At 66.1% G+C, this 57,671-nt stretch carries 44 protein-coding genes and 2 pseudogenes (1 of these 46 running past the window's edge); 12 read left to right on the plus strand and 34 right to left on the minus strand.

The window, feature by feature from the left end; all coding sequences use genetic code 11:
- The first annotated feature begins 82 nt into the window (after positions 1-82).
- On the plus strand, positions 83-982 hold the full coding sequence (gene ppk2 / locus AX750_RS13250; RefSeq protein ID WP_066733583.1) for a polyphosphate kinase 2: 900 nt from the start codon (positions 83-85) through the stop codon (positions 980-982).
- A gap of 250 nt (positions 983-1,232) precedes the next feature.
- On the opposite strand, the gene AX750_RS13255 is transcribed toward ppk2, so the two are convergent.
- The 6 genes from AX750_RS13255 to fabI form a co-directional block, all read right to left on the minus strand.
- Positions 1,233-2,117: an alpha/beta hydrolase gene (locus AX750_RS13255; RefSeq protein WP_082735380.1), complete on the minus strand. Its 885-nt coding sequence runs from the start codon at positions 2,115-2,117 to the stop codon at positions 1,233-1,235.
- 34 nt (positions 2,118-2,151) lie between these two features.
- On the minus strand, positions 2,152-3,009 hold the full coding sequence (locus AX750_RS13260; protein ID WP_066733587.1) for a 3-hydroxybutyryl-CoA dehydrogenase: 858 nt from the start codon (positions 3,007-3,009) through the stop codon (positions 2,152-2,154).
- Positions 3,010-3,083: 74 nt separating this feature from the next.
- Positions 3,084-4,319: an acetate/propionate family kinase gene (locus AX750_RS13265; RefSeq protein ID WP_082735382.1), complete on the minus strand. Its 1,236-nt coding sequence runs from the start codon at positions 4,317-4,319 to the stop codon at positions 3,084-3,086.
- Positions 4,319-5,698, minus strand: coding sequence for a bifunctional enoyl-CoA hydratase/phosphate acetyltransferase (locus tag AX750_RS13270; protein ID WP_066733602.1), 1,380 nt, complete (start codon positions 5,696-5,698; stop codon positions 4,319-4,321). Before AX750_RS13270 ends, AX750_RS13265 begins: the two co-directional genes overlap by 1 nt.
- 1 nt (position 5,699) lies before the next feature.
- Positions 5,700-8,204 (minus strand): DUF3141 domain-containing protein, encoded by a 2,505-nt coding sequence (locus AX750_RS13275; protein WP_082737639.1) that lies wholly within the window; start codon positions 8,202-8,204, stop codon positions 5,700-5,702.
- A 14-nt stretch (positions 8,205-8,218) separates the two neighbouring features.
- A complete protein-coding gene (fabI, locus tag AX750_RS13280; protein WP_066733612.1) occupies positions 8,219-8,983 on the minus strand; it encodes an enoyl-ACP reductase FabI in 765 nt (254 codons plus the stop codon).
- 203 nt (positions 8,984-9,186) lie between these two features.
- Here fabI and AX750_RS13285 point away from each other — a divergent pair, with 203 nt between their 5' ends.
- Positions 9,187-11,556: an Orn/Lys/Arg decarboxylase N-terminal domain-containing protein gene (locus AX750_RS13285; protein ID WP_066733613.1), complete on the plus strand. Its 2,370-nt coding sequence runs from the start codon at positions 9,187-9,189 to the stop codon at positions 11,554-11,556.
- Between the two features lie 14 nt (positions 11,557-11,570).
- A complete protein-coding gene (locus AX750_RS13290; protein ID WP_066733617.1) occupies positions 11,571-12,128 on the plus strand; it encodes a GNAT family N-acetyltransferase in 558 nt (185 codons plus the stop codon).
- Between the two features lie 30 nt (positions 12,129-12,158).
- On the opposite strand, the gene AX750_RS13295 is transcribed toward AX750_RS13290, so the two are convergent.
- Positions 12,159-12,455 (minus strand): hypothetical protein, encoded by a 297-nt coding sequence (locus AX750_RS13295; RefSeq protein WP_066733620.1) that lies wholly within the window; start codon positions 12,453-12,455, stop codon positions 12,159-12,161.
- A gap of 378 nt (positions 12,456-12,833) precedes the next feature.
- On the opposite strand from AX750_RS13295, the gene AX750_RS13300 reads away from it, so the two are divergent.
- Positions 12,834-13,049: a glutathione S-transferase domain-containing protein gene (locus AX750_RS13300; protein WP_156449944.1), complete on the plus strand. Its 216-nt coding sequence runs from the start codon at positions 12,834-12,836 to the stop codon at positions 13,047-13,049.
- A gap of 116 nt (positions 13,050-13,165) precedes the next feature.
- Here AX750_RS13300 and AX750_RS13305 read toward each other — a convergent pair whose 3' ends face one another.
- Positions 13,166-13,702 (minus strand): ATP-binding protein, encoded by a 537-nt coding sequence (locus AX750_RS13305; protein WP_280939905.1) that lies wholly within the window; start codon positions 13,700-13,702, stop codon positions 13,166-13,168.
- Positions 13,703-13,878: 176 nt separating this feature from the next.
- Between AX750_RS13305 and AX750_RS26035 the strand changes: the two genes are divergently transcribed.
- Complete coding sequence (locus AX750_RS26035; protein WP_156451748.1) at positions 13,879-14,025, plus strand: hypothetical protein; 147 nt, start codon at positions 13,879-13,881, stop codon at positions 14,023-14,025.
- A 72-nt stretch (positions 14,026-14,097) separates the two neighbouring features.
- Here AX750_RS26035 and AX750_RS13310 read toward each other — a convergent pair whose 3' ends face one another.
- The 3 genes from AX750_RS13310 to AX750_RS26040 all read right to left on the minus strand — a co-directional run bounded on the left by AX750_RS13310 (position 14,098) and on the right by AX750_RS26040 (position 16,122).
- The gene (locus tag AX750_RS13310) at positions 14,098-14,664 is read right to left on the minus strand and encodes a hypothetical protein (RefSeq protein ID WP_066733630.1); all 567 of its coding nucleotides are present in this window, start codon (positions 14,662-14,664) and stop codon (positions 14,098-14,100) included.
- Positions 14,665-14,811: 147 nt separating this feature from the next.
- Positions 14,812-15,642 carry a hypothetical protein gene (locus tag AX750_RS13315; protein ID WP_066733640.1) on the minus strand — a complete coding sequence of 277 codons (831 nt, stop codon included), beginning with the start codon at positions 15,640-15,642 and terminating at the stop codon, positions 14,812-14,814.
- 150 nt (positions 15,643-15,792) lie between these two features.
- On the minus strand, positions 15,793-16,122 hold the full coding sequence (locus AX750_RS26040; protein ID WP_156449910.1) for a hypothetical protein: 330 nt from the start codon (positions 16,120-16,122) through the stop codon (positions 15,793-15,795).
- A gap of 579 nt (positions 16,123-16,701) precedes the next feature.
- Between AX750_RS26040 and mobF the strand changes: the two genes are divergently transcribed.
- A complete protein-coding gene (gene mobF / locus AX750_RS13320; RefSeq protein WP_082735117.1) occupies positions 16,702-19,311 on the plus strand; it encodes a MobF family relaxase in 2,610 nt (869 codons plus the stop codon).
- Here the strand turns inward: mobF and AX750_RS26895 are convergent.
- Positions 19,308-19,485 (minus strand): annotated as a pseudogene (locus tag AX750_RS26895) (IS481 family transposase); the annotation flags it as partial. The gene mobF and the pseudogene AX750_RS26895 overlap by 4 nt on opposite strands.
- A 115-nt stretch (positions 19,486-19,600) precedes the next feature.
- On the opposite strand from AX750_RS26895, the pseudogene AX750_RS13325 reads away from it, so the two are divergent.
- The 3 genes and pseudogenes from AX750_RS13325 to AX750_RS13335 form a co-directional block, all read left to right on the plus strand.
- Positions 19,601-19,771 (plus strand): annotated as a pseudogene (locus AX750_RS13325) (IS3 family transposase); the annotation flags it as partial.
- 335 nt (positions 19,772-20,106) lie between these two features.
- Positions 20,107-20,316, plus strand: a complete 210-nt coding sequence (locus AX750_RS13330) for a cold-shock protein (RefSeq protein ID WP_066733645.1) — start codon at positions 20,107-20,109, stop codon at positions 20,314-20,316.
- Positions 20,317-20,487: 171 nt separating this feature from the next.
- The gene (locus AX750_RS13335) at positions 20,488-21,477 is read left to right on the plus strand and encodes a sensor histidine kinase (RefSeq protein WP_066733648.1); all 990 of its coding nucleotides are present in this window, start codon (positions 20,488-20,490) and stop codon (positions 21,475-21,477) included.
- Here AX750_RS13335 and AX750_RS13340 read toward each other — a convergent pair.
- The 9 genes from AX750_RS13340 to AX750_RS13380 all read right to left on the minus strand — a co-directional run bounded on the left by AX750_RS13340 (position 21,474) and on the right by AX750_RS13380 (position 29,901).
- Positions 21,474-21,797: a hypothetical protein gene (locus tag AX750_RS13340; protein ID WP_066733650.1), complete on the minus strand. Its 324-nt coding sequence runs from the start codon at positions 21,795-21,797 to the stop codon at positions 21,474-21,476. The two genes, AX750_RS13335 and AX750_RS13340, sit on opposite strands and share 4 nt — an antisense overlap.
- Before the next feature lie 78 nt (positions 21,798-21,875).
- Positions 21,876-22,250, minus strand: coding sequence for a response regulator (locus tag AX750_RS13345; RefSeq protein WP_066733652.1), 375 nt, complete (start codon positions 22,248-22,250; stop codon positions 21,876-21,878).
- Between the two features lie 374 nt (positions 22,251-22,624).
- Positions 22,625-23,542, minus strand: a complete 918-nt coding sequence (locus tag AX750_RS13350) for a molybdopterin cofactor-binding domain-containing protein (protein WP_197431892.1) — start codon at positions 23,540-23,542, stop codon at positions 22,625-22,627.
- Between the two features lie 348 nt (positions 23,543-23,890).
- A complete protein-coding gene (locus AX750_RS13355; RefSeq protein WP_066733657.1) occupies positions 23,891-24,676 on the minus strand; it encodes an ABC transporter permease in 786 nt (261 codons plus the stop codon).
- The gene (locus AX750_RS13360; RefSeq protein WP_245282393.1) at positions 24,676-25,539 is read right to left on the minus strand and encodes an ABC transporter permease; all 864 of its coding nucleotides are present in this window, start codon (positions 25,537-25,539) and stop codon (positions 24,676-24,678) included. Before AX750_RS13360 ends, AX750_RS13355 begins: the two co-directional genes overlap by 1 nt.
- 102 nt (positions 25,540-25,641) lie before the next feature.
- The gene (locus AX750_RS13365) at positions 25,642-26,709 is read right to left on the minus strand and encodes an ABC transporter substrate-binding protein (protein WP_066733660.1); all 1,068 of its coding nucleotides are present in this window, start codon (positions 26,707-26,709) and stop codon (positions 25,642-25,644) included.
- Between the two features lie 37 nt (positions 26,710-26,746).
- Complete coding sequence (locus AX750_RS13370) at positions 26,747-28,060, minus strand: FAD-binding oxidoreductase (RefSeq protein WP_066733663.1); 1,314 nt, start codon at positions 28,058-28,060, stop codon at positions 26,747-26,749.
- A gap of 4 nt (positions 28,061-28,064) precedes the next feature.
- Positions 28,065-28,766, minus strand: coding sequence for an HAD-IA family hydrolase (locus AX750_RS13375; RefSeq protein ID WP_067254442.1), 702 nt, complete (start codon positions 28,764-28,766; stop codon positions 28,065-28,067).
- A 49-nt stretch (positions 28,767-28,815) separates the two neighbouring features.
- Positions 28,816-29,901 (minus strand): ABC transporter ATP-binding protein, encoded by a 1,086-nt coding sequence (locus tag AX750_RS13380; protein ID WP_066723078.1) that lies wholly within the window; start codon positions 29,899-29,901, stop codon positions 28,816-28,818.
- Positions 29,902-30,164: 263 nt separating this feature from the next.
- Between AX750_RS13380 and AX750_RS13385 the strand changes: the two genes are divergently transcribed.
- Positions 30,165-31,124, plus strand: a complete 960-nt coding sequence (locus tag AX750_RS13385) for a LysR family transcriptional regulator (protein ID WP_066723055.1) — start codon at positions 30,165-30,167, stop codon at positions 31,122-31,124.
- A 39-nt stretch (positions 31,125-31,163) separates the two neighbouring features.
- Here the strand turns inward: AX750_RS13385 and AX750_RS27065 are convergent, their stop codons facing one another.
- The 9 genes from AX750_RS27065 to AX750_RS27160 form a co-directional block, all read right to left on the minus strand.
- Positions 31,164-41,642, minus strand: a complete 10,479-nt coding sequence (locus tag AX750_RS27065) for a putative Ig domain-containing protein (RefSeq protein WP_280939903.1) — start codon at positions 41,640-41,642, stop codon at positions 31,164-31,166.
- 141 nt (positions 41,643-41,783) lie between these two features.
- Positions 41,784-42,164 carry a cadherin repeat domain-containing protein gene (locus AX750_RS13395; RefSeq protein ID WP_066723050.1) on the minus strand — a complete coding sequence of 127 codons (381 nt, stop codon included), beginning with the start codon at positions 42,162-42,164 and terminating at the stop codon, positions 41,784-41,786.
- Between the two features lie 355 nt (positions 42,165-42,519).
- Complete coding sequence (locus AX750_RS13400) at positions 42,520-43,836, minus strand: HlyD family type I secretion periplasmic adaptor subunit (protein ID WP_066723046.1); 1,317 nt, start codon at positions 43,834-43,836, stop codon at positions 42,520-42,522.
- Position 43,837: 1 nt separating this feature from the next.
- Complete coding sequence (locus AX750_RS13405) at positions 43,838-45,559, minus strand: type I secretion system permease/ATPase (protein ID WP_066723076.1); 1,722 nt, start codon at positions 45,557-45,559, stop codon at positions 43,838-43,840.
- Positions 45,560-45,840: 281 nt separating this feature from the next.
- Positions 45,841-47,196, minus strand: coding sequence for a dihydroorotase (gene pyrC, locus AX750_RS13410; protein WP_066723043.1), 1,356 nt, complete (start codon positions 47,194-47,196; stop codon positions 45,841-45,843).
- Between the two features lie 13 nt (positions 47,197-47,209).
- Complete coding sequence (locus AX750_RS13415; protein ID WP_066723036.1) at positions 47,210-48,658, minus strand: amidohydrolase family protein; 1,449 nt, start codon at positions 48,656-48,658, stop codon at positions 47,210-47,212.
- Positions 48,655-49,713 (minus strand): ornithine cyclodeaminase family protein, encoded by a 1,059-nt coding sequence (locus tag AX750_RS13420; RefSeq protein ID WP_066723034.1) that lies wholly within the window; start codon positions 49,711-49,713, stop codon positions 48,655-48,657. The genes AX750_RS13415 and AX750_RS13420 overlap by 4 nt, the downstream gene beginning before the upstream one ends.
- 10 nt (positions 49,714-49,723) lie before the next feature.
- Positions 49,724-50,767, minus strand: a complete 1,044-nt coding sequence (locus AX750_RS13425) for an ABC transporter substrate-binding protein (protein WP_082735114.1) — start codon at positions 50,765-50,767, stop codon at positions 49,724-49,726.
- A 217-nt stretch (positions 50,768-50,984) separates the two neighbouring features.
- Complete coding sequence (locus AX750_RS27160) at positions 50,985-52,691, minus strand: serine/threonine dehydratase (protein ID WP_348626281.1); 1,707 nt, start codon at positions 52,689-52,691, stop codon at positions 50,985-50,987.
- 115 nt (positions 52,692-52,806) lie between these two features.
- Between AX750_RS27160 and AX750_RS13435 the strand changes: the two genes are divergently transcribed.
- A complete protein-coding gene (locus AX750_RS13435) occupies positions 52,807-53,682 on the plus strand; it encodes a CoA ester lyase (RefSeq protein WP_066723032.1) in 876 nt (291 codons plus the stop codon).
- A 117-nt stretch (positions 53,683-53,799) separates the two neighbouring features.
- On the opposite strand, the gene ppa is transcribed toward AX750_RS13435, so the two are convergent.
- Positions 53,800-54,345 carry an inorganic diphosphatase gene (gene ppa, locus AX750_RS13440; protein ID WP_066723027.1) on the minus strand — a complete coding sequence of 182 codons (546 nt, stop codon included), beginning with the start codon at positions 54,343-54,345 and terminating at the stop codon, positions 53,800-53,802.
- A gap of 177 nt (positions 54,346-54,522) precedes the next feature.
- On the opposite strand from ppa, the gene AX750_RS13445 reads away from it, so the two are divergent.
- Positions 54,523-55,245 (plus strand): sulfur transferase domain-containing protein, encoded by a 723-nt coding sequence (locus AX750_RS13445; protein WP_066723025.1) that lies wholly within the window; start codon positions 54,523-54,525, stop codon positions 55,243-55,245.
- A 4-nt stretch (positions 55,246-55,249) separates the two neighbouring features.
- Here the strand turns inward: AX750_RS13445 and AX750_RS13450 are convergent, their stop codons facing one another.
- From AX750_RS13450 to AX750_RS13460, 3 genes are all read right to left on the minus strand, one after another.
- Positions 55,250-56,620 carry a hypothetical protein gene (locus AX750_RS13450; protein WP_156446605.1) on the minus strand — a complete coding sequence of 457 codons (1,371 nt, stop codon included), beginning with the start codon at positions 56,618-56,620 and terminating at the stop codon, positions 55,250-55,252.
- Positions 56,621-56,833: 213 nt separating this feature from the next.
- Positions 56,834-57,379 carry a heme utilization cystosolic carrier protein HutX gene (gene hutX, locus AX750_RS13455; RefSeq protein ID WP_066723022.1) on the minus strand — a complete coding sequence of 182 codons (546 nt, stop codon included), beginning with the start codon at positions 57,377-57,379 and terminating at the stop codon, positions 56,834-56,836.
- 10 nt (positions 57,380-57,389) lie between these two features.
- Positions 57,390-57,671 carry the 3' portion of an antibiotic biosynthesis monooxygenase gene (locus AX750_RS13460; protein ID WP_066723019.1) on the minus strand. 66 nt of this gene lie beyond the right edge of the window, so only the last 282 of its 348 coding nucleotides appear in the window; the start codon falls outside the window, past its right edge; its stop codon occupies positions 57,390-57,392.

Below are 57,671 nucleotides of genomic sequence, written 5' to 3' on the forward strand. Positions count from 1 at the left end.
CCATGGTTCTTATCCGCCGCATCGCGCGAGCGTCATGAGTTCCGGGACGGACTCTTACAGATCCACAACAGGGGCCGCTTTCATGAGCACTGATCTCGACCGCATCAAAGCGGAGATCGCAGACAGCTTCGATGAAGAATTCGAGATGCAGCTTGAGGAAGACCGCATCGACGAGTTGGTCGCCGGGGGCGTCGGGCCGGCAGGATCGACGCTGGACCGGAAGGTCTATTTCCGCGAACTGTTCCGGTTGCAGCACGAGTTGGTGCGACTGCAGGACTGGATTCAGTACAAGAAGCTCAAGGTCGTCGTGCTGTTCGAGGGGCGCGACTCCGCCGGCAAGGGCGGGGCGATCAAGCGCGTGACGCAGCGGCTCAATCCGCGGGTCTGCCGCGTCGTGGCGCTGCCGGCCCCGACCGAGCGCGAGAAGCACCAATGGTATTTCCAGCGCTACGTCCCGCATCTGCCGACCGCTGGTGAAATGGTGCTGTTCGATCGCAGTTGGTACAACCGCGCCGGCGTCGAGCGGGTGATGGGCTTTTGCTCAGCCCAGGAACTCGAGGAGTTCTTCCGCTCCGTCCCGGAATTCGAGCACATGCTCGTCCGTTCCGGCGTCATCCTGATCAAATACTGGTTCTCGATTACCGATGAGGAGCAGGAATTCCGCTTCCAGATGCGCATCGCCGATCCGCTGAAGCAGTGGAAGCTCTCGCCGATGGACATGGAAAGCCGGGTCCACTGGGAGGATTACACCCGCGCCAAGGAGGAAATGTTCGACCGGACCCATACCGAATACGCCCCCTGGTGGGTGGTCGAGGCGGTCGACAAGAAGAAGGCGCGGCTCAACTGCATCGCCCATCTGCTGGGTCAGATCCCGTATGAAGACGTGCCGAAGCAGGATATCTCTCTGCCGGAACGCGTGCGGCATCCTGACTATCAGCGCCATCCCGTCCCGCCGGAACTTTTCGTCCCGGACCGCTATTGAGGCGAAGGCGCGCCTTCCGCGCCGAAGGTTCTCCGCACTTCCGCATCAGATGGGCGAGGGGTCGATCTCGCACCAGCGCCTGTCGTCCGTGCAGATAACGAGCTAAACGATAGGCTGGTGCGTCCTCTGGCCGGCGTCGACGGGGGGCCGCCTGTTTAGCGACGGTCCACCCGACTTTCGACTCCTGCAGCGGATGCGGGAGCAATACCGCTTCTTGGCCGGACCGCGCCTGGACAGCAGCTTGGATGCGTCAAGCATCAGGATCAGATCGCGGCTCGGTCTCCCTCGGCTTACCATCGCCATCCGGGAAGCACAGCCTGAGCCAGGACTCGATCGCCGCGAGAGCGGCCGGTTCGTCGAGGAAGGGGATATGGCCGCGATCGGCCAACTCGACCCGGATCATGTCGGGGCGACGCGCCTGCATCGCGTCGGCCGTCGCGGTGCTCAGCACATCGGAGTTGGCCCCATGGATCAGCGCCATGGGGAGGGCCTTGCAGGCATCGAAGAGAGGCCAGGCATCGCCGAGCGGCTTGGCCATGGCGGCATCAAAGGATTGTCGCAGCGCCGGATCGTAAGGCAAGTCGATGCCTTGGGGCGTCTCGACATAATGGCGCAGCGTTTCCTCGACCCAGCGCAGTTCCGGCACCTCGCCGAAGCCCGGCATGACAAGCGGCATGCGGTCGGCGATCTCCTCGAGGCTGTCGACGGCTGGTTTCTCGCCGATATAGCGCCCGATCCGCGCCAACCCCTCGCGCTCCAGCACGGGGCCGACATCGTTCAGGCACAGCCCCGCTACCCGGTCGGGCGCGGTCGCGGCCATCACCATGCCCAGAAGTCCGCCCCGGGACGAACCGATGATCGCGGCGCGCGGGATGCCGAGATGGTCCAGCAGTGTCAGCGCGTCCTGCGCTTCCTGCGCCACGCTGTAGGTCTCCGAGCCGGTCCAGTCGGAACCGCCCCGCCCGCGGGAATCGAGGCGGATCAGGCGGATACCGCTCAGCCGACGCGCCAGATAGTCGAAGTCACGGCCGTCGCGTGTCAGACCGGCCAGCGCCAGCACCGGGGGGCCGGAGCCCTCGTCACGGTAGACGAGCCAGGCGCCGTCCTTGGCCTGAAAGCGTCGCGTCGCCGTCATCGCCCGGATCGTCCCGCCATCGAGCCGCCTCCCGTCACGCCTTGTATTCGGCGAAGCCTCGCCCGGTCTTGCGCCCCAGATAGCCGGCATGGACCATCTGCTTCAGCAGTGGGCTCGCTCGGTATTTTGGATCATCGAAGCCCTCGTATAGGGTTTCCATGATGTTGAGCACGACGTCGAGCCCGATCAGATCGCCCAGCGCCAGCGGCCCCATCGGATGATTGGCGCCGAGCTTCATCATGCTGTCGATGTCCTCCGGCGTGGCGAGCCCTTCATGGAGGCAGTTGATCGCCTCGTTGATCAGCGGCGCCAGCAGTCGGTTCACCACGAAGCCGTAACTGTCCTTGCTGACCCGCGGCGTCTTCCCGATGGCGCGCGTGGCCTCGGTCACCGCATCGGCTACGGCATCCTCGGTCTGCAGAGCCCGGATGATCTCGACCAGTTGCATCACCGGAACGGGATTGAAAAAATGCATGCCGATCACCCGGCCCGGACGCTCTGACGCGGCGGCCAGCTGCGTCAGTGAGATCGACGAGGTGTTGGAGGCGAAGATCGCATCAGGCCGGCAGATGCCGTCGAGCCGTTTCAGCACGGTGGCCTTGACGTCGAACCGCTCGACGATCGCCTCGATGACGAGATCGCGGTCGGCCATCTCGTCCAGCGCGGTCGTCCCGGTCACCAGCCGGAGCGCGGCCTGGGCCACTTCCTCGGTCAACAGCCCCTTCTTGACCTGCCGGCCGAGACTGCCCGCCATCGTCTCGCGGGCGCGCTCGAGGGCCGGCTCGGAGAGGTCCTGCAGCAACACGGGGAAGCCGGCGACGGCGAAGGTCTGGGCGATGCCGTTGCCCATCGTGCCGGCGCCGATCACGCCGATGGTCTTGATCGCGGTCATGGACATCTCCGGTACCGGCGGTTTGCGAAGGTTGGCGTCGGGAGGGCGATGGTCGACGGAAGGGCCGCCTCCGGTCAGGTGGCAGCCGTTTCCGGGAGGCCGACGGCGGCACGCGCGGCCCGTGCGATCACCAGATCCTCGCGGGTCGGCACGATCATCACGGTCGTGCGGGCGAATTCCGAGGAGATCACCGTCGCGCTCTCGGCGTTACGGCCATGGTCGATCTCGATCCCCATCCAGCCCAGCCGCTCGCAGACGCGGCGCCGGATGACACGGGAATTCTCGCCGATGCCGCCGCAGAAGACGAGTGCATCGATACCGCCCATGACGGCCGCCATCGCGCCGAGCTCTCGCTGAATGCGGAAGACGAAATAGTCGATCGTGCGGTGGGATTCAGGCGTGTCGGCCTCCTCCAGCGTGCGCATGTCGTTGGAAAGCCCGCCCGAGAGGCCGAGCAACCCGGATTCATTGTAGAGGATCTGGCGGATCTGGGCCGTGTTCAGCTTTTCCTGGTCGAGCATGTAGAGCATCACGCCGGGATCGAGCTGGCCGCAGCGGGTGCCCATCGGCAGCCCGTCCAGCGCCGAGAACCCCATGGATGAGGCCACCGAGCGTCCCCGGTAGATCGCGCACATCGAAGCGCCGTTGCCGAGATGCGCGACGACGACGCGGCCGGCCATCAGATGCGGCGCGATCCGCGCCATCTCACCGGTGATGTATTCGTAGCTCAGCCCGTGGAAGCCGTAACGACGCACGCCCTGCTCGTAATAGCGATGCGGCAGCGCGAACATGTCGTTGACCAAGGGCTGGCCACGATGGAAGGCCGTGTCGAAACAGGCGATCTGCGCCACGCCGGGAAAGGCTTCCATGGCGGCACGGATCCCGGACATGTTGTGTGGCTGATGCAGCGGCGCGAAGGAGGACAGCGTCGAAAGCGTCTGCAGGACATTTTCGTCCACCACGACCGGAGCCGTATAGTGGATCCCGCCATGGACCACGCGATGGCCGACCGCGGCGATCCTCAGATCGGGAAAGGCGCGCTTGAGCGTCGCGATGACGATGGCGAGCGCGGTGTCGTGGCTCGTCAGCGCCCCCTGCGCGGGTTCGATCGGCTGACCTGCCGCATCCTTGATCTTCAGCGTGCCCTCGGGGCCGATCCGGTCAGCCTGCCCGGTCGCGAGCGCCGTTTCGCCCTGCGCCGGAAAGACCGCGAACTTCAGCGAGGAGGAGCCTGCATTCAGCGCCAGGAAGCCGACATCGTGCCAGGCCGCGCCAGCCGTGGCTTCAGCCGTGATGGTGTCGGCTGTCATCACGCCTCTCCCTTGTGGGCGTGGTGAAGAGCCGCGACCGCGCAGGACGCCAGCCGCGACATGGCGCTGTCGGAGCGTGAATTCAGGATCACCGGAACGCGCGCGCCCAGCACCAGACCGGCCCCTTCGGCGTGGCTGACGAAAGAGAGCTGTTTGGCGAGCATATTGCCGGCATCGATGCCAGGCACAACGAGGATGTTCGCCCGGCCGGCGACCAAGCCCTTGAGCCCCTTGCTGCGTGCGGCGCCATGGTCGACCGCATTGTCCATGGCGAGCGGGCCGTCGACCTGCCCGCCGGTGATCTGGCCGCGCTCGGCCATCTTCGAGAGCAACGCCGCATCGATCGAGGACTGGATCGCGGGATTGACCGTCTCGACCGCCGAGAGAACGCCGACGCGCGGCTCCATGCCGAGAGAGAGGGCGAGATCGATGGCGTTCTGGACGATGTCAACCTTGGTCGCGAGATCGGGCGCGATGTTGATCGCGGCATCGGTCACCATCACGGGCTCAGGTCGGCCGGGCACATCCATGACGAAGACATGGGTGAAGCGCCGCCCGACCCGCAGGCCCGTCGCCTTGTCCAGCATCGGCCTGAGCAGATCGTCGGTGTGGAGATGACCTTTCATCACTGCCCCGGCGCGTCCCTCATGCACCAGTTGGCAGGCCATCGACGCCGCTGCGACGTCGCCGATGACGTCGATGATCTCGAAGCCCGACAGATCGCCCTCCAGAGCGAGCGCCGCGGCGCGGATCTTCTCTGCGCGCCCGATCAGGATCGGCGTGATGATGGTTTCCTTGGCGGCGAGCAGCGCGCCGCCCAGCGAATTCTCGTCATGTGGGCAGACCACGGCGACCGGCAGGGCCGGAAGCGGGCGTGCCCGTTCCAGCAGCGTCTCGAAATGCCGGTGGCGCTGCACGACGAGGCCCGGCACCTCGACGTCTTCGCGATCGAACTTCTCCTGCGGCGCGATGACGACCGCCTCGCCGCTGACGATCAGGGCCTGGTCGGAGGCCCGCACGACCTGCGTCTCCATCCGAACGATGCCGTCGGGCAGCTTCTCGACGACTTTGACCCGGCAAACAACCTCGTCGCCGGCATGGGCGCGCGCGTGGAAATCGAGGACCTGACGGCGATACAGCGTGCCCGCGCCGGGGAGCAGCATCCCCAGCACGGCCGAGATCTGCGATGCGACGAACATGCCGGGCGCGATGTTCTCGGCTTTTCCGTCGCCATCGACATCGGTCTGCGGCAGGTGCATCGGGTTGTAGTTGCCTGAGGCCGCCGCGAAGACATAGAGGTCGTCGGGCGTGATGATGCGGCGCAGCTCCGCCGTCTCGCCGGGCTGCAGCTCGGCGAAGGTTCGGTTGGTCAGATGCATCTCAATCGTCCTGTCTGGCGGCGGTCTTGCCGTTGCGGTGCCGCCGGGCGACAGCGGCGGCCTTGGCGGTTGCCGCATTGGCGGACACGGCGTCGAGCAGCCCCGCCGTGTCCTGGACGTCCAGCAGCGGATCGTTGGTCACGTCCGCGTCGTCGGCGGGAAGATCGAGTACCGTAGCGAAGCGCTGCAGCAATGTCCGTGTCTCGGGCGCCATCTCGGCGGCCAGGCCCGGAATGTAGCGCACCGTCCTCAGGGCAAGAGCGCGCTGTTCGGGCGTCGACAGCAGGCTCGGCAGGGTTTCGATCGCGCGATCGGGCTCATAGGTCGCAATCAGCGTCTGCTCATGGATAATCAGCGCACGCCTCTCGGCTCCAAGCGACTTGAACGGCTCGTCCTGCGTCAGGACCTGGCTTGACCGCTCGAGACGGTCACGGCGCACGGTGCCGCGGTTGTCGGCCAGCAGAATGAGCATGCGGATCACGGCCTCGGGGAAGCCGCCACGCTCGATGTTGTAGAGCGCGGACGCGACCTCGGGCAGGCTGCGCAACTCGTCCGTGCTCTTCAGGGTGCGGCGCGCCTCATGAGTCTGGCCAAAGACCCGCGACCAAGGCGTCGACCACATGCCGAAGAAGGCGAGTTCATGCATCATGTCGCGGCTGTCGCGGTAGATGTCGATCATCTGCTCCGTCGCCTGAACCCACAGCGCTTCCGCCGCGAGGAACGGATTGTCCGGCGTCGCCTTGGCACGGCTCTCACGCACCCGCTCGGCTGCGCTCTCCAGAACCGCCATGGCCGGGTTTCGCGACGACGCGAGTGCCCGGATCATCCGCTGCGGATGCAGCGCCCGGCTGGCCTCGGCCGCGGTGTCCGTCACCAGCGCCTTGACGAGCGGGCGCATGAGGGTGTCGTACATCTGGGCCTGGACCTCGGAGGCCCGCGCCACGGCGGCGAAGGGCCGCTCGTCGGTGTAGCCGTCGTCGAGGGCGCGAATGTCATCGAGCGTCCGTTCGACGAAGCCGACGGTGAAGCGCTGCCGGCCCGCTTCCTCCTTTACGTCTTCGATGCGCATCTCGTAGAGGCCCGGTGCCAACGCCTCGATCGTTTCCAGCGTCGTGCCGACCTCGGCATGCTCGCGCTTGGCGATCTGGGAGGAGACGAAGATGCCGAGATGGCCGACCTGGTCATGCACCATGTAGATGATGCGCTGGCCGCGGATGCGAATCTCCGAGACATCGGCATAGGTCTCGGCGATCCAGTTCAGCGCCTGCTGCGGCGGCGTGATGTTGTCGCCATGGCTGGCGAAGACGATGATCGGCGCGCGGATCGCTTTGAGATCGACCGGCCGGCCGGGCTCGAGCCGGGCCTCGTTCTTCGACAGGCGGTTGCCGACAAAGAGCTGTTCGACAATCCAGCGGATTTCCGGCTCGGTCAGCAGGAAGAAACCGCCCCACCATTTCTCGAATTCCAGAAAGGTCGTGTCGCCCTTGTCGATGTCGCGGAACAGGTCGGTGTATTTGCGAAAAAGGGTTCGCGACGGGTTGAGCATCTCGAAGTTCTGGACCAGATGCGCGCCGTCGAAGATGCCGCCACCGAGGTCTGAGAGGAACATCGGGATCCAGGTCCCGCCGAGCACGCCGGCATTGTAGCGCATCGGGTTCTCGCCGATGCGGCCGGCCCAGGGTGCGACCGGCGCGCCGTTGATGACGATCGGCCCGGTCAGGTCGGTGTTGGTGGCCGCCAGCAGCAGCGTCGCCCACCCGCCCTGGCAATTGCCGGTCACGACCGGCTTGGGCGCTTTCGGATGCCGGCGCATCACCTCGCGCACGAAGGCCGCCTCGCTGCGTGTAACATAAGAGAGGTACTGGCCCGGCTCCGGCCGGCTGCGGAAGGCGGCGAAATAGACCGGGTGGCCTTCGCGCAGCGCGACGCCGACCTGGCTGTCGGTCTTGAATCCGCCGATGCCGGGCCCGTGGCCGGCGCGCGGGTCGATGATGATGTAGGGCCGCAGCGTGTCGTCGATGACGACGCCGTCCGGCGGCAGGATGCGCAGCAGCATGTAGTTGGAAGGGTAGGGCTGGTCGCGCCCGTCCATCACGGTTTCGTAGTCGTAGATCAGGACCGGCGGGCAGTCGGCCGCTTCGTGCGCCAGAAAGATGTCGCCACGCTTGCGCAGCGTGTCAGCGGCCAGGATCGCGCGCTCGGCGGCGTCGCGCTGGTACTCGAGCCAGGCCTGCGGCAACGCGGTCTTGCCTTGGGCGTGATGCAGGCCCGACAGGACCGCACCGGTCTCTTCCAAGAGCTTGCGGCTGCGCTCGGCATGGGTGTCCAGCATGCGCTTGCCCTGGCGCGCCGCGGCGGCCGACAAGATGTCGCCCGTGCTGGCGCAAGCCTCGGATTCACGCTTCGCGCTGGCCAGGCCTCGCTGAAACATGGCCATAGCATCGCCCTGCGGGCGCGGCAGACCCGACGAGACGTCGGGGTCGAACAGGTCGAAGACGCTGGCCATGGCTAGGGTATCCTTCAGGCGATGATCGAGAAGCCACCATCGATGGCGTGAATGCCACCGGTGAGATTGCGGGCCTCCGGAGAGGCCAGGAAGGCAGCCACTGCGCCGACATCCTCGATCGTGGCGAGATGGCGCGTCGGAGCGCGGCTGGCGGCCGCGTCGAGCAATTCGTCGAAGTGATCGATGCCGGAGGCGGCGCGGGTCGCCAGCGGACCTGGCGAGAGCGCATGAACGCGGATTCCCTGCTCGCCGAGTTCGGCGGCGGCATAGCGAACGGCGCTTTCCAGAGCCGCCTTGACCGGACCCATCATGTTGTAATGGCGCACGACCTGCGAGGAACCGAAGAACGATACCGACAGGCAGGTGCCGCCAGCGGGCATCAGAGGCTCGGCGAGCCGCAGCATCTGCAGAAAGGAATGGACCGAGATCGTCATCGCCTGCGCGAAACCCTCGGACGAGCAATCGATCACGCGGCCCTGCAGCTCCACCTTCGGCGCAAAGGCGATCGAGTGCAGCAACGTGTCGAGCCGGCCCCAGCGCTGGCCGATCTCGTCGAACAGCGCCGCCATCGCGCCGGGCTGCGTAACGTCGAGCGGTGCCATGATCTGCGCGTCGAGCGACTCGGCGAGCGGGCGAACAAAGGGCTCGGCCTTCGCATTGAGCCATGTGACGGCGAGATCGGCCCCCTGTTGACGGAAAGCCTTGGCGCATCCCCAGGCGATGGAATGCTCATTGGCGATGCCGACGACGAGGACTTTCTGACCTTGCAGCGAAAACATCGTGGCCCCCCCCACCGCAATGCAGCATGGCGGGAACAGGCGTCGAACCAGTGACGGTTTTCGGACAGTTCATCAACCGACATGCCCGTTGCGGGCGACACCTCGACCAGTCAGGCTCTTGGTCGGGGCTCCTTCAGTGAGAGGTTTCGTCGTTCCGTCATGAACGGAGGGGATACCTCCCTGATCGCAATATCGGGGTCGAAATGGATTACTTCAGGCGCTTCACCTTCCTCTTCGCGACGCCGAACTTCGATGCGGAGGACCTCGAGGGCATCCGCTTTCACCAGATCGTCGAGGAGATCGAGCGCTCCGGTTTCGAGGTCGTCAAGGCGCGCAAGCTCGAGGACGCCGAGATCGCGGTCCAGACTGATGCGGCGATTGGCTGCATGGTCGTCGACTGGGGCAAGAAGGGCCTTGAGGGAAAGACGGCGGCGCTGATCAACCTGATGCGCCGGCGCGGCCTCGAATTTCCGATCATTCTGCTGATCCGGCGCAAGCGCTTCGAGGATGTGCCGGTCGAGGTTCTCGACTTCATCGACGGCTACATCTTCCTCTCCGAGGAAACCCCGCCCTTCATCGCCAAAAGCCTGATCAGCCGGCTCAAGCAATATGCCGAGACCCTGAAGACGCCGTTTTTCGGCGCGCTCGTCGACTATGCCGAGGAAGGCAACCATCTCTGGACCTGCCCCGGTCACAATGGCGGCGTGTTCTACAGCCGTAGCCCAATCGGCCGCGTCTTCATGGAGCATCTCGGCGAGGCGGTGTTCCGCGACGACCTCGACAATTCCGTGCTCGACCTCGGCGACCTGCTGACCCATGAGGGGCCGGCGCTGAAGGCTCAGAAGGAAGCAGCCCAGATCTTTGGCGCGGAGAAGACCTATTTCGTTCTCAACGGCACCTCGACCTCGAACAAGGTCGCTCTCGCCGCGTTGGTCACCGACGACGACCTCGTCCTGTTCGACCGCAACAACCACAAGGCCGCCCATCACGGCGCGCTGCTGATCTCCGGCGGCATTCCGATCTATGTACCGACCGCGCGCAATGCCTGGGGGCTGATCGGTCCGATGCGCTGGGAGGCCTTCGACGAGCAGGCGTTGCGCGAGCGCATCCGGACCAACCCGCTGGTCAAGGACAAGGAGGCCTGGCAGAAGCCGCGCCCCTTCCGCGTCGCGGTGGTCGAGCAATGCACCTATGACGGCACCATCCACAGCGCCCAGATGATCCTCGATAAGATCGGGCATCTCTGCGACTACATCCTCTTCGACGAGGCCTGGGCCGGATTCATGAAGTTCCACCCGCTCTATGCCGGGCGCTTCGCCATGGGGCTGACGGGGCTCGGGCCCGATTCGCCGGGCATCATCGCCACGCAATCGACGCACAAGCAGCTCGCGAGCTTCAGCCAGGCCTCGCAGATCCACATCAAGGACCGGCACATCAAGGGCCAGAAGCGGCGCGTCGAGCACCGCCGCTTCAATGAGAGCTTCATGCAGTACGCTTCGACCTCGCCCTTCTACCCGCTCTTCGCCTCGCTCGATGTCGGCGCGCAGATGATGAAGGGCCGCTCGGGCGAAGTGCTCTGGGACGACACGATCCGACTCGGCATCGAGCTGCGCAAGAAGATCCGGGCGGTCCGGCGCGAGTTCGAGGAGAAGGAGGCGCGGGTCGAGCGCCGCTGGTTCTTCGAGCCGTTTGTGCCGGAGCGTGTGTCGATCCTCGATGCCGCGCGCCCGGGCGGCGTGCACGACATCGCCTGGGAGATGGTCGCCACCGACCAACTCGCCGCCGACCCGGCTTACTGGCAGCTTGCGCCGGGCGCGGGTTGGCACGGCTTTGCGGCGATGGAAGCGGGCTTCGCCATGACCGACCCCAACAAGCTGACGCTCCTCACGCCCGGTTTCGACCGCGTGACCGGCGCTTATGCGGAGCATGGCATCCCAGCGCCGGTCGTCGCCCAGTTCCTGCGCGAGAACCGGATCGTGGCCGAGAAGAACGACCTCAACTCGCTGCTCTTCCTGCTGACGCCAGGGGTCGAGGCCAGCAAGGCTGGCACGCTGATCAGCGGGCTCGTCGCCTTCAAGAAACTGCATGACGATAACGCCCTCCTCGAAGACGCGATCCCGGAGTTCTATCGGCGCAGGCCGGCTCGCTATGAGGGCGTGCGCCTGCGCGACCTCTGTGGCGAGATGCACCGCTTCTTCCGCGATCATCAGGTCAGCGAGCTTCAGAACCGGCAATTCTCCCCGGAGCATCTGCCGGAGATGGCGATGTCGCCGCATGACGCCGCCCGCTGCCTCGTCCGCAACGATGTCGACTATCTGCCGATCGATGCGATCGCCGGGCGGATCGCCACCACGCCCTTCGTCGTCTACCCTCCCGGCATCGCCACCATCGTGCCGGGCGAGCGCCTGTGTCAGCGGGCCAAGCCGATGATCGACTATCTCAGGATGTTCGAGGCCTGCTTCAATGCCTTCCCGGGTTTCGACGTCGAGATTCAGGGCGTCTATCGCGAGCATGACGCTGACGGTCGGGTCCGCCTACACACCTATGTGGTCAGCGAGCCGGTCGAGCACTGAGGTCGGACGACGCCATGGATGTTGACCTGCCGATCTTCGTGCGTCCCTCGCGCGACGACGATGTCGAGCCCATGCTGGCGATCTATCGTCGGCATATCCGCCGCGGCATCGAAGCCGGGGTCGAGGAGACCGGCACGCCGCAGCCGGACGATCTCAAGGACCGCCGCAAGAACCTGCGCAACCGCCGCCTGCCGCACCTCGTGGCGACGCGCGGCGGCGAGGTCGTGGGCTATGCCTATGTCGTTCCCTTTCGCAAGCGTCCCGCCTACCGTTTCACCGTGAAACATTCGATCTATGTGCATCACGAGCATCTCGGACGTGGCATCGGGAGGTTGCTGATGCAGGCGCTGATCGACGCCTGCGCGGCGGCCGGTTTCCGTCAGATGATCGGCTATATCGATGGGGAGAACACCGCCTCGTTGGCTCTTCACGAGCGCTTCGGCTTTGTCAGGGTCGGGCTGCTGCCGGGTGTCGCCTATCGCTATGGCAAATGGTCCGACAGCGTCATGGTGCAGCGCTCGCTCGGCGCCGGTGCGACAGCACCGGTTGCTACCGAAGCCTCTCAGCGGTGACAGACTCTGACGTCCCAGCCCTGGGGCAACCTACCGGCGCCCCGGAAACCCGGAGTGGTTCCCGCGTTCGAGTAGACGTTCGGTGCCGCCGCCGTTCTTCCAACCGCCCATAAGGGCGAGCGTGGCCACATAGATCACAGTGTCCTGGGCGTTGCGGACGCTGACGGTAAATGTCCGATGGTCACCCTCCGTGATCTTGTCGTGCGCCATGTCCGGCAGCGTTCCGAGGCCTGCCCAACGTGCGGCGACGTCGTCCAAAAGCTCACGGCCCACTATGTCAATGACCGTTTCTGAGCCGTCGTCAGTGTCGAAGAAATAGCGGGGCATGAAAGCCCTCCGAACGCGGGAATGCCGCGTTCGGTTATGACACCACTTTCCGTCACATAACTCAACCGAGATTGCCGCTGCGTCATCTGAAATCAAGGCTCATGAGCGACGTAGCGTTGCTCAGCGTCATGCAAGCTTCATGTTCGATCGTCAATTAATCATTGGGTCCCGACAACATTCCCCTGTTCGGACTCCCGAGACCACTTCTGGGCCGTCATCGCAACGATGGCGGCCCTTTTTGGTCAGTTGTGCCCGCGTCGGTCCATGGCCATTTTGTGAAGCTTCTTCGACGCGATCTCGTCGTTCTGCGATTGATCGATCGTCACCGACAGTGCTGCGAGTCCAAAGATGCCTCTCCACCCGACCGATCTACTCCTCATGGCTCGCCACCACGTTGAGGTGGAGGTTGGCTCCTCAATCCTCGCCGACATCGGGACAGTCGTGACCACGAAGGACGAAGCGGCCTTCGACGCCAAGGTCGTGGCGCTGAAAGGTAAACTGGCGCGTGTCGAGACGGCGCTGGGGGACGGCCGCTACTTTATCGGTCCCCCCTTCTCGCTCGTCGATGGCGCCTTTGACCCTGCTTTCCGGTAGTTTGACGTGCTCGACCCCATCCGCGATCTCGGCGTTTTCGCCGCCCTGCACAAGGTTCAGGCTTTCCGACAGGCGCTCGCCGCGCGCCCGTCAGTCGCCGGCGCAGTCGTCGACTACTATCCAGACCGACTTCGCGCTTCCTCACGAAGCATGATGGCGTCATCGCGCAGGGGCTTGGCTGAGATGCGCGGATTGCCGAGTTCATTGACGATCAGAAGCTTCGGCTTGTTGTTGTGGGTGATCTTCTCCTCGAGCTGCTCTTCGCCATGGGCCTTGGCCAGTTGCGCAACCGGCATCGTCGCCAGCATGAACAGGACCGAGTAGCCGGCGACGATGCCTTCATGCCTGGGCGCGACCGCCAGATGGGCCTTGCCTACGCCCGGCGGGCCCGTGAGGAAGACCGCCTCGCCATTGGCGATGAAGCGGCCTGTTGCGATCTCGCGCATCTGTGCTTTGTCGAAGGAGGACTGAGCCCAAGAGTCGAAGCCGCTGAGGTCGCGCACGAAGAGGAAGCGGGCCAGGCCGAAGGACCTATCGATCCGGCGCTGGTCGCGACGGGGGGCCTCGCGCTCGCAAAACAGCGTCAGCGCCTCCCGCATCGTCAGCCCGCGGGGGCGGGCCTTGTCGATCAGGCTGTCGAGCTGATCGCGCAGCGCCTCAGCTTCAACCGGCTGAGCAAGGCGGTCAGATGATCTTGGTCATCTACCAGAAGCCCCCCGACAACCGCCTCATACTCCGCCAGCGGACGCAGCAGCGAAGTCGGCACGGGCGGCGATCTCGGCGGCGCCGGGTGGATCGGCCGCTCGCGCGTTCCCACGAGCCCGGCTAGATGAATATCGTCGAGGATCCGGCCATCGCGCCCCTTCAACTCGGCATGGACGGCCACCTCGCGCCCGCCATGGGGGATGCGCATGACCTCGTGGCCGGCGGTGACCCGGACGCGCTCGCTGATCACCCGCCAGACCGGTATTCTTGAAGCTTGTGGCCTGCTTTTTGGCGCCGAGATCGGGACCGATTGTCTCTGAGGACAATCGGTCCCGGATGCGTGTCAGCTCGCTTTGCCGCCAATGTCGGTCGTCGTCGGCACAAGCCGGACGCCGGGCAGATCCAGAGCCATGATTGCCTGCTGAACCTCTGTCCGGCTCTGGCAGGGCGTGTAGGAACCCGCATGGTTTCGGATACCAATCCGGATGAAAGCGGACGGCTTGATAGGGGCGAACGACACGTACCAGGTTGAGGCCTTGACGATGCCGCCTCCGGTCCGGATCAGCCCCTCGCGCGTCGCGCGATCGACATGGGTTGCGGACCATTGGAGCCAGTTGACGAGGCCGTGCGTGTGCTCCGGCAAGTCGATCTCGATTCGCACGCGACGCTTATCGGGAAAGCGCATTCCCTTCGGCAGGCGGACGCCGTCCATCTGCTCGAAGATGCGACGCTCAAGGCTCGTGACCAAGCGTCCATCCGACAGGCCGTGATCTCGCGGATCGGCATCGGTCGTCAAGTTGACGCCGTTTTGCACCAGGTTCGGAGCGTCGATCACCACCTCGCCTTGATTGAGGCCGTGCGTCATGATCGGTTCGATGTATTCGGAAGCGGTGAAGTGGTAGAGTTTCATTTTTGAAGTCCTTGCGTTTTTCGGGGGTGAATGTCCCTTCGTCCCGCAGCGGACCTGTCTCAGAGAAAAAGCCCCGCACTCTGTGAGGCGGGGCTTCATCACTTTTCGGGGGCGGTGATCTGTCGGCTGACAGTGAACCGAGTGTTGTTAGCCTCGTGACCTCGCTTCTTCGCCTGCAGGTTCGAAACTGCCGCGATACTGGCTTGCAACGTCCATGAAGCCTTCGCTTTCAAGCCAGTTGAGGACCACGAAGGGCGCTGTCGGCTTGCGGATCATCTGGGCGGCCAGCAGCGTCTTGCTCTGGCCGTTGATGACGAGACGGTAGCCGTTGAAGGGGTGGCTCCTTGGGTTCCCGATCGCATGCCGTGGCGAAAGAGCCCGCAGTGCGAACAGTCGCAACACATTGCGGAGCACGCCGTTGGAATGCGGGACTCGGACGGTGCCGTCTGGGGTCGACACCAGCCAACAGCTATCGATATCGATGAGTTGGTCCTTGCCGACGACCGACAGCCACATCCCGAGGACGAGCGCATGGTCGTGCTGGAGCGCGGTGATGCAGCCTGGGTCTGTCATCGCGATGCTCGTGACAATGTCATGGGCGAGTGGCATCCCCAGCAAGGCGCGTTGAGCCTTGGGATGCTTTGCGGCCTCCCAGCTGGCCCTGTTGGTCACACGCCAAGCGTTCGGCATCGAGGCCTTCAGGACTTCGCTTTCGGCGACGATGAGATCGGAACTGGCATCCGAGCGAGTTAGCCCCTGGGCTCGGTAAATCGCCTCCAGAGCGTCTGAGTATCGCGAGTGCGCAGTCGCCACGGCCTCCAGGGCGGTCTTCGCCTTGGCGCTCCAGTGAAACAGCGCGTCATTGTTCGCATTGTAGAGGCGCACAGCCCACTGACGCATGCGATCTGCGCCCTTCGGGCTTGAAACCGGGAGCGTTGAGCTGCTCGCGGCGATGGTCTGATGGAAGGGGTTCGTCATTGCCTGTCTCTCTTTCTCGGGGGTGCTTTCTGCTTTCCCTCGGAAGCGGCTTTCTCTCTCGGCGGCCGAAGGCGGCTTTTGTCTTGCGAAGGAACGAGCCGTGGTCTCTTCAAGGCGCTGGGCGTTTCCCAAAGCGGCGTGCTTCAGGGCTCAGCGACGATGCGGGCCGACGTGGCTTCGCCGCGCTGTATCGGCCTGTTCGGCTTGGCAGGGCAGCAGGATGCCGTGTTGATCGGGTTGGCGACGAGCGAGCTCCCACGAGCGGGCGGTTGCGATCTCGCAGACATTGCGAGCCACGGGGCTCACGCCGGTTGCGGGTACATCGCTGCCCTGCAGGCGCCCGCCTTCTTGCCATTGGTCGAGATAGTCTACTGGCGCATGAGCGAGCATGGCGCTGAGTGCGTCGGTGATCGCGGGTCCGTTGGGCTGGCTAATGTGGCCGAAGCAGGTGCGAGGTGTGCGGCGGGGAGCGTTCGTCATCTTGAGTTTCCTTTTCTCCGGGGGTTCCTGAGAATTCGGTCCCAAAAGGACGTCCCTTCGCGTTTGCTATTGCTTGCTGCGACGATCGTCAGATGGTCGCTGGGTCCCGCCGCGGGCGTTGAGCCCGCCTGCCGACGGCTTTGCCGGAGGCTCCCCGCGCCGAGAGGCGCGGGCGAAAATTTTTCTATATGCGGCCCGCAGGCGGCCACCCTCTTGGTTGTTTTGATAGTTCTATGCACCAAGCGCTGGCCGGGTGCGGCACGGCCCGCGGCATGAGCCCGGACTGCCGCTGGTTGAGTTGATTTTTGATCCGCTCGGGTAGGGCGCCATCTGCTCTGACCGGCAGACCTTCGTGGCTCAGCGGCTGCGGCTGGGGCACTCCTGATGTTGTTTTGATAGTTCTATGCACCAAGCCGCAAAGCGCGGTGCGAAAGCCGTTTCAACACGCCATCAACCAAGATTTGCCGGAGTTCCCAGAGGTGGTCGATAGACGATGGTTGTCTCAAATTGTCAGGATCATTTTTGACCGTCTGAATTCGTTTGGGGGGTTAGCTTGCCGCAGCATTCAGGGGACGATGCATGGCGGTTTCGGACAATGCGGCCTTCAGGGCGCACTATTACTATCAGGAAAAAGATCTTGCGGCGCGGTCCGATCTGGCTCACGGTGTCTGGTATTCACCAGATCCGCGCATGGGTGTTCCTGACGGCGCCCCGGTTACCAAGGACGATCTTCGGTTGGTGATGGAGCGTAAGCTGCCTTGGACCAATGAATCTGGACCACCTGCGCGCTCAAAAAAGAAAACCACACCGGCGGACACCGAAGACGCTCCAGGGGAGAGCCCATCGGCGAGAGATATCAGTTTTTCGGTACCGAAATCGGTTTCTCTGATCTGGGCCTTGGGCACTGGCGAACTCAGACTTAACATTGAGGAGGCGCAGCATCGTGCGGTGAAGCGGGCTATGGACCTGTTCTTCCAGCATGTGGCCCTTGAGCGGATCGGCAATTCCAAGGATCAGAGAACGCGTCCGGCGATCTCGTTTTGCGCCCTCTTCCTGCATGGCACATCACGGAACACAAAACGAGACGACGGGAAGGTCCATCCTGATCCGAATTTGCATACTCACGCGATCGTTCCCGATATCATTCGGTCCCATGATGGCCGACTGAAGATTCTCTTCGATCGAGGTCTGAAACATTGGAAATATGCCTTGGCCGCTTGGCATTTCGCGGCCCTTGCATTCGAACTACGCAACCTCGGGTTTCAGGTCGAGCCGGTCGGCCATGATGGCCGTTTTCAGCTGGCAGGTGTTTCATCCGAAGCGGTCCAAAGGTTCAGCAAGCGAACCACGGGCGCCAAGGATTTCGGCGCACGGGTCAAGGCACGACACCGTGCAAGACTTACAATGGGGCTGGCGCTGTCGATGACACGTGCGCCGAAACAGACATTTGATGTTTCGGAGCTGTTCGAGGCGTGGAGCGACGAGGCCATCACGTTTAACATTGACGTCAACAACGTCATCGATGGCGCGACGCGCCGACACAACAAGCCCGCAAGCGAGCCGTCTGAGCGAAAGCGGATGCGCACGGTTGAGCGGGCTCTTGCGAGGGCCACCGAACACGAGGCTGTCTTCGGCCGGGAGCGGCTCGCGCAGGTCTTGGCCTCGCAACTTGTTATCGATCGTGTCCATGTTCCCCCGTCCACAGAGGTGCTTGATCAAACGGCGAGCGCCTCGTCGCTTTTGCGGCGCCTTGCTGACGCAGCGAGTTATCGCCTGCCGCGATGGACCACGGCGGCCATGCTGGCGCGCGAAGCGGAAGCTGCAGCCATCGCCTCAGAGCTAGCGCAAACGCCCTTTCACTCGGCCCCGACGATCAGGCAGGCGGTCCTCGACGCAGTCGAACGGCTCGTTCCTGAACAGGAGGTCGCCGCTGACCTCGCTTGCTCGGAGGCCCGGCTCGTGCTGATCCACGGCGCGCCGGGAACCGGCAAGACGACGATGCTGAAGCCTGTCGTGGCGGCCTATCAGGAGGCGAAATGCAAGGTCATCGCGACTGCGGAGGCCTGGCGTGTCTGCCTCGAAATGGGCACAGATTGTTCGATACCATTCGCATCATTGGCCACCGTTCTTGGCCATAAGGGCCGCCATCTGGGCATCGACAGCCGAACCGTGCTGTTGGTCGACGAGGTCGGCCTCCTCGGCACAGAACGCATGGTGCAGTTGCTGCGCTTTGCCCAGGAGCGGGGCGCCAAGCTGGTCATGATCGGCGACCCTCAGCAGCTGCGTCCGATCGCGGCCGGCTCGGGCTTTCGTCTCGTGCACCCCTTCGCAGCGACCGCGACCCTGAAGCACGTGCATCGACAGCAGGACGGATGGTATCGCGATGTCGTCTCTCGACTCGTGGAGGGTAACACCGCCGCAGGGCTTCACATCATGGATCGATGGAACCGGCTTCAGCACGTGAAGTCTGAAACCGAATTGTCGCACCAAGCGGTCGACTGGCTCACGCCGCATTTTACTGCGCGCGGTGGCCAGGGAAAATCCGTTGTCATTGTCAAAACCAATCACCAAGTCGATGAGATCAGCCGGGCTTTTCGCCATCAACTGGCGGCGTTGGGGGTCTTGAGAGGAAAGGCGCATCGCATTTTCGCGATGGCACCCAATGGGATGCGTCGGTCGCTTGAGCTGCAAGTCGGTGATCACGTTCGTTTTCTACGCAGATCGCGGGTGCATCCCGAAATCGTCAACGGATCTGTTGCACGCATCGACGCGATGACTGAACACGATGATGGTGACCTTTCGCTGAAGCTCTCTCTGCGGATCAAGGCGCAGGGCAAGAGGTCGACAAAGGCTGTCTCGGCGCGTCTCTCGGAGTGGCATGATGAGAATGGCGATGCCCATCTGGGGTATGCCTATGTCAGCACGCTGTTCGGCCTCCAGGGCGCGACGATCGACAAGGGCCTTCTTATTCTCGACGGCGACAGGCTCGACGAACGCGACCTTTATGTCGGCCTGACGAGGGCGCGCCACGAGACGCTGCTTTTGCTGCGATCGAAGCGCAAGAAGGCATGGTATTCGGATGAAGGGCCGGTAGCGCTGCCTCAAAAGAAAACAGCCCGACAATATGTGAGAGATCTGTACCGATCGCCCGATAAGGTTCTAGCGCGCGAATGTTTGATTCAATATTAGCTGTGTGGTCCCAGAATGAGATGGCGCGGGTCGATCTTGAATATTGATGGGTGTTTGGTCCAGGCTTCGTAGATGACCTCGTTGGGTGTCCTACATCGTAGCGCCTTCAGGTGCTTGGCGAAGCTGTGGGTGCCGACGAAGCCATAGTCAATGGGCTTTCAGGCTATGCAGGTCTGTCCGCCTTCAACGCTCTTGAGCTAGTTTAAGGGTTTTCGGGAAGGGAGGATTTCTGGATCATCGCAGCCCTTATGGAGCGCAGATGAGACAGAAATCCGGGCCGGAGAAGGCATCGGCCTTCGTCGAGCATTACAACCATGCCCGGTCTCACGAGAGCCTCGGCAATCTGATGCTCGCCGATGTCTACTTCGGCCGCAGGCAGGACAGCCTCACCGAACGCGAAAGGATCAAGCGCCAGACCATCCAGCAGAGACGCTTGCAGCATCATCTGCAGGCCGCATAGCCTCAACCCAGATGCGCCAGAGCCTCCGTTCCTGACATACCGAGATGGTCTCAAATCATCTGACGACGGACCCCTAATTTGGCATAAAAAGTCAGAAATTCTGAATTCTCATAAGTTTTGAGGGTCTCAGAGCGCGACAATGCGATATCTCCGCTGCAAGAGCGTTTGACAAATATTACGCACTCGCATACAAATCTGGTACCGATATTGCTTGGACGGCCGTTTCTAGTCCGCGCTTTGGCGCGCCGCTGACGAACTCCCCCTTTCGAAATCGTTCTGAACCCGTTGGCAGTCGCCGGCGGGCGACAGAGTTTTGCCAACAAGGAGGGTTCTTCATGACCACCGGCACAGTGAAATGGTTCAATTCCACCAAGGGTTTCGGCTTCATTCAGCCTGATGATGGCAGCCAGGATGTGTTCGTTCACATCTCCGCCGTCGAGCGGGCCGGTATGCGCGATCTGCAGGAAGGCCAGAAGCTCGGCTTCGAGGTCGCCCGTGACAGCCGGTCTGGCAAGATGGCCGCTGAGCAGCTTCAGGCTGCATGATTTAACCCCGTCATTGTCGGCGACCACGGATGTACTGGCGCTGATGATCAGAGGTTGCAGGAAGAGGCCAAGCTCGCGCTTGGCCTTTTTTGCGTCGGACCTTCCGGCCATCAATCGCCATAGCTCGGCTCGGCAGCCCGTGTAATTGTGGATCACGTTTGTGATCGAGGTATGCCCTTGCCATTCAGCCACTGGACGCCTGACAGCCTACGCCGCGCGATCCAGGCGGCGGGCGTCGCCCTGTGGTCGTGGAACGTTGAGAAAGACACGTTCGTCATGGACGAGCAGGGTTTCGCAATGTGGGCCGTCGATGAGACCACGGAGTTGGTCTTCGAGGATTTGTCGGCCCGCATCCACCCAGCCGATCGCGACCGGGTTCGCGCCGCGTTCACCGCCACGCGCGGCATCGAGGGCGCCTACGAAATCGATTTTCGCATCATGATCGGTGACGATATCCGGTGGATCTCGGCGCGAGGGCTCGGCAACGATTCCGGCCTTCACCAAGGTTATATGTATGGGATCTTTCTTGATGTAACCGGGCGCAAGCAAGCCGAGGAAGGACATGAACTCCTCGCGGGCGAGATGAGCCACCGGGTCAAGAACCTCCTGGCGATCGCGTCGGGGTTGACCCAGATCGCGTCCCGCTCGTCGACGACAGCCGCAGAGATGGCCAAGGACCTGACAAGCCGGCTGACGTCGCTCGGGAGAGCCCACGACTTGGTGCGGCCGCTGCCAGGTCACCAGGGAACCGCGGCGTTGCTAGGTGACCTGCTGTCGATCTTGCTGTCGCCCTATGAGGATATGGGCGCCTTCAGCGGGCGCATCCGTGTCGCTGTTCCCCGCATGGGCGTCGGTGAGGGGGCTGCTACCACGCTGGCTCTGGTGATCCACGAACTGGCCACCAACTCCGTCAAGTACGGCGCGTTGTCGGCCGACGAAGGAACGCTCGACGTATCCGGCTCGTTGGACGGAGATGACATCAAGATCGTCTGGATGGAGCGTGGCGGTCCTGTGGTCGAGCCGTCAAAGGTCAATGGTTATGGCAGCCGTCTTGTCGCCCGCAGCGTTACCGGGCAGCTGAGCGGCGCGATCGACTACGCTTGGGAGCCTGAGGGCTTGATCGTGACGTTGACCTTGAAGGCCTTCAAACTGGCGAGCTAGGGGCCGGTGAGAGTTCTGGTCTGCTTGGGAATGGCTCTCGAAAGGCGCACGACAATCGAGATCCCCCTACGGGAGCGGCTCCTGTGGTTCCTCCAGCCGCCCATCAGGACGAGCGTAGCCGTATAAATCACAACCTGCTCCGCGTTGCGGATAACGACGCTGAAGGTGCGGTGGTCGCCCTCGGCGATCTTGTCGCGGACCATGTCCGGCAAGGTCTCCAAGCCAGCCCACCGGGCAGCCGCGTTATCTGGCAGCTCGCGACCCTCCAAATCGATCAGCCGTTCCGAGCCATTGTCGGTATCAAAGAAGAAGCGGGGCACTGCAGCCCTCCCAACGCGAGAGCGAATGCGTCGGGTCACCACGCAGGTCCTAGCCTGTGTTCAAGTCGCCGTTGGCGATTAAGCCGAAACAGCCTCGCCCCAGTCAATCGCGCCCAGCAGTCGCAACAGCTCTTCATCCCCGTACGGCTTCCGCAGGAACGCGGTGTCAGTGGGCATCTCGCTCAGGTGCGGCACCATTCGGCCAGAGGCCAGGATCAGGGTCACCGGCGGCCAGCGCTCACGCACCGCGTGCATCAGCTTCAGGCCGTCCATCGATCCGGGCATTTCAATGTCGGAGAAGACCACGCGGATCTCGGGGTGCGATTCCAGCAGCAGGATCGCTTCGTCAGCATTGGTGGCTTCCAGAACAGCGTAGCCAGCATCCGCGATGAGGTCGATCGCGCCGATGCGAATGAGCGGCTCGTCTTCGACGACCAGGACGGTTCTTGTCATGACGAGCTTCCCTAGGCTGAACAGGTAAGAACCGCGGACGATTGGAATGGTTGCCCGGCAATTCAAATAAGCTTCGCTCCCGTCGTGCCAACGCCAAAACCATGCGACAAGCCTATTTGCAGCCTCCGGAGACGCTCGTCAGCTGACCCCGAAGATCGCTAGAGGTCCGGTGATCGCAGACACGACGACATCCGAGGTCGTGGGCATGGCCAAATGGCGTGCCTGTTCGCAGTGATGCCTCGATGTTGAAGGCTTCTGGTCGGCAGCCTTGTCACCGTCCGTCGGCAGTCAGTCGACGGGCAAGGCTGGCGGCGGGATCATCGCCCCGGCCTTGCTCTACCGCTGCCGAGGAGCAGCGCGAACGGCCTGCGACGCTAAGCCTTGAGTGCTGCCCTGACCCGCTCGGGCGTGAACGGCAACTGCCGCAAGCGTGCGCCGATCGCGTCGGCCAACGCGTTTGCGAGCGCGGCACCGGTCGGCCCTTGCGAGGCCTCGCCCGTACCCAGGAACGGCGCACCTTTGCGGTCGATCAGCACGACTTCGACAGGCGGGGTCTCGCTGAAGGTCAGGATCGGGTAGCTGTCCCAGCCATCGGACAAGATGCGGGTGCCGTCGAATTTCACCTCTTCCTTCAATGACCAGGACAGCGACTGGATCAGCCCGCCCTCGATCTGGTTGGCGATGCCGTCTGGGTTGACGATCTCACCGGCTTCGTTGGCGGCGGTGGCGCGCAGGACGCGCACCACGCCGGTGGACCGGTCGACCGCGACCTCCAGCGCCACGGCGCAATAGGCGGCGACGTTCTTGTAGCGGGCGAAGGCGATGCCGCGGCCATGGTCGGGGCGCTTCTGCCAGCGCTCCCAGCCAAACGCCTCTGCCGCCTTCACCAGGACAGCGCGGGCTCGCTCGTCCTTGAGGAAACGCAGCCGGTAGCCGACCGGGTCGATCCCGGCAGCCACAGCGAGTTCGTCGATGAAGGATTCGATCGCAAAGACATTGCCATAAGCGCCGAGCCCGCGCGTCGAGGAGACTCGAACGGGCATCTGCGTGATGAAATGCGTCGTCACCTTATGACTTGGAAATTCGTAGAGCGCGATGGCGTTTCTGTCGGCGGCATAGTTCGGCGGGCCGCCATTCTGGGGCACCGGGATTGCAAATGGCTTTTCCAGATAGCGTGCCGAAAGGAGGTTGCCGGCCTGGCCGCTGGGCCTCGTGCCGTGCGGGGTCGACCAGAGATCGAGCGTCCAGTCGAGCACATTGCCGTCTTTGTCGAGGCTTGGCTGCGTCTTCACCACCATGGCCGAGCCATAGGGTTCCCAGGGATGCTCCTGCGCGCCGGTGTCTCGCCGCCAATCTTGATGGGCGACGTGGATTTCTCCACACGCTGGAGGGGAGGGCGAGGTTCTGAAATGGTTCAATGAGTGGTTAGAAACATGGTTAGAATAGCAAGATTTATGGATCGTCATATCGCCTTAAAATATTGATTTATATGATTTTATTTAATTTTGATGCGTTTCCCCATGGGAGCGCCATCGCGCTGCACAGCTGGATGTCCAGCCCTTCAGTCCCACGTCGATCCGAGCCGTCCTTGCAGGGCGGCTTTTTTGTCTTCTGACCGCGCTGACTGAGCGCAGCGCGGCTCAAGCCGCCTTTTTCTGGCCCGTCGTCGCAAGCAGGACGAGGATGAAGGAGGCGGCGGTCAGCAGCGTCGAGATCGAGGCGATGGTTGGGTCGATCTCGTCGCGTAGCGCCGTGAACATGCGTTTGGTCAGGGTCTGGTACTGACCGCCCGAGACGAAGAGGGCGATGATCGTCTCGTCGATCGCCGAGATGAAGGCGAAGATGCCGCCGGCGAAGACGCTGCCCTTGATCTGCGGCAGCGTCACGGTGAGAAAGGCGCGGAAGCGGTTCATGCCGAGGCTGCGGGCGACCATCTCCTGCGTCTTGTCGAAGCTCTGCAGCCCGGCGACGACCGAGGTGATGACATAGGGCAGGCCCAGCATGACATTGGCGAGCACGAGCCCGGTCAGGGTCTGGATCAGCCCGACCTTGGCATAGACGAAGAAGATGCCGATCGCGACGATGATGATCGGCACGATCAGCGGCAGCATCAGCATCATGTGCAGGGCGCGCATCAGCCTGGTCTGCGAGTGGCTGATCGCATAGGCGGCGGCGGTGCCAAGCGGCGTCGCGACGATGACCGTCAGGATGCCGATCAGCAGGCTCATCCGCGTCGCCTGCATCCAGTTGGCGCTGCCGAAATACTCGGCGTACCAGCGCAGCGATAGCGCCGGCGGCGGGAAGGTCAGGAAGCGCGTCGATGAAAAGGACATCGGCACGATGATCAGCAGCGGCAGGATCAGATAGATCAGCACGAGGCCGACGAAGGCGCCGAAGAGGAGGCGGGGCAGCAGCGGCTGTCTCATCACTTCTGTCCCAGCATCTTGTCGAGCGGGATGATGCGGCCCACCGCCATGAAGATAGCCAGCACGCAGAGCAGCAGCACCACCCCGACCGCGCTGGCCGCGCCCCACTCATTGTAGAGCTCGACGTTCCGGCTCACGACCATCGAGATCATGATGGTGCGGCCGCCGCCGAGCAGCTCGGGCGTGATATAGAAGCCCAGCGTCAGCACGAAGACCAGCGTCAGCCCGGCGACGACGCCCGGCAGCGACAAGGGCAGGAAAATTCGCAGAAAACTGTGCAGCGGCCCGCCGCCGAGGCTGGCGCCGGCCAGCATCAGTTCGCGCGGGATTTTCTGCATGGTCGAATAGAGCGGCAGCACCATGAAGGGCAGCAGGATGTGGACGGTCGCGATGATCGTGCCGAGCTCGTTGTGGACGAGTGCCAGCGGCTCGGAGATCAGGCCCAGCCCCTCGAGCATCTGGTTGGTGACGCCGGTGCGCTGGAGCAGGACAAGCCAGGCATAGGCGCGCACCAGCACGCTGGTCCAGAAGGGCAGGATGACGAAGGCGAGGATCAGCACGTCCCAGGGGCGCCCGACATGGGCGGCGGCATAGGCGACCGGGTAGCCCAGGATCAGCGTCATCACGGTGACGATCAGCGCGATGCGGAAGGTCAGCCCGAAGCTGCGCCAGTAAATGTCCTCACTGAAGATGCGGCGGTAGTGAGCCAGGGTGAAACCGCCGTCATAGAAGGACTGGATCATCAGCCAGCCGACCGGGATGACCACCAGTGCGAGGATGACGAGCACGGCCGGCGAGGCGAGCAGGAGCATGAGCCCCTGCTCGCGGCGCCGGTAGCGGGCGGATGGGTCGATGGCGGTCATGAGAGCATCCTCGTCATGCCCGGGCTTGACCCGGGCATCTCCTGCAAGAGGTTCTCGGGTCCGCGCTAGGCGCGGCCCGAGAATGACGTCACACGATGGGGCTCACTTCTTCTGCGCGAAGGAGAGCCAGCGCTTCTCGGCCTCCTCGCCGGCTGCGGAGGTCCACCAAGCATAGGACATCAGCGCCTGGACCTTGGCATTGGCGGGCGCGCTCGGCAGCTCGCCGACGCGGGCGGCCGGGATGACACCGGTGTCATAGGCCTTGGGGTTGGCCGGGCCGTAATCGATGTGCAGCGGGAGGTTGGCCTGATGCACCGGATCGACCGCCTCGTTGAGGAACTTGATCGCGGTGGGGAGATTCGGCGCGCCCTTGAGCACACAGAGCGAGGTGCTCTGCAGGATGCCCTGGTTGTAGGTGTAGGTGACCTTGGCGCCTTCCTTCGCGAGCGCCGAAATGCGGCCGTTCCAGGCCATCACCATGTCGACCTCGCCGTCGTTGAGGAGCTGGGCCGATTGCGCGCCCGACGTCCACCAGACGGTGATGTGCGGCTTGATCTCTTCCAGCTTCTTGAAGGCGCGGTCGACGTCGAGCGGATAGAGCTTGTTGGCCGGCACGCCGTCGGCCATCAGCGCGGCCTCGAGCGTGGCGAGCGGGTGGTTGCGCAGCGCGCGCCGGCCCGGAAACTTCTTCACGTCCCAGAAATCGGCCCAGGTCTTGGGAGCGGTCGCCGCGTCCGGGAATTTCTTCAGGCTGTAGCCGAGCACGCTCGAATAGAACTCGTAGGCGACCGACCAGTCGCTGCGGTACTCCGCCGGCATCGCCGCAGCATTGGGAATCTTGCTGAAGTCGAGCTTCTCGACGATGCCCTGCTCGCCGCCGCGCAGGCAGAAATTGGTGGCGACATCGACGACGTCCCAGGTCGGCTTCCCCGAGGCGACCTGCGAGCGCATGATCGGCCAGGCGTCGGGCACGCTGTCCTGGTTGATGGTGATGCCGAGCTTCTTGGCAGCGGGATCGAGGATCGCGATGGTCTGCGCCTTCTGATAGGCGCCGCCCTGCGAGACGAACATGATCTGTTCGGCCGCCTGGGCAGGGAGCGGGCTCGTCAGAGCCAGGGACAGGCCCGCGGCGGCGCAGGCGGTCGCGAAGGTCAGGCTTCGTTTCGTCATGTGCTTATCCCCTGTTGTTGGATCGGATCTTCGAGGGCTACCGTCCGATCGCGTCTAGAAGCTGGTACCAGCCGGCGACCATGCGGACGGCCGGCTCTCGAAGCGGGTAAAACGGAACGCGGCGCATGCGGCCGGCATCGAGCAGGCCGACATCGGGCCGCTCGCCGCGGGCGAAGGCTGCGAGATAGCGGCCCATCAGGCTCGACATGGCGACGCCGGCGCCGTTGTAACCCATGGCGAGCATGACGCGGTCGTCGACGCGCCCGACATGAGGCACGGAATCAAGCGTCATCGCGACGAGGCCCGACCAGCGATAGGCCAGCGGCACGTCGGCAACCTGCGGGAAGATCCCGATCATCGCCTTGTGCAGCGCGCGGAAGGCGGCGGGCGAATCCGTCTTGCCGAAAGCGCCGCGCCCGCCGAAGACGATGCGGTCGTCGACCATGCGGAACCAGCGCATCATCCGCTTGGTCTCGGTATAGGTCCGGCGCGTCGGCATCACCGTGGCGGCGAGGTTGGGCGAGAGCCTCTCGGTCGCGATGATGGCGCTGCGGAAGGGGATCAACGTGCGCTGATAGGCCTGCGTCGCCGGGGTTAGGTCCGAATAGCTGTTGGTGGCGATGATCGCCTGCTTGGCCCGCACGACCCCGCCCGGCGTCTCGACGAGCACGCCGTCGCCCTCGCGGCGCAGGCGCAAGGCGGGCGTTTCGGCATGGATCGGAATGCCCTGCGCCGCGACGCCCTCGGCGAGGCCGTGCAGGTAGTTGAGCGGATGGATGCCGCCCGAGCCGGCATTGAGGACCCCGCCGACGAAGCCGTCGGATCCGGTCTCCTCGCGCACCCGCCCGGCATCGAGCACCGACATGGTGGTGTCGCCGAGCTCGGCGCGCAGCCAGTCGGCCTCCTTCACCGCATAGGCCAGCGTCTCGTGGTTGTGGGCGGCCTTGACCTGGCCGGAGCGGGTCAGCGCGGCGCTCTCGATGCCGTAGGCCTCAACCAACTCGGTGACGATGTCGGTCGCCTCCAGCGCGATCTCGTACATGCGCTTCGCCATGGGCTTGCCATAGGCGCTCGCGATGGCCGGGAAGGAGAGGCGAAACTTGGCGGTGATGACACCGCCATTGCGGCCGCTGGCGCCCCAACCGGGGCGATTGGCCTCGAGCACGATCGAGGACAGGCCGCTCTGCGTCAGGTGATGCGCTGCCGACAAGCCGGTGTAGCCGGCGCCGATGATGACGACATCGGCCTGCGTATCGCCGGTCAGCGCCCGGAACGGGCGCAGCGGCGTCGCCGTCGCGCCCCAGAGCGAGGGCGCGGCTTCCAGCGACGACCAGGCCGGGACGGCGTTCAAGGCGTCAGGCCCCGGCCTCGACGGCGTCGGCGAGCGCCGCCAGTGTCGGGAAATGGTAGTCCGGCTTGGTCAGCTCCGGCACGGCCGGCGTGCCGCCGAAGCCGGCCTGACCCTGCCGCCGCTCGATCCAGCAAGTGCTGTAGCCCAGCGATTTGGCGACGCCGATGTCGTGATACTGGCTCTGGGCGACGTGCAGGATCTCCTCCTGCTTGAAGCCATGAGCCGATTGCCGGCCGCGGTTGAAGGCGAAGAACAGCGGATCGGGCTTGGGGGCAATCGCCTCGTCGGCGGTGACGCTGTCATGGAAGGGGTTGCCGAGCGTGTGGGAGTAGAAGGCGAAGGTGGAGCGGTCGGCATTGGTCATCGCGACCAGCCGGAAATGCTTGCGCAGCCGTGCCAGCGCCTCGACGGAGTCCGGAAAGGCCGGATGCTGCAGAATGGCGTATTGGAAGGAATCCGCCGAGCCTTCGTCGGCGGGCAGGCCAAGCTCCTGGGCGAGGTGAATATACACGCGCTTCATCGCTTCGCTGGAGCGGTCGTAGTTCAACTCGCGGCCCTTCAGATAGGGCCCGAAGATGTCGTCGTCGCTGAGCTTCGCAGCCGCCGGCCCGCCGATGCGGCGCACAGCGTTCAGTACGCCGGTCTCGAAGTCGATCAGCGTGCCGACGACGTCGAATGTGAGAACCTTGAAATCTTTGAGGGCCATGGCTGTCGACTTCTCTGGTGGTCTGGCGGATCGGATGGCGTGCGGACCGTCAGCGGGCTGCCTTCGGCACGATGATGGTGTCCTGCGGGTGGAGGCTGATGGCGACGCGCTCGCCGACGGGCGGAATGCGGCTCGTCGCCTCGAAATGGCTGGGCTGGCGCAGGCTGAGCGGGGTGCCGTCGTCGAGCGCGAGAAAGACGCGCAGGCTCTCGCCCTGGAAGACGATGTCGGTGACGCGGGCCGAGAAGCGGTTGCGCTCTGGCGCTCCGGCGCCGTCCTCGATCAGGAGCTTCTCGGTCTGGATCGCGAGGACGAGGTCGCCGGAGGGGGGCAGGGGGCGGGCCGTGCGGATCGGCGTTCCGGCAAGGGAGACGGTATCGCCGCCCGCCCGCTCGACCGGCAACAGCGTCGCCTCGCCAATGAAGCTCGCCACAAATGCGTCCGCCGGGTGGTCGTGAAGCCGGGAGGGCTTGTCGATCTGGACGAGCTTGCCGTCCTTCAGGATGGCGACGCGGTCGCTCATCGTCAGCGCCTCGCGCTGGTCGTGGGTGACGTAGATGATCGTCGCGCCCAGCCGTTTGTGGAGCTGGCGCAACTCGATCTGCATGGTCTCGCGCAGCTGTTTGTCGAGCGCCGAGAGGGGCTCGTCCATCAGGATCAGCCGCGGCTCGAAAATCATGGCCCGGGCGAGCGCGACGCGCTGGCGCTGGCCGCCGGAGAGCTGGCCGATGCCGCGCTCCTCATAGCCGGCGAGGTCGACCATCGCGAGCGCCGCGCGGACACGCTCGGCATAGGTCGATTTTGGCAGGCGCCGCGCCCTGAGCGGAAAAGCGACGTTCTCGCCGACGCTCATATGCGGGAACAGCGCGTAGTTCTGGAAGACGATGCCGATGTCGCGCTTGTGCGGCGGGGTGAAGGTGACGTCGCGGCCACCGAACAGGATGGTGCCGGCCGAGGGCTGGACGAAGCCGCCGAGAATGCCGAGCAGCGTCGTCTTGCCGGAGCCGGACGGGCCAAGGAGGGAGACGAACTCCTGCGCGGCGATGTCGAGCGAGACGTCGTCCAGCGCCCGCACCGATCCGTAGATCTTGCTGGCCGACCGGATCTCGACGCGCTCGCCGCCACTCTTCGCCATCATCCGCTCCCGTTGCGATCCAGCGCCACCGCGCACGAGCCCGGTCCGATGGGAGCGGGCTCCGGCTGCGGAGGCAAAGACCGAAATCCCGTCGGGCCATAAGACGATCTTATGTAGCACCGGCACGGGTCCGATCGGTTCGCCCGGCGGCGCAGGCCTCTGACGGGCCCGTCGCCGCAAGCTGCAATCGACCACGTCATGAAAGGGCATCAGAGGCCAGGACGGCAATTGCCGAATAATCAGGAACTGCATAACCTGAAGTCATGTCCGAGCTGCGCCGCATGGTGTCTTCCAGCAATGCGCTCTTCGTTTTCGAGGCGGCGGCGCGCAGCGGCAGCTTTACGCGCGCGGCCGAGGAACTGAACGTGACGCAGCCGGCGGTGAGTCGGATGCTGTCCCGCTTCGAAAGCCATCTCGGCCTGCGGCTGTTCGAGCGTGGCGGCAAGGGCGCGGTGCTGACGCCCGAGGGCGAGATTCTCTACCGCCGCGTCGCGGAGGGCTTCCGTAGCATCGAGGCGGGCCTCCGCGACGTGGAGCGTCTGCGCGGCGGCAAGGAGACGGTGACGATCTCGGTCTCCTCGGCCTTTACGACGCATTGGCTCATGCCGCGGATGGACCGCTTCCAGGCCCGATTCCCGCAGGTCGATCTGCGCTTCCAGATGATCGCCGGCTCGCTGCGTGGCCCGGTCGAGAATGTCGATCTCGGCATGCGCTTCGTGGCGGAGGACGAACCCGTGCCATCGGAGGCGCTCGTGGCCCGCGAGGTCATGCTGCCGGTCTGCAGCCCCGGCTATTGCTACCCGGCTGGCGGGGATGAGATGGTTGGCGGGAACACGCTCATCCAGCTGACCGATTCCCCCTCGGACTGGCCGGACCGCCACGGCACCTTCCGGACCGGGCGGTCGGGGCCGGCCAAGACGCTGACCTTCTCCGATTATGCGGTGGTGGTGCAGGCTGCCATGCTCGGGCAGGGCATTGCCTTCGGCTGGATCACGGTCGTCGCCCATGCGTTGCGATCTGGCGCCCTGGTGCCCGCGGCCGAGCGGCTGACCGTGGGCGAGAGGCTCTGCGTTCTGCTGACGCCGCGCAACCGGCCGGCGCGCCCGATCATCCGGGACATCCGGGCCTGGATCACCGCCGAACTCTGGGCCGAGATCGAGGCGATCGACACACTCTTTCCGGCGCTCGCCCTGAAGCAGGTGGCATCAGCCCGCAGGCCCTGAGGCCGGCGCGCCCGCGCAGGGCGCGCCGGTCAGGCCACCTCAGACGAGCTGGAAGTCGCTCGCCGTCAGCAGGGGCTTGGTCGTGAGGACGGCCACGGCCACTGCGGCGGCGCCGCCCTGCCCATCGGCATCCCAGGCGAGGGCGCCGCTGGTCGTGCTGTAGGTGAAACCGGCGACGCCGGCCGCGAGCGGCCCGTTGACGGCGAGGTTGACCGAGCCTCCCGCAACCAGCCCACCCCCGAAGGCCGCGCTCGCGATCTCGATCTTGTCGAGGCCCGACTGGAAATCGGTGATGGTGTCGCGCGTGTCGGGCAGTGCCTCGAAGACGAAAGTGTCGGCATCCGCCCCACCCGTGAGGATGTCGCGCGCCAGCCCGCCGATGAGGCGGTCCATGCCTGCCCCGCCATTGAGGTTGTCGCTGCCGCCGCCGCCGATCAGCGTGTCGTTGCCGCCATTGCCGACAAGCTGGTCGGCGCCATCCGCTCCGATGAGGAGATTGGCCGCGTTGTTGCCCAGGAGGCGGTTGTCGAGGCCGTTGCCGGTGCCGTTGACGGCCGCGGCGCCGGTGAGAGACAGGTTCTCGATCCCTGCGGAAAGCGTCATGTCGACGCTGCTGAAGACGACGTCGAACCCGCCCGCATCCCCACCGCTGCCGTCATCCTCGCTGACGACGTCGCCGAGGTCATTCACGTAATAGGTGTCGTTGCCGGACCCGCCATTCATCCAATCCGCGCCTGCGCCACCATCGAGGCGGTCGTCGCCGGCACCGCCGAAGAGCTGGTCGGCATCGTCACCGCCGAGCAGGCGGTCATCGTCGTCGCCGCCGCGCAGCGTGTCGCTGCCGGCGCCGCCGTTGAGTGTGTCGTCGCCACCCGCTCCGTCGAGGATGTTGGCGGCCGCGTTGCCGAGAAGGGTGTTGGCGCCGTCGTTGCCGGTAAGCGAGAGCGCCGCCCCGCCGCTGGCGCGGATGATCTCGATCCCTTCTGCGGCCGTGAGATCGACGGTGGTGTAGACGGTGTCGAAGCCGCCGGCATCGCCGCCGCTGCCGTCATCCTCGCTGACGGTGTCGCCGAGATCGTCGACATAGTACACATCGTCCCCGGCGCCGCCGAACATGGCGTCGAAGCCGGTTCCGCCCCTCAGCACGTCGGCATCGGCGCCGCCGCGCAGGGTGTCGTCACCATCGCCGCCGGTGAGGATGTCCTCGCCATCGCCACCTTCGAGGATGTCGTTGCCGCCATAGCCGTTCAGCGTGTCGGCGCCGCCGCGGCCGACCAGGCGGTTGGCGGCATTGTTGCCCAGAAGCGTGTTGGCGTCGTCATTGCCGGTGCCGTCGATGGCCTCGCTGCCGAGGAGTCGCAGATCTTCGACATGCACTGCGAGCACCGTGCTGGTGGTCGCCATCACGAGATCGAGGCCGCCGGCATCGCCGCCCTGCCCGTCATCCTCGCTGACAAGGTCGAGCGCATCGTCGACATAATAGGTGTCGTCGCCGGCACCGCCGGCCATGAGATCGGCACCCGTGCCGGCGTCGAGCCGGTCGTTACCGGCGCCGCCGCGCAGCGTATCGGAGCCGCCATAGCCGTACAGCGTGTCTTCGCCGTCCAGTCCGTCGAGGACGTTGGCGCCGGCATTGCCGAGCAGGCGGTTGTCCAGCCCGTTGCCGGTGCCGTCGATGTCGGCGGTGCCGGTCAGGGTCAGGTTCTCGACAAAGTCTCCGAGGGTGAAGCTGACCGAGGCCGTGACCCGATCGAGCCCGCCCGCATCGACGCCACCGACGGTCTCGATCGCCTGATCGCCGGCATCGTCGACCGTATAGGAGTCGTTGCCCGCACCGCCCTGCATCTCGTCGGCGCCCGTGCCGCCGTTGAGCGCGTCGTCGCCGTCGAGCCCGATCAGGATGTCGTTGCCGCCCTGGCCGAACAGCCGGTCCGCTCCGCCGGTGCCGGTCAGCGTATCGTTCCCGGACCCGCCGAGGCTGCGGCTGCCGACGGTGACGGTGAAGGTCTCGTCATAGCTGAGCCCGCTGGGATCGGTCACGCGCACGGTCACCGAGATCACCGGTTCGTTCTCGGCGTCGAAGCTCGCGCCAGCGGCGACGACGAGCCGGTCGCCGGCGATCGCGAAACGGTCGGTCGCGCCGCCCACAAGGGTGTAGATGTGCGGGCCGAGATCGCCCGCATCGACGACGCCGAAGGTCGCGACCGTGGTGCCGGCCCCGCTGGTGTCCTGCACGGAGAGCGGGCCCGTGACGGTGATGTCGGTCGGCGCCGCCTCGGGCACGGAGATGTCGACCGTGCCGTCGAGGAAGCGGATGCGCTCGACATCGTAGATCGTGTCGGTGCCGTCAGGCGAGCCGGTGCGCAGATCGACGACCTCGAAGCGGCCGGGCGCGATCGCAGTGACGCTGTAATCGACGCGGTTGCCGTTCAGCCTGAGCGTGTCGATCCCGCCATTGCCGTAGAAGACGTCGTTGCCGCCCTCGCCACGCAGCGTCTCTCCGGCATTGCCGCCATGGACGATGTCGTCGAAGCGCGTACCGCGGATCGTCTCGATGCTGGTCAGGCTGTCGGTGGCGCCAAAACTGTCAATGGCCGTTCCCGCCGCGACGACTGTCCCGCCCAGGGTCTGGACGGTGCCGCTCAGATTGACCCGCACGCCCACGGGCGCGCCGCCATTGTTGAACTCCTGATCGTAGCGCACCGTGTCGGTGCCGCCGCCGCCATCGAAGCTGTCGGCGCCTGAGAGGCCCATGAAGGCATTGTCCTCGCCGCCGCCGATGAAGACGTCGGCCTGGACGGTGCCGCGCGCCGCCTCGATGCCGACGAGCGTATCGATCGTGCCGAAGCCGTCGATCGCCGAACCGGCCGCGACCGTGACAGGCGCCTGAGGGCCGGCTCCGTCGCGATCGACCGTGCGGCTCGAGCCGCTAAGGTTGACGACCACGCTGGCGGTGCCGCCGAACTGGGCGTCGCGGTCGTAGCGCGCCTCGTCGAAGCCGGCGCCGCCATCGATGTAGTCGGCTCCGCCGAGGCCGCGGAAGCCCTCGAAATCGGCATTGCCGTTGTCGCCGCCATAGAGCACGTCGGCGAGGTTGGTGCCGCGGACGACCTCGATGTCGATCAGCGTATCGACGCCGCCATAGCTGTCCTGGCCGGAGCGGGCCGCGATGACGCCGCCATCGAGATGGGTGACCGCGTTCCCCGAAAGGTTGACGCGGACGCCCGTGGCGACGGTCTCGTTGGTGAACTGGTAGTAGACCTGGTCGGTATCGTCGCTGTCGCCGGGCACGGCCGTGCCGTCAATGAGGTCGTCTCCAGCGCCGCCATTGAAGCCGTCCGAAGCGCCGTTGCCGATCAGCGTGTCGTTGCCGGAGCCGCCCTGGAGATCGTTCTCGAGATTGTCGCCGATCAGCGTGTCGGCGAAGGTCGTGCCGCGAATGTTCTCTATGCCGGAGAGCGTGTCGGTCTGGCCGTAGCTGTCGCGGGCGGTGCGCGCCGCGAAGACCGTGCCATCGACCGTGACGGCCGCGCCCGACAGGTTGACGACGACGCCGGTGACGCCGGTCTCGTCGCCATAGTTGACGAGATCGGATCCGGCTCCGCCATTGATCTGGTCCGCGCCACCGCCGCCCACCAGCGTGTCGTTGCCGCCGGCGCCGTCGAGCACGTCACGACCCGGCCCGCCATTGAGATAGTTCGTGCCGCCATGGCCGGTCAGCGTGTCGTTGCCGAGATTGCCGAAGAGGTTGATCTGGCTGTTGGACGGGCCGCTCGCGGTGAGGACGTCGGGCTCGATCGAACCGAAGACCGAAGTGACGCCGTTGGCGATCTCCGTCAGCGGCACGAGGTTGACGACGATCGCCGCCGGCGACGACGGCACGAAGACCGAGATCTGCTCGACATCGGCCGCGAGCGTATCGGTGCCCAACGGTGCGCCGGGACGCAGATCCGTGACTGTCCAGGTGCCATTGCCATTGCGAACGATGGAGAACAGGTCGCTGACGCTGCCATTGTCGTTCAAGGTCAGGCGGACGACGTCGTCATCGTCGCGAACGGCGCCGATGAAGCCCGCCGTGCCCGACGGCAGGATGTATTGCGCCACATCGCGGCCGCCGCCGCCGGCGATCGCATCGTTGCCGGCGCCGCCCTCGATGAAATTCGCGCCGCCATGGCCGGTGATGATGTCGTCGCCGGAGCCGCCATTGACGCCCACGACGTCGGTCGCGCCCGCAGCCGGAGCCAGAGTCGCGACCGAGACGACGTCGCTGCCGATACCGCCCTGCACGAAGCCGCCATTGCCGTTCGGAAAGAATTGCGGCGTCAGGTTCAGGAACAGCGACTGCACGGGGGGCTGACCCGGGCTGCCCTCGATCCCGATGGACAGGTTCTCGACGGTCTGGTCGAGCGTGTCGGTGCCGAGCGGGGAGCCGGGGCGCAGGTCCTCGACTGTCCAGCCGCTGGCGGTCTGCGTGATCCGGAAGACGTCCGTCGTGGCGGCGCCTTCGGCCAGCTTCACCAGCGTGACCGCTCCCGCCGTGACGGAACTCAGCGTGCCGGGTGTGCCCAACGGCAACATGAAGGCGGCGGAATCGATGCCGCCGCCGCCGCTGATGACATCGTCCCCTGCTCCCCCGGTGATGAAGTTCGAGCCCGCATGGCCGGTGATGACGTCATCGCCGGAGCCGCCGTTGATGCCGATGGCATCGGCAGCGCCGGCACTGGCGAAGAAGACAGTGGCGGAGATCGTATCGGCGCCGATGCCTCCCTGGATGAAGCCGCCGCCGGCATTGCTGAAGGCCTGCGGCGCAATATTGAGATAGAGGGTCTGGACAGGGGGCCCATTGCCGACGCCGCTGATCGCGAAGGCGAGCAACTCGGTCTCGAAGGACGGGCCGGAGCCGATATGGACGATGTCGGTGCCCAGCGGCGACCCTGGCCTCAGATCCTCGACGGTGACCGAGGCACCGGAGGCCGTGACGCGGAACACATCGGTCACGGTCGCGCCGTCGGTCAGGCGCACGAGGGTAACGTTGCCGGTGGTGACGGAGGACAAGGTCCCTGCCGTCCCGGCGGGCAGCGCATAGCTCGCCGTGTCGAAGCCGCCGCCCCCGGAGATCTCGTCGTCGCCGGCGCCGCCGGTGATAAAGTTGGAGCCGGCATGGCCGGTGATCGCATCGTCGCCGTCGCCCGCATCGACGGAGACCGGCGTGTCGGCATCGACCGTCGGCATCAGCGCCATGACGTCGAGGGTTTCACCGAAGACGCTCCCGGCAATGTAGCCCGGCTGGGCGGAGGGCTGGAGCCGCAATGTCAGTGCATCGAACGGGAAGGGACCCGGGTTCTCCGGGTCGATGACCACCGTGAAAGCCTCGATATCGGCAGCCAGGGTGTCGACGCCCGCGGGCGCGCCGGGACGGAGATCGCGGACCTCGTAGGTGCCGCCAGCCAGCCGCTCGATTGCAAAGAGCGGCCCGCTGCTGCCTGTAACGGTGGCGATCGCGCCGGAAACGCTATAGCTCAGCGGTTGCGTGCCGAAAGGGACGTGAATGTTGGCATGATCGAAACCCGTGCCGCCGAACAGGCTGTCATTGCCCGCTTCGCCGATCAGGATGTCGTCGCCGGCGTCGCCGTAGAGCGTATCGTCGCCGCCGCGTCCGAAGATGTAGTCGTTGCCATCGAGGCCGTTGATGGTCTGGCTGCTGTCATCGCCGACGATGTTGTCGTTGTCGTTGGTGCCCGCGACGACGATGTTGTTCACGGTGATCACGAAAGTCTGGCTGAATGAACCGCCCTGGGCGTCGGTGGCGGTGATCGTCAGCGGAAACGTCGGCGTGTCCTCGGCGATGAAAACCGTCTCTTCCTTGACGCGCAGCACGTAATTTCCCGGGCCGCCGATGATCTCGACCCGCGGATCGGACAGCTGGAAGGTGAAGCTCGTCGAATCCGCATCGGTGACGACCACCGTACCGATTTGGGCAAAGCTGACATTCTCCGGCACATCGGTGCCCGACAACGCGATCGCGGTGGGGGCCTGGTTGGTCGGCGCACTGCCGACGGACAGGTTGAAGAAGTCAGAGGCGATGCCGCCAAAGCCGTCCGAGACCGACACATGCAGCGAAACTGTGGACGAACCAGCGGGCGGCGTGCCCGAGATCGTGCGTGTGGCCGGATCGTAGCTGAGCCAGCCAGCGGTCGGGGCCATCACATTGATGGTCAGCGGCTGACCCTCAGGATCGACATAGGCCCCGGCAGGGATCGTATAGCTGAAGGGCTGGCCGATCGTAGCGACCTGATCCGGGATCGGTGCCGCGATCATGGGAGACTGATTGAAGTATCCCGCCCGCTGCAGCGTGAACCCATCGACGACCAGCGGATTGACGCCATCCGATACCAAGACCGCCAGCGAGGCTTGCAGAAAATCCGCTGGAGGCGTCCCTGACATCGTGCGCGTGACGGGATCGAAGCTGAGCCAGGCCGGCTGACCGGCGAGGGTCAGCGTCAGCGGCTGGCCCTCGGGATCGAAATAGGCATTCGCCGGGATCGTGTAGCTGAAGGGCTGGCCGACCGTGACGAACTGGTTCAGTACCTCCGACTGGAACGTCGGCGGCAGGTCCTGGCCGACGCTGCCGACGGACAGGTTGAAGCTGTCGAGAGCGATGCCGCCGAAGCCGTCGCTAACGTTCACGCTGACCGAGAACGTCATGGTACCGGCGGGCGGCGTGCCGGAGATGGTGCGCGTCGCCGCGTCGTAGCTGAGCCAGTGCGCGGGCGCGATCACGCTGATAGCGAGCGGCTGCCCCTCGGGATCGACATACGCCCCGGCCGGAATCGTGTAGCTGAAAGGCTCGCCGATCCGCGCCACCTGGTCCGGGATCGGCGTCACAATGGCCGGCATCTGGTTGAGATAGCCGGCTCGCGTCACCGTGAACCCATCCGTGACTGGCGGATTGACACCGTCCGACACAGACACCGCCAGCGAGGCTTGCAGGAAATCGGCCGGTGGCGTCCCAGACATCGTGCGCGTGACGGGATCGAAGCTGAGCCAGGCCGGCTGACCGACGAGGGTCAGCGTCAGCGGCTGGCCTTCTGGATCGAAATAGGCATCCGCCGGGATCGTGTAGCTGAACGGCTGGCCGACCGTGACGAACTGGTTCAGCACCTCCGACTGGAGCGTCGGCGGCAGGTCCTGGCCGGGACTCCCGACGGACAGATTGAACCTGTCCGATGCGAGGCCGCCCGAACCGTCCGAGATCATCACGTTGACGGTCACGGTCGATGAGCCGACCGGCGGCGTGCCCGAGATCGTCCGCGTTGCCGGATCGTAGCTGAGCCAGGGCGCCGGAGCGCTGGCCGTGATGGTCAGCGGTTGACCTTCGGGGTCGACATAGGCTCCGGCCGGGATGGTGTAGCTGAAGGCCTGCCCGATCCGCGCCACCTGGTCGGGAATCGGGGTCACGATCACCGGCATCTGGTTGATTGCCGGACCGCTGACCGTCAGCTGGAAGCTGTCCGAAGCCTGGCCGCCGGCTCCGTCATTGGCCAGAACCGTCAGTGTCGTGCTCGGGGCGCCTGGCGTCGGCGTACCGCTCAAGGTCCGCGTGACCGGATCATAGCTCATCCAGCCGGGCATATTCTGCACGAACAGGGCGAGCGTGTTTCCGTCCTGGTCCGAGAACGTGCTGGCGGGGATGACGTAGCTGAAGGGCTGGCCGACCGTGGCGACCTGATCCGGGATCGGGCTCGCGACGATCGGCGCGTCGTTCATGTTCTGGACGTCGAGCATCAGCGATTTGGTGAAGCTGCCGCCCCAGAGGTCCGTTGCCGTCACGTCGAATGTGACGGTCGGCTCGGTCTCGTGGTCGAGTGTGACACCGGCCTTCAGCTTGAGCTGGTAGAAGCCGGGGTTGGCGATTTCGAAACGGGCATCGGAGACGGTGAAGGTGAAGACGGTCTCGAAATCCGGGTCGCTGACATTGAGCCCGCCGACGGCGAAGCCCGGCATGTTCTCCTGGACCTGCGAGCCGAACAGGGTGATGTCCGTCGGCGCGCGGTTGAAGGCCTGGCGCAGATCGAGCGTCTGGTCGGTGAAGTGAAGGTATTCGACGTTGACCACGAAATCGGAACCGTCGGGGGAGCCGGCGCGCAGATCGGTGACGGTATAGGAGGGGCCGTTGCCGGAGCGGGCGATGCTGTAGTCGCTCCGCGTGCCGCTGTAGAAGACGCGGTCGTTGACGTCGCCGCCGGGATTGCTCGGTGAAGCGAAATCGCCGCCCGAGATGAAGTCGTTGCCGCCGAAGCCGGTGAAGGCGTTGGCCTCGGACGAGCCGATCAGGCTGTCGGCGAAGAACGTGCCCTGGACGTTCTCGATCGAGACCAGCGTGTCGATGGTTCCGAAGCCGTCGCGCGCCGTGCCGGCTGCCATGGTGCCGACGGCGACCGCGCTCAGATTGACCTGGACGCCCTGCTGGCCTCCGAAGTTGGCATCGAAGAGATAGCTGACCGTGTCGATGCCGCCGCCGCCGTCGATGACATCGGCTCCGGCGAGACCGGAGAAGCGCTCTGCACCGTCACCGCCGATCAACGTGTCGGCGAAGGAAGAGCCACGCGCTGCCTCGATCGAGACGAGCCGATCGATACCCCCGAAGCCGTCCTGCGCGGTTTGCGCCGCGACGGTGATCCCGTTCACCACGCGGTCTGTCGCGCTCAGATTGACGGTCGCGCCCTGCGTGCCGCCGACCGAAGACCCGTTGGCATATCCGACCTCGTCAAAGCCGGAGCCGCCGTCGATGTAATCGTCACCGCCGAGGCCCTCGAAGCTCTCATAGGCGTCGTTCTGGCTGTCGCCGCCGATCAGCACATCGGACAGCATGGTTCCGCGTACGGCCTCGATGTCGATCAGAGTGTCGACGGCCTCGCTCGCCGCGCCTGTGTAAAGCGGATCCTTCGCCGAATGGGCCGCGATGGTGATGGTGCCGATGCCGGGGACCGGGTCCGTCAGCGTCACCGCGACGCCGGACAAGTTGACGTGGATGCCGGTCGTCAGCGTGTCGGTCAGATCGGACTGGTAGAAGGCCGTGTCGACATCGAAGCCGTCGCCGCCTGGGACCGAACCGTCGAGCGTATCTGCGCCGCCGCCGCCATGAAGGAAGTCGCTGCCCGCGCCACCGATGACGATGTCGGCTCCGCCGCGGGAGAAGATCGTATTCGACTGGCCGTCGCCGACGATATGGTCCGCGTTGCTCGTGCCACGAACATTCTCGATCGAGATCAGCGTGTCCGTGGCGCCATAGGTATCGATGGCGGAGGCGGCGGCGACCACGGTGGAGCCGGCACCGATATCGGCCGTGATCACGCTGGCCGAGAGATTGACGATGACGCCGCGACCAGGGATGCCGCCGGACTCGTTGCCGTAATTGGCGCGGTCGAACCCGGCGCCGCCATGCAGCGTGTCGTTGCCGCCATTGCCGGTGAGATTATCGCCGCCGCCTTCGCCGCGCAGAAGATTGGCGGCGTTGTCGCCGATGATGGCGTCGGAGCCGTCCGTGCCGCGGATGTCTTCGATCGAGATCAGGGTGTCGATCGCGCCTGAGACGTCGCGCGCTGTGCCCGCCGTGACGCCGTTCACCGCGACGGTGCCGCCGAGCACGACGGTGACGCCGTTGCCCCCGGTCCATTCGCGCCGGTAATCGACCTGGTCGGTGCCGCCGCCGCCGTCGACGACATCGGCGCCGGCGAAGAGGCGGAAGCGTTCGTCACCCGCGCCGCCGAAGATCCAGTCATTGGCATTGGTCGCCCGGACGCCCTCGATCGAGGTCAGCGTGTCCGTATCGCCATAGCCGTCACGGGCCGTGCCGGCGGCCACGACGATCGGAGCGCCTGGGCCTGCGCCGTCGAGATCGACCGTCCTGGCCGTTGTCGAGAGATTGACCACGACACCCTGCGTGCCGAGCTGGCCGGCGGCGTTCTGATAGCCGGCGTCATTGGTGTAGCGGACTTCGTCGAAGCCGCTGCCGCCGTCGATGACGTCGTTGCCGGCGAGGCCTTCGAAGCCCTCATAGTCGTCGTTGCCGGTATCGCCGCCATAGAGATGGTCGGCATTGTAGGTGCCGCGGGCGATCTCGATGTCGATGAGCGTATCGGTCGACCCGTAGGCGTCGCGGGTGCGGTGACCGGCTACGGTTTCCGCCCCTACCGTCACCGCCGCATCTCCGAAGTTGACGATGACGCCGCTCGCCAAAGGATCGTCGCTCGAAAACTGCGCGAAGACCGTATCGGTCGGGTCGGCATCGTCGACCACATCTGTTCCATCGAGGATGTCGGTGCCGGCGCCGCCGATGAAATCGTCGAAATTGCCGTTGCCGCGCAGATAGTCGTCGCCGGCGCGACCGTGCAGCAGGTTCGCCTCGTCATTGCCGACGAGGTAGTCCGCCCGCGTGGTGCCGCGGATGTCCTCGATCCCGATCAGCGTATCGATCGTGCCGAAGGTGTCGATGGCCGTCCCGGCCGCCACAGTCACCGGCGCGCCGGGCCCGGCACCATCGGCGTCGTACTGGATCGCGGCGTTCGAGAGATTGACGACGGCCGGGCCGGTTCCCGTCTCGTTGCCGTAATTGGCCCGGTCGCGGCCGAGGCCGCCGTCGAGGATGTCGGCGCCCGCCTAGCCGATCAGCGTGTCGTTGCCGGCGAGCCCCTGGATGATCTCGGCTGCGGCGGTTCCGGTCAGGGTATCGGCATTCCCCGTGCCCTCGATCGCGTCGCGGACGATGACCGTAAAGTCGGCGCTGACGAAAGCGCCGGAGAAGTCATAAGCCCGGATTGTCAGCGTCCAGCTCGGCTGCGCCTCGAAATCGATCGGGCCGGCGACGCGCAATTCATTGCCCACGATGGTGAAGGGCGTGCCCGCGCTGGTCAGTTCGTAGCGGGCGATGCCGTCGCCGGGATCGGTGTCCGTAGCGGAAAGGATACCGACAAGGCTGTTGAAGGGGCTGTTTTCGGTAACGGCGAGATTGGAGAGCGCAAGGCTGGTCGGCGCGGGCATGGCAGCTCCGAAAATAGCTTAAAAAATCGTTACCGCATCGGTAACATTACGCAGAGTTGTTGCTGCCGTAAAGCTGCGCTGCAAAAAAATAGGAGACAACAGCGCCGGCCAATACACCATAATATTTGCTAGATCAGCATAAGATGCTGCCGTCTTCGATCAAAAACTTGTTTCGTTTTGAACTGATTCCGCGCGGTGCAGGATTGTTGAGTTGCGCCTCTTTTTCGCCATGTTTCTGCGGCCTGCGCGGGATCGACCTTTATCGGATCGCCGCTGGGCGGTGGGACGGAGCCTGCAACCTGGAGTTACTTGAGCTGGTCCAGCCGAATGAGCCCTCCGCCCCCGCGCGGTGGCATCAGCGCTCGCGGAAGGCGCGGCCGGCCTGTTCGAGCAGCGGCCGCAGGAGATAGTCCAGCGCCGAACGGTCCTGGGTGCGCAGGAACGCCTGGATCGGCATGCCGGGAACAAGCTTGAAATCGCGCAACTGCCGGATCTCGCTCTCGGGCAGGGCAATGCGGGCGGTGAAATAGCTCAGCCCGGTCTGAGGCTCGCGGGTGAGGTCGGCGCCGATGCGCGTCAGGCGACCGCGCAGATCCGGTGTCGTGCGCTGGTTGCCGGCGAGAACGCGCACCACTGCCTCCTGCCCGGGAACGAGCTGGTCGATATCGGTCGGCAGGACACGGACGTCCGCGACGAGCGCTTCGTCATGCGGGACGATCGACATCAGCGTCTCGCCGGCGGCGACGACACCGCCGACGGTGAAGACGGTGAGCTGATGGACAAGGCCTGCGATCGGCGCGCGGATCTCGACGCGCGCGAGCTGGTCTTCGGCTGCGACGCGCCGCTCGCGCAATTCTGCAAGCTTGCCCTGGGTCTCGCGCAGATCGCCCAGAACCTGCGTCCGCATGTCCTGGTCCAGCTGGAGGATCTGCAGCTCGACCTCGGCGACCTTGCCGCGGACGCGCGCGCGTTCGGCCACGAGCTGGCCGCGTTCGCCGGAGACGCGGGTCTGATCGCGCTGCAACGCGGTGTAGCGCTGCATCGAAGTGAGGTTCTGTCGGAAGAGCTGCGCAACGCCGCGCAATTCCTCCGCGATCAGCTGCTCTTCCTTTTCCTTTGTGGCGATCTGGACCGAAAGACCCTGGGATTCCTCCGCGAACTGGGCCGCGCGCTCGCGCAGCTGGGCTTTCTGTCCCTCGCGGGAGCGGGTGCGGGCCTCGATCAGCCTGGCCTCGCCGGCCATCGCCCGCTCGACAGCCGGATCGGCCTGCCGCGCCAGGAGGTCGCCCGGGAAGGCGATGGCGGTCTGGCCATCGCGCTCGGCCAGAAGCCGCGCCTCGCGGGCGGCCAATTCGTCGATCTGGGAGCGGACGATGCCGAGATTGGCCCGGGTCAGCGTGTCGTCGAGGCGCAGCAGCACGTCTCCGGCCGCGACGGCCTGGCCTTCGGAGACATGGATCTGGCCGACGACGCCGCCGCTGGGATGCTGCACCCGCCGCAGATTGCCCTCGACGACCACCTGGCCCGCTGCGAGGACGGCGCCGGAGAGGTTGACCGCCCAGGCCCAGCCGCCGATGCCGAAGACGAAGAGGGCGACGCTGACGACTGCTACGCGGTTGAGGCGTGCGAGGCTGCCCTGGACCTCGGCAAGCTTCGGGGCGGAGAGGCTCATGTCAGGCGACCTCGCTGCGCCGTTCGACACCGCGGGCCTCGCCCGCGGCGGCGGGCGCCAGGATCTTCCGCAGGACCTCGTCGCGGGGGCCAAAGGCAAGCTGCGTGCCCTGGCCGAGATAAAGCACATGGTCGCAAACGGCCACGGCGGCGGGCCGATGCGCGATCGCCACGACGATCCCGCCGCGCTCCTTGACGCCGCGAATGGCTTCAGTGAGCGCGGCCTCGCCTTCCCGGTCGAGATTGGCGTTGGGCTCATCCAGCACGACGAAGAAGGGATCGCCGTAGAGCGCCCTTGCGAGGGCGATGCGCTGCCGCTGTCCGCCCGACAGGGCGACGCCGCCCTCGCCGATCACCGTGTCGTAGCCGCCGGGCAGGCGCAGGACCATGTCATGCGCGCCGGCCGCCTTTGCCGCGGCGACGACGGCGGCGGCATCGGGCTCGACCGCCATGCGTGCAATGTTGTCGGCGACCGTGCCGTCGAAAAGGCTGACCTCCTGCGGCAGATACCCGATGTGGCGGGCGATCGCGACAGGGTCCCAGTGGTCGATCAGCGCGCCGTCGAGCCGGACCGCGCCGCGCGCTGCCGGCCAGGCGCCGACGAGCACCCGGGCGAGAGAACTCTTGCCCGCCGCGCTGGGGCCGATGATCCCGAGCGCGTCGCCGGCCTTCAGCCCGAAGGCGACCTGCTGCAGCAGCGCGCCCATGGCGCCGGGAGCCGCCACGATCAGGTTTTCGACGGTAAGCGAGCGCGTGGGCGCGGGGAGCTCAGTCGTTTCGCCCGGTATCTGCATGGCGCCGAAGAGCCGCTTCAAGCGTCCGACGGCCTGGCGCGCATTGGTGAAGCCGTTCCAGCTGCCGATCGCGGCTTCGACCGGCGCGAGCGCGCGGCCGATCATGATCGAGCAGGCGATCACCGCTCCGGCCGTCATATCGCCGATGACGACGAGATAGGCGCCGAGACCCAATACCAGCGACTGGATCAGCATGCGCAGCGTCCGCGAGGCGCTGGCGAAGCCGCCGATCACGTCGCTGGTGCGCTGCATGGCGTCGAGGTAACGCCGGTTGATCCGCAGCCAGCGCTCGCGCAGCGCCGTCGTCATGCCGAGCGCCTTGATCGTCGCCGCGTTGGCGCGGGCCGCCTCGATCAGCGAGTGGCGCAGCGCGGTCTCGCGCAACGTCTCACGCTGGCCGTCACGTCCGCTGAGTTCCGTCAGCACCGTCAGGCCGATCAGCAGCAGGGCGCTCAGAATCGCCGCCGCTCCGATCCAGGGATGGATGAGGAAACAAGCGCCGACGAAGACGAGGATCCAGGGCATGTCGAAGATCGCGGCGGGGCCGGGACCTGAGAGGAAGGCCCTGATCATGTCGAGATCGCGCAGGGGCTGCCCGCTCTCGCCGGGCGGCCGGTTCTGCCGTGCCAGCAGGACGACGGCGCTATGGATGGGGCCGGCCAGCCGCTCGTCCAGCAGCCGCCCGATGCGGATCACGATCCGGTTGCGGACCGCATCGAGGAAACCCTGGAAGGCGAAGGCGGCGAGCAGCATCAGCGTCAGCCCGACCAGCGTCGGCACGCTGCGTCCCGGGATCACGCGGTCGTAGACCTGCAGCATGTAGATCGGGCCGGCGAACATCAGCAGGTTTGTCGCGCAGCTCACCAGCGCTACGGACCAGAAGGCGCGGCGGCACTCGGCCAGAGCGGTCGTCAGGACATCGGGCTTCATCGAGGCTCGCAGCCTCGCGCCCAGGGCCTGCCAAAGCAGGATGCGCCGCAACCCGATCGTTTACGCAATGCAGCAGCCCATCCGAGGCCCGAGAACGGCAAAAGCTTGGGCTCGCATCATCTAACCGAGAGGAAGTTCAGGGCAAGGGCAATCTTCGCCTGTGGGTTTACTGTCTTGAGTCAAGGTCAACCCGGCCGCAGAAGCTGCCGGCGAGACGCTGTCTTTGATCACTTTCGGTTTGCTGGCGCATCGGTTCACCGCATTCCGAAGGTGGGCCCGATTCAGGGCGGCTGGAGGGAGCGTCCCGTGCCGGGCGGGGCGATGACCTCCCCGTCCTGCGCCACGCAGGTCCCGCGCAGGAAGGTCATCGCGGCGCGGCCTTCGGTTTCGCGGCCCTCGAAGGGCGTGACCTTGCCCTTGGACTGGAAGGTCGCGCCGCGGATCGTCTCGCGGTGGTCGAGATCGAGTAGGACGAGGTCGGCATCCGTGCCCACCAGCAGCGCGCCCTTGCGGGGCCAGAGGCCGAAGGCGCGCGCCGGGGCCTCGCAGGCGAGGCGGACATAGTGCTGCAGCGTCAGCCGGCCGGCAGCCACCTCCGTCAGCATCAGGCGCATCGAGGTCTCGACACCCGGGAAGCCCGGCGAGGTCTCCCAGATCGAGGCGCGGTGCTTTTCCTCGACCGGATGCGGGGCATGGTCGGTCGAGATCATGTCGATCGTGCCGTCGAGCAGGGCGGCCCAGAGGGCCTCGGCATGGCCGGCCTCGCGGACTGGCGGCTTGACCCGCAGCGCATTGCCGCCGGCCCGCTCGGCGTCGTCCATGCTCAGCAGCAGGTAGTGCGGGCAGGTCTCGGCGGTGATGGCGACGCCGCGCCGCTTGGCCGCCGCGATCACCGGCAAGGCGTGGCGGCAGTTCTCATGGGCGATATGGATCTTGCAGCCCGTCCATTCCGCAAACAGCGCGATGCGCTGCACGGCCTCGACGGTGGCGATGTCGGCATGCTGGGCGAGATGGGCGGCGAGGTCATCGCGACCGGCTGCCTTCATCTGCGCGCCGCGCCAGTTCAGGATCGGCGTGTTCTCGGCATGGACGGTGCAGCGCAGCCCGGTCTCGCGGATCAGCGCCAGCGCATCGAGGACGGCGCCGTCGTTCGGGCAGGGGACGAGCGGGTTGTCGCTGCCCAAGAAGAGCTTGAAGGCGCTGGCGCCGGCCTCCGCCATGGGCTGCAGATCGGCGAGATTGGCCTCGCCGACATAGCCATAGACGCCGAAATCGACATGGGCCTGGGGGCCCGCGATGGCGATCTTCTCGCGCACCGCGGCGGCATTGGCCGTCGGCGGGTCGGTGTTGGGCATGTCGAAGATCGTGGTGACGCCGCCGACCGCCGCGGCGGCGGTGGCCGTCGCCCAGGTCTCCTTGTGCGAGAAACCGGGCTCGCGGACATGGGTATGGACGTCGAGCGCGCCGGGGATGAGCGGGCGCCCGCCGGCCTCGATTACCCGGCGCGCGGAGGGCATCGCCTCGCTGCGGCCGATCGCGACGATGCGGCCATCGTCCACCGCGACGGCGCCATGGCGGCTGGCCTCGGGGGTGACGAGCAGCGCATCGCGGATGACGAGATCGACGGTCGCGCTCATGGGGCTGCCTTGCTCATGGGACGGCTCTGGCGATCGCGTCGGCCGCGGCGAAGAGATCGGCGTTGCGCCGGCGCAGGCTCGCCTCCATCGCCTCGATCTCGCCGAGGACGGCCGGTGCGTCGAAGGTCGTGATGCGGCCCTGGTCGAGCACGATGCGCCCGTCGACGATCGCGGTCGTCACCGCCGCGCCGGTTTCGGCAAAGACGAGCTGCGAGGCGGCGTCGTTGAGCGGGCGCCACCAGGGCGCGTCGAGCCGGTAGAGCACGATGTCGGCGAGTTGCCCGGGCGCAATTTCGCCGAGCCGGCCGGCGAGGCGCAGCGCGCGGGCGCCTTCCACCGTCGCCATGCGCAGCGCGTCGCGGGCGGTGACCCATCGGCGCCGGTCCGGCAGGTCCGAGCGGTGCAGCAGCGCGGCGGCGCGCATCGCCTCCTGCATGACGAGGTTGTCATTGGCGCCCGAGCCGTCGGTGCCGAGCGCGATCGGCACGCCCGCCGCCAGCATTTCCGGCGTCCGCATCCGCCCCGTGCCGATGCGGGCATTGCTCTCGGGATTGTGGACGGCGATGGCCTGGCGCTGCGCCATCAGGGCGATGTCGGTCTCATCGAGCCAGATTGCATGGGCGCAGGACCAGCGGTCGGAGAGGATGCCGAGGCGCTCGAGATGGGCGAGCGTGCTCTCGCCATAGCGCTCCCGCGCGATCCGCGCCTGGGCCTTCGTCTCCAGCAGATGGGTGTGGATGGGCAGGTCGTGTCTCTCTGCCAGCTCGGCGCAGAAGAGCAGCGCCTCGTCGCTGCAGCGATCCGGGTTGGAGGGGGCGGGGCAGAGCCCGATGCGGCCGGCACGGCCATGCCAGCGGGTGACGAGATCGGGCATCTGCTCGCGCAGCTCGGCGAGCGGATGCGGCGCCAGCAGACCGGAGCCGCTGACCAAAGTCGTCACCGAGGCCGGCACCTCGATGCCGGCGGGGATGATGTCGGAGAAGACCCCGTCGAAGAAGCGCATCGCCAGCGTCGTGCGCAGGCCGGTCTCCTCCCAGGCCGCGAGCACGGCGTCCATGTCCGCCGTGCTGAAGCGCTGTCCGGGGAAATGGTCGATCAGCGCGGTCGTGCCGGTCGTCAGCATCTGCGCGGCGCAGAGCAGCACGGCGAGGCGGATCTCGTCGGGCGTGCGGCGCGAGGTGTGGGCCTGCGTGAGCCACATGAAGGCGGGGTGGCTGAGCCCATCGGCGAAGCCCGACATCGTGCCCGACTGCGAATGCATATGCGCGTTGATCAGGCCGGGCGCCGCGAGCAGGCCGCGACCGTCGATCTCGCGCGTGACGCTGCCGGGCGGTTGCGGCGGCACCTCGCCGACGGCGACGATGGTGTTGCCGCGGATCAGGATGTCGCCCGAGGGCGTGTCCTGCGCGGCCGCGCCGGCCAGGATGCGCGCGCCGCGGATCAGGAGCGTTGTGCCCGTCATGGCGCCCCCTGCAAATCGACCGGCGTGCCCAGGCCGCGGGCCAAGGCCTTCGTCACCAGAGCGTCTGCCAGCAGCACGTCCTGCAGCGGCAGGCCCATCGACTTGAACACAGTGACGTCGGCGCCGGGGCTGAACGGCAGCGCGCGCCCCGGCAGCGCGCCGATCTCGCCGCGGAGGCGGGCGGGGTCGAGCGCGCCCGAGGCCTGCGCCCGGACGAGATCGCCCGCCTTGGCGAAGGCGTCCTTGCGAGCGTCGAGATAGATGTCGGCCCGGCGGATCAGGTCATCGTCGGCCTCGCGGGCGCCAGGCCGGTTGGCGCCGCCGAGCACGATGCAGGCGCCGGGGCGGGCGGCCTTGCCGGGGAAGACGGGCTCCTCCGAGGTCGTGACGGTGACGACGATCTCGCTTGCGGCGACGGCTTCGGCCGGTGTGGCCGTCGTCACCAGTTTGATCCCGGCCAATGCGGGCTCTCGCGCCAGCGCGGCGGCCAAGTCACGAACCCGCTCTGGCGAACGGCCGACCAGATAGAGACGAGTCAGCGAGGGCCGCGCGATTGTTAGATAGAGCGCCGTGAGCGGGGCGCTGCGCCCCGCGCCGAAGAGGGTCGCTGTGCCGGCATCGGGAGCGGCGAGCCGGTCGAGGCCGGCGGCAAAACCCGCCGCGGTGCGATGCTCGTTGAACAGGCCGGCTGAGATCAGCGCCCGCGGCTCTGCCCGGCTCCAGTCCCACAGCGTGAGCAGGCTCGTCCAGCGGCGGGGAGCGTCGGGCCCGTCGGGATAGGCGTGGACATTGCTCTTGATCGTCAGCGTTGCCGGCCCGGCGCTGCCGGTGAGCAGCAGGCAGCCGCGCCGGGGATCGTCCGCCCTCAGGTCGCCACGCAGCGCATGGCCCTCACCCGCCGCCGTGAGCCGGAAGGCTTCGGCCGCCAGCGCGACCGCTTCCGCAGGGTCGACGAGGGCGCGGATATCGGCCTCGCTCAGCACGATCATGTCGGGCTCGCCGGTTCGCTGGCTGGCGGGGTGCGTGACAAGCCGGGCGCGCTCGGCGCCCGGCATCGGCCGTCGCTCAGCTCTTAGGCGCCGGCATTTTGCGCTCGGCCAGGGGCGGCAGGAAGGAGCGGTTGAAGACCTCCTCGACCTTCGGCGTGCTCTTGAGATCGAAGGCCTCGCCGATCTGAGCGATCGCCTTGGTCATGCGCTCGTCCGAGACATCGCCGGCGCCGAGCTTCTCGGTCTCGGGGGTCAGCATATGGGCCTTGTAGGTGAACTCGATGCGCTTGGCTTCGATCTCGGCATTCACCGTGGGTTCGACGCGGTTCATCACCTTGCCGCCCTCGGCCGGGTTGGCGGCGAGTTCGAGCATCGCCTTGTTGATCGCCCGGACCAGCCCCGCGACGGCCTTCGGGTTTTCCTTGATCAGCTTCTGCGAGACCATCACGCCGTTCGAATAGGAGGCGATGCCGTGGTCGGAATACATGATGAACTTGTAGTCCTTGTCAGGATTCAGCTTCATCCCGATCAGGTTCATGTAAGAGGTCACGGTGAAGACGAAGCCGCCGTCGACCTGGCCCTGAACCATCATCATCTCCTGGACGGAGGGGGTGATGTTGACGACCTCGACCTTGCTGGCGTCGATGCCGTTGAGCTTGGCGAAGATCGGGAACAGCCGGTGCGTCGCGGAGCCGGCGGGCGAAGTCAGCTTGCGGCCTTCGAGGTCCTTCAGCGTCTTGATCGGCCCATCCGCCTTGTGGATGATCGCGAAGGGCGCTTTGTTGTAGATCATGTAGACCATCACCGGCTGCTCGCCCGGCTTGTTCACGGCCTGCTGGATGATCGCGTTCATGTCGCCGAAGCCGGCGTCATAGGCGCCGCCCATGATGCGCGTCACGGTCGCGGCCGAGCCGTCGCCCTGGTCGATCGTGACGTCGAGCCCCTCGGCGGCGAAATAGCCCTTTTCCTTGGCGTAGAAGTACCAGGAGTGGACGCCCTGGTACTTCCAGTCGAGCGTGAAGCGGATCTTGGTGGGTGCCTGCGCGAAAACGGGGGAGGCGAAGCCGAGCGAGGCGCCGAGGGCGGCGGCGATAGCGGATTTCAGGAACTGGCGGCGCATGGCGGCTCCTTCGCGAGAGGGGGCGGATCGATCGCGTGCGGGGGCTCTGTTTGCGAAGCGGGCGGCGGCGTCTCCGCAGCCGCATCTTCGGTGGAACAGGAGCTGTCCGCTCAGGGGATCACGCTAGGGCGGGCGCAGCGGTGACGTCTTGTGCTGAGTTCTTGCCGCAGCGCTGCAAAAAATGCAGCGCTGCGGCTGAGAGCGCGGAGGCGGCGGATCAGCCCGCCAGCGCGGCGAGCCTGCCGAGATCGACATTCGCGCCGCAGACTAGGACGCCGAGCCGCTCGCCCGGCTTGGGCCGGTAGGCTCCGCAGAGCAGGGCGCCGAGCGCCGCGGCGCCGCCGGGCTCGACCGCCAGCCGGAAATCGCGCCAAAGGGTCACCTGCGCACCGGTGATGGCCTCGTCGGGGACCAGCACGACATGATCCACCGCATCCTTGCAGACAGCGTGGACGAGCGGGCCGACATTGCGGGCGCCGAGCGAGTCGGCGGCGACCGAGGCGACCTCGACCTGCACCGGCCCGCCGGCTTCGAGCGCGGCCTGGAGCGCGCGCGAGCCCGCCGGCTCGACGCCGACGACCTTGACCTTCGAGCCTGCGAACCAGGCAGCGATGCCGGAGATCAGCCCGCCGCCGCCGACCGCGACGAGGACGGTGTCGAGGTCCGGCTCTTGTCCCTGCCATTCGCGGCCGAGCGTGCCCTGGCCGGCGATGGTCTCCTTCGCCGCGAAGGGGTGGATCTTGAGGGCGCCGCTTTCGGCGACGAAGCGGTCGCAGGCGGCCTGTGCGTCGTCATATTGCGCGCCACCGATCACGACCTCGGCGCCGAAGCGGCGGATCGCCTCGATCTTCGGCGGCGGCGAGATCTCGGGGACGAAGATCGTCGCCTTCACACCACGGGCGCGGGCCGCATAGGCGACTGCCGCGCCATGATTGCCGCCGGAAGCCGCAGCGACGCCGGCGACCGGCACGTCCAGCGAGAGCAGGTTGTTGAAGGCGCCGCGCGTCTTGAAGGAGCCGGCATGCTGCAGGCATTCGAGCTTCAGCGAGATGTCGGCTTCAGAGCCGAAAGCACCTGTGCCCAGCCGCATCACGGGGGTGACGCGGGCGTGGCCGGCGATGCGCTGCGCGGCCGCCTCGATCATCGGGCGCGGGACGGGGTTCTCGGTCATGGCGGTGTCCTGTGGCGGCGAGCGATCGGGCCGGTAGCTCCAGATCGCGACGGGTATGCCGTGGCTATCGCGTCCCGGCGGGTCGGGGAAGGGCCGTCCGCGCCCGGCTGCGATGTGCCGGGCGACGACCAGGGCGGCGAGCGCGTCGAGCATGTCGTCGGCGCCGGCGCCTCTCGGCGGGCGGGCATGGACGGTTTCGGGCGGGATGCCTTCCACCACAAGAAGGGCGCGCCGCTCGGCCATGCCGGCCTCGTTGATGCGACCCTTGATCTTCTTGGGGTGTGCGAGGGGGCCGCCGCGCATAGTGGCGAAGGCGAGCTCGGGGTGGACCTCGCGGATGTGCTCGCGCAGGCCCGTCTCGGCCCGCAAAAGGGTGTCGATCTCGCGGATGCGCGGGAAGAGGTGGAAGCCCTGCTTCGACACCTTGCGGGGCGGCTGCGAGGTGGCCAGCGCCTGCCGGCAGGCCTCGCCGTAGTCGGCGGCTTCCACGGCCGCCCGCGACGGGATCGAGAAGACGGAGGACTGGCGCTGGCCGAGCCAGGGCCGCACCAGCTGTTCGGGGCCGCGACCCGACCCCTCGATCCGGTCGGGCAGGCCGATCGGCATATCGACCGCGATCAGTGCGGGATCAAATGCCAGCAGGGTGCGGAAGTCCGGCTCCACGCGCAGCAGGGGTGGGCCGCCTTTCGCCGTGTCGAGGCAGGCCGCGATCCAGCCGCCCTTGCACCCGTCGACGCCCGCGATCCAGCCCATCGTCCCGCCTTCCTCATGCGACCTTCGCAGAACTGACCTTGCCGGCGCTTCGCGTCTAGTGTGCGGTGCAGCGACGATTGGCCGGAGGCAGGACCTCCGGAGCCGGGAGACAGCCATGACGACCATCCGCCCCCGCCGCAGCGTGCTCTACATGCCGGGTTCGAACGCCCGTGCGCTGGAAAAGGCCCGCGAGATCGCCGCCGATGTCCTGATCCTGGACCTGGAGGACGCGGTCGCGCCCGAGGCCAAGGCAGCCGCCCGCGAACAGGTCTGCGCTGCCGTCAAAGCCGGAGGCTATGGCCGGCGCGAGCTCGTGATCCGGACCAATGGCGTCGATACGGCGTGGTTCGGGGACGATCTCGGCGCTGCGGTCGAAGCGAAGCCGGATGCGATCCTGATCCCCAAGGTGTCGGCCCCGGAGACGCTCGACCAGATCGGCGCGCAGCTCGACAGCCTGAAGGCACAGCCGACGCTGCGGGTCTGGGCGATGATCGAGACGCCGCTCGCCATTCTTCAGGCCGAGGCGATCGCGCGGGCCGCACGCAATCCGCACAGCCGCCTGAGCTGTTTCGTGATGGGGACGAACGACCTCGCCAAGGAAACCCGCGCCCGCTTCGTGCCCGGCCGGGCGCCGATGCTGCCCTGGCTGACCAGCGCGATCCTGGCGGCGCGCGCGCATGGGCTCGACATCCTCGACGGGGTCTACAACGACCTCAAGAACGAGGAGGGTTTTCTGGCCGAATGCGAGCAGGGACGTGATCTCGGCTTCGACGGAAAGACCCTGATCCACCCGGCTCAGGTCGCAACGGCCAATGCCGTCTTCGCCCCCGACGAAGCCGAACTCGCCCAGGCGCAGGCGATCATCGCGGCCTTCGCGCTGCCCGAAAATCAGGGCAGGGGCGCAATCCAGCTCGGCGGGCGCATGGTCGAGCTGCTGCATGCCGAGATGGCCAAGCGTGTCGTCGCACTCAGCGAGGCGATCGCTGGTTGAGGCTGCGTCCGTCCTCGTTCGTCGAGAGGCTTCCGGCGGACATGCGAAAGGGCCGCGCCTGCGGCCCTTCCCTGATCCTTGCCGAGCCGCAGCGAAGGTCCGCGCGCGGAAGAGGCCCTACGCCTTCGCGGCCTTGGCAGCCTTGGCGCGCTCCATCGCCTCGACGATGAGCTGCTTGGCCCGGGCGGCGTCGCCCCAGCCGGTCAGCTTGACCCATTTGCCGGGCTCGAGATCCTTGTAGTGCTCGAAAAAGTGCTGGATCTGGTCGAGCGTGATCTTCGGCAGGTCGGTGTAGTTGTGGACGTTCTCGTAGCGCTTGGTCAGCTTGGGGACCGGCACGGCGATGATCTTCTCGTCGCCGCCGCCCTCGTCCTCCATCATCATCACGCCGATGGGGCGCACCGCGATGTAGGAGCCCGGAATCAGCGGGCGGGTGTTGGCGACGAGCACGTCGCAGGGGTCGCCATCCTCCGAGAGCGTGTGCGGGATGAAACCGTAATTCCCCGGATAGCGCATCGGCGTGTAGAGGAAGCGGTCGACGAAGAGCGTGCCGGCCTCCTTGTCCATCTCGTACTTGATCGGCTCGCCGCCGATGGCCACCTCGATGACCACATTGACTTCGTCGGGAGGGTTCTTGCCGATGGAGATGGCGTCGAGGCGCATGGAGTGGAGACCTGTCAGGATGGGAAACGCGTGCCTTATGAGGGTTCGCGCGGCAAACGCCAAGTCCGACCTTGGCCCAAGCGGACACAGCGTCCATTTGCCTGAGGGGCCTGCCGCTGCTATCGGGCGCTGCATGACACGCCCTTCGAGCCGTCGCCCGTCGCATTGGCTGCTTCCATGCTGAGCCGCCTGCGCCCCGACGAGGAGCGCTATGCGCGGCGCATGGCGCGGATCGCCCGCTGGGACCGCCCGATCGAGAGCCGTGGCCAGCGCTTCCAGGCCTGGGCCAACATGCTGCTGGTCGATCACGGTATCTTCCGGCTGGCCTATCTCAACGCGCATCGCGTCACGCCGCGGCTGTGGCGTGCGGCGCAGCCGGCGCCGGGGCAGATCGCCTGGTTCGCGCGTCAGGGCGTGAAGACCATCGTCAATCTGCGCGGCGGGCGCGAGCACGGCTCCTGGCCGCTGCAGCGCGAGGCCTGCGAGCGCCACGGCATCGTATTGGTCGATTTCGTGCTGCGTTCGCGCGGGGCGCCCGACCGCGAGACGATCCTCGGCGCGGGCGAGTTCTTCGCCTCGCTGACGGAGCCGGCGCTGGTGCATTGCAAGTCGGGCGCGGACCGGGCCGGGTTCTTCTCGGCGCTCTATCTGCTGATCCATGAGCGGCGCCCGCTGGCGGAGGCGACACGGCAATTGTCGCTGCGCTACGGCCATTTCCGTTTCGCCAAGACCGGCATTCTCGACGCCTTCTTCGACGCCTACCGCGTCGAGGGCGAGGCGAAGGGCATCGCCTTCCTCGACTGGGCCCGGGACATCTACGATCCCGAGCGGCTCGAGCGAAGCTTCCGCCCCGGTTTCCTGTCGTCGCTGCTGGCGGACCGGCTGATCCGCCGGGAGTAGCGGCTCAGGGCGCCGCGGCCCGCATGCCGGAGAAACCGCCGGCCGCGCTGTCCTGCGGGTCGTCCCGCGCGATCCAGACGAAGAGGACATGGGTGACCGCGCGGGCGACCGAAATGGCGCCGAGGGCATAGAGCAATTCGTGCGAAAGGGCGCCGAACCACAGGATCGCGGCGATGATCGCGATCAGGGCGATCCCATGCGAAGCGAGCTGCCAGGCGGTGTTCCGGGCCAGCGTCGTGATGTCGTGCACCGGGTTGAAGAGCGCGATACCGGCATAGAACAGCGACATGACCGCGACCACCTCGCCGATGCCGTCCCATTTGCTGCCGTCGAAGACGGAACCGAAGGTCAGCGCACCGAAGGCAATGGCCAGGAACAGACCGATCGCCGCTGCGGCGAGGGCCAGGGTCGCGCCGCGCATCCAGAAGCGCCGCCGCCGCCGGTCGCCACTGCGCAGGGTTCTCATGACCAGCGGGCCGGTGACCGTGCCGAACATCTGTGTCGGCATGTCGAGCAGGCGCATGGCCAGCGCAACCTGGGCCGCGAGCAAGGAATTGTCGGCGTAGGGCAGGGCCAGCAGGGGGGCGGCGGTAAAACCGAAAGAGAGCATTGCCGCGGGCAGGAGGATGCGCGGCGCGTCGTGCCAGTGCTGCAGGCCCCAGCTGAGGCCGCGTATCGACCACAGGCGGGGATGGACCAGATCGCGCAGGTTCGCGCGGCGGCGAATGAGGAGATACAGCGTCGCGACCCAATGCCCGACCGCATCGGCGGCGAAGAGAGCGAGCGCCTTGGGCCCGAAAACGCCGATCAGCAGCAGCATGGCAACGGGCTGCACGAAGGCCTGGACCAGGTTGCTGTTGCCGATGGCGCGGAAATCGCCCTCCGCCGTTGCTTCGCTCCAGAGCAGGCGTAGCGCCGTGCGGGCCGACAGCGACAGGAAGAACACCATTCCGATGAGCGGCGGCAGCCAGCCCAGTTGGACAATGACGATCAGGGCGAGGCCGGCGAGCGCGAGGAAGGCGACACCGCTCGTCAGGGCGAGGCGGAACGCCAGTGCGAGTTCGCGGCGGTTGCCGCTGCGGAAGAACACTGCCTCAAGGCGCAGCAGAGCGGGCAGAGAGACAAAGGTCGCGGCGGCAGAAAAGACCGCGAAGGCGGCGAAGACATGGGGCGGACAGAAATAGGCAGCGACCAGCAGGCCCCAGACCGAGATCAGCCGCGCCTGCACGAAGCGCAGGCCGAGCAGCAACGCGCTCGCGATCGACTGGCGCAGAACCGGGACCCGTCGCGCGACGAAACGCCGCCCCTGTGCCAGGGACAGTGTCGGACGGCGAGGCGGAAAGCTCGCCCGTTCGAGAGCGACATGCGCAACCATGTCCATCCCCACGGCTGGACCATCGGGGAGGCCATCGTCGCGCAAGTCACCCTCGCCGGCCGACGAGGGCGCGTCGGGGCTGGGCATCACGATGAGACGGCCTCAGGCAAACGAGGCTGCGCCAACAGGGTTAATGGCGGGTAAAGAGCGGACATCACGGACCTAAGCGGGGCTGTGCCCCGGGAGGGGGCACAGACCGCAGAAATCGGGCCGTCAGATGGCGGCTTCGTTGAATTTTGTTTTCAGCGCCTCGAAGCGGGCGAGCTGGTCCGGCAGCAAGGCGCGCTGCGCATCGCGACGGACGAACACCTTGAACATGACCTCGCCTGCGCCGTTGAAGAACTGGACGGAGCAGACGCGCCGGCTGGTGAGCTGGCGATCGACGACGTAGATCGCCGCGCAGTTGGACGCCTTGATGTGGCCGCCGATCGGACTGTCGCCATGGATGTTGTAATAGCCATGGCCGAAGGCGCCGACCGGCAGCGCGCCCTCGCATTCCAGCACGATGTCGGGCGTGTGGACGAGGAACATCACGGTCCCCCAGGTCGCGAGCTCCTGCCAGAGAGCCTCGAAGCACTCGGGCGCGATCAGCGTCCGGCCCTCGGGCGGCGTCAGCTCGAGCACGGCCCGGGTCGGCAAGCCGGTTTCCTTCGCCACCGACTCGACCATGGCGTCCGGCTTCTCGGCCAGCATGCGCCGGGCCCGGTCAAGGGCCTTTTCCGCCGGCGCCGCGGTCTCGATGGTGAGCCCGTCGGACATGCAGGCCTCCTCACTCGGCCGCCTGGAGGGGGCGATGCGGATTGGTCTCGCTCAGCACCGTCTCGAAACCCTCGAACTCCGGATGGCCGAGAAAGAGCGGCTGCTCCCGCTTCTCGCCGGCGTTGCGGTGGGAATCCCTGAACTGCTCCGACTTGGTCCAGGCGGTGAAGTCCGCCTTCGTCGCCCAGGTGGTGTGGGAAGAGTAGAGCGTATGGTCGTCCCGCTCCGGCCCCTTCAGCAGATGGAAGGCCACGAAGCCCTGCATCTCGTCGAGCCGGGTCTTGCGCGTCGC

It is taken from the genome of Methylobacterium sp. CCH7-A2, from assembly GCF_001557075.1.
Classification (GTDB): domain Bacteria; phylum Pseudomonadota; class Alphaproteobacteria; order Rhizobiales; family Beijerinckiaceae; genus Allobosea; species Allobosea massiliensis.

Bases quoted from the DNA above. Each gene is read 5' to 3' on its own strand.
- AX750_RS13385 (WP_066723055.1), top strand. From the start codon at position 30,165: ATGTCCGAGCTGCGCCGCATGGTGTCTTCCAGCAATGCGCTCTTCGTT.
- AX750_RS13315 (WP_066733640.1), bottom strand. From the start codon at position 15,642: ATGACGAACCCCTTCCATCAGACCATCGCCGCGAGCAGCTCAACGCTC.
- fabI (WP_066733612.1), bottom strand. From the start codon at position 8,983: ATGTTTTCGCTGCAAGGTCAGAAAGTCCTCGTCGTCGGCATCGCCAAT.
- AX750_RS13275 (WP_082737639.1), bottom strand. From the start codon at position 8,204: ATGGCCAGCGTCTTCGACCTGTTCGACCCCGACGTCTCGTCGGGTCTG.
- AX750_RS13360 (WP_245282393.1), bottom strand. From the start codon at position 25,539: ATGACCGCCATCGACCCATCCGCCCGCTACCGGCGCCGCGAGCAGGGG.
- AX750_RS13310 (WP_066733630.1), bottom strand. From the start codon at position 14,664: ATGAAACTCTACCACTTCACCGCTTCCGAATACATCGAACCGATCATG.
- AX750_RS13260 (WP_066733587.1), bottom strand. From the start codon at position 3,009: ATGACCGCGATCAAGACCATCGGCGTGATCGGCGCCGGCACGATGGGC.
- AX750_RS13420 (WP_066723034.1), bottom strand. From the start codon at position 49,713: ATGCCGGGCGCCGAGCGCGCCCGGCTTGTCACGCACCCCGCCAGCCAG.
- mobF (WP_082735117.1), top strand. From the start codon at position 16,702: ATGGCGGTTTCGGACAATGCGGCCTTCAGGGCGCACTATTACTATCAG.
- AX750_RS26035 (WP_156451748.1), top strand. From the start codon at position 13,879: ATGAATATCGTCGAGGATCCGGCCATCGCGCCCCTTCAACTCGGCATG.
- AX750_RS13270 (WP_066733602.1), bottom strand. From the start codon at position 5,698: ATGCATCTGACCAACCGAACCTTCGCCGAGCTGCAGCCCGGCGAGACG.
- AX750_RS13365 (WP_066733660.1), bottom strand. From the start codon at position 26,709: ATGACGAAACGAAGCCTGACCTTCGCGACCGCCTGCGCCGCCGCGGGC.
- AX750_RS13450 (WP_156446605.1), bottom strand. From the start codon at position 56,620: ATGGTTGCGCATGTCGCTCTCGAACGGGCGAGCTTTCCGCCTCGCCGT.
- AX750_RS13300 (WP_156449944.1), top strand. From the start codon at position 12,834: ATGGCTCGCCACCACGTTGAGGTGGAGGTTGGCTCCTCAATCCTCGCC.
- AX750_RS13395 (WP_066723050.1), bottom strand. From the start codon at position 42,164: ATGCCCGCGCCGACCAGCCTTGCGCTCTCCAATCTCGCCGTTACCGAA.
- AX750_RS26040 (WP_156449910.1), bottom strand. From the start codon at position 16,122: ATGACGAACGCTCCCCGCCGCACACCTCGCACCTGCTTCGGCCACATT.
- AX750_RS13415 (WP_066723036.1), bottom strand. From the start codon at position 48,658: ATGACGGGCACAACGCTCCTGATCCGCGGCGCGCGCATCCTGGCCGGC.
- AX750_RS13405 (WP_066723076.1), bottom strand. From the start codon at position 45,559: ATGAAGCCCGATGTCCTGACGACCGCTCTGGCCGAGTGCCGCCGCGCC.
- hutX (WP_066723022.1), bottom strand. From the start codon at position 57,379: ATGTCCGACGGGCTCACCATCGAGACCGCGGCGCCGGCGGAAAAGGCC.
- ppk2 (WP_066733583.1), top strand. From the start codon at position 83: ATGAGCACTGATCTCGACCGCATCAAAGCGGAGATCGCAGACAGCTTC.
- AX750_RS13290 (WP_066733617.1), top strand. From the start codon at position 11,571: ATGGATGTTGACCTGCCGATCTTCGTGCGTCCCTCGCGCGACGACGAT.
- AX750_RS13295 (WP_066733620.1), bottom strand. From the start codon at position 12,455: ATGCCCCGCTATTTCTTCGACACTGACGACGGCTCAGAAACGGTCATT.
- AX750_RS13265 (WP_082735382.1), bottom strand. From the start codon at position 4,319: ATGACAGCCGACACCATCACGGCTGAAGCCACGGCTGGCGCGGCCTGG.
- AX750_RS13345 (WP_066733652.1), bottom strand. From the start codon at position 22,250: ATGACAAGAACCGTCCTGGTCGTCGAAGACGAGCCGCTCATTCGCATC.
- AX750_RS13255 (WP_082735380.1), bottom strand. From the start codon at position 2,117: ATGACGGCGACGCGACGCTTTCAGGCCAAGGACGGCGCCTGGCTCGTC.
- AX750_RS27160 (WP_348626281.1), bottom strand. From the start codon at position 52,691: ATGGGCTGGATCGCGGGCGTCGACGGGTGCAAGGGCGGCTGGATCGCG.
- AX750_RS13445 (WP_066723025.1), top strand. From the start codon at position 54,523: ATGCTGAGCCGCCTGCGCCCCGACGAGGAGCGCTATGCGCGGCGCATG.
- AX750_RS13285 (WP_066733613.1), top strand. From the start codon at position 9,187: ATGGATTACTTCAGGCGCTTCACCTTCCTCTTCGCGACGCCGAACTTC.
- AX750_RS13335 (WP_066733648.1), top strand. From the start codon at position 20,488: ATGCCCTTGCCATTCAGCCACTGGACGCCTGACAGCCTACGCCGCGCG.
- AX750_RS13380 (WP_066723078.1), bottom strand. From the start codon at position 29,901: ATGGCGAAGAGTGGCGGCGAGCGCGTCGAGATCCGGTCGGCCAGCAAG.
- AX750_RS13400 (WP_066723046.1), bottom strand. From the start codon at position 43,836: ATGAGCCTCTCCGCCCCGAAGCTTGCCGAGGTCCAGGGCAGCCTCGCA.
- ppa (WP_066723027.1), bottom strand. From the start codon at position 54,345: ATGCGCCTCGACGCCATCTCCATCGGCAAGAACCCTCCCGACGAAGTC.
- AX750_RS13355 (WP_066733657.1), bottom strand. From the start codon at position 24,676: ATGAGACAGCCGCTGCTGCCCCGCCTCCTCTTCGGCGCCTTCGTCGGC.
- AX750_RS13375 (WP_067254442.1), bottom strand. From the start codon at position 28,766: ATGGCCCTCAAAGATTTCAAGGTTCTCACATTCGACGTCGTCGGCACG.
- AX750_RS13435 (WP_066723032.1), top strand. From the start codon at position 52,807: ATGACGACCATCCGCCCCCGCCGCAGCGTGCTCTACATGCCGGGTTCG.
- AX750_RS13425 (WP_082735114.1), bottom strand. From the start codon at position 50,767: ATGCGCCGCCAGTTCCTGAAATCCGCTATCGCCGCCGCCCTCGGCGCC.
- pyrC (WP_066723043.1), bottom strand. From the start codon at position 47,196: ATGAGCGCGACCGTCGATCTCGTCATCCGCGATGCGCTGCTCGTCACC.
- AX750_RS13330 (WP_066733645.1), top strand. From the start codon at position 20,107: ATGACCACCGGCACAGTGAAATGGTTCAATTCCACCAAGGGTTTCGGC.